43 protein-coding genes and 2 tRNA genes (2 of these 45 running past the window's edge) are annotated in these 57,671 nt (G+C 44.5%); 23 read left to right on the plus strand and 22 right to left on the minus strand.

All coding sequences use genetic code 11. From position 1 onward, the window contains the following. Both AACS00_RS14685 and AACS00_RS14690 read left to right on the plus strand, forming a co-directional pair. Positions 1–947, plus strand: partial view of a HAMP domain-containing sensor histidine kinase gene (locus AACS00_RS14685; RefSeq protein ID WP_258306874.1) — the 3' portion only. The gene continues 358 nt to the left of window position 1, outside the view; 947 of the gene's 1,305 nt are visible here — the last part of the coding sequence; its start codon lies beyond the left edge, outside the window; it ends in the stop codon at positions 945–947. 286 nt (positions 948–1,233) lie between these two features. Beyond that, the gene (locus AACS00_RS14690) at positions 1,234–3,429 is read left to right on the plus strand and encodes a TonB-dependent receptor domain-containing protein (RefSeq protein ID WP_110167840.1); all 2,196 of its coding nucleotides are present in this window, start codon (positions 1,234–1,236) and stop codon (positions 3,427–3,429) included. A gap of 75 nt (positions 3,430–3,504) precedes the next feature. Here the strand turns inward: AACS00_RS14690 and AACS00_RS14695 are convergent, their stop codons facing one another. Beyond that, a complete protein-coding gene (locus tag AACS00_RS14695) occupies positions 3,505–4,671 on the minus strand; it encodes a glycerate kinase (RefSeq protein WP_110167841.1) in 1,167 nt (388 codons plus the stop codon). A 140-nt stretch (positions 4,672–4,811) separates the two neighbouring features. On the opposite strand from AACS00_RS14695, the gene AACS00_RS14700 reads away from it, so the two are divergent. From AACS00_RS14700 to AACS00_RS14710, 3 genes are all read left to right on the plus strand, one after another. Next, entirely contained in the window at positions 4,812–5,198 is a 387-nt protein-coding gene (locus AACS00_RS14700) for a YacL family protein (RefSeq protein WP_110167842.1), read from the plus strand. Positions 5,199–5,405: 207 nt separating this feature from the next. Then, positions 5,406–5,744 (plus strand): P-II family nitrogen regulator, encoded by a 339-nt coding sequence (gene glnK, locus AACS00_RS14705; RefSeq protein ID WP_004394213.1) that lies wholly within the window; start codon positions 5,406–5,408, stop codon positions 5,742–5,744. A 26-nt stretch (positions 5,745–5,770) separates the two neighbouring features. Next, positions 5,771–7,000 carry an ammonium transporter gene (locus AACS00_RS14710; protein WP_110167843.1) on the plus strand — a complete coding sequence of 410 codons (1,230 nt, stop codon included), beginning with the start codon at positions 5,771–5,773 and terminating at the stop codon, positions 6,998–7,000. 50 nt (positions 7,001–7,050) lie between these two features. Here AACS00_RS14710 and AACS00_RS14715 read toward each other — a convergent pair whose 3' ends face one another. From AACS00_RS14715 to hemL, 16 genes are all read right to left on the minus strand, one after another. Then, entirely contained in the window at positions 7,051–8,142 is a 1,092-nt protein-coding gene (locus AACS00_RS14715; protein ID WP_110167844.1) for an ABC transporter ATP-binding protein, read from the minus strand. After that, the gene (locus tag AACS00_RS14720) at positions 8,139–9,743 is read right to left on the minus strand and encodes an ABC transporter permease (RefSeq protein WP_110167845.1); all 1,605 of its coding nucleotides are present in this window, start codon (positions 9,741–9,743) and stop codon (positions 8,139–8,141) included. Before AACS00_RS14720 ends, AACS00_RS14715 begins: the two co-directional genes overlap by 4 nt. A 230-nt stretch (positions 9,744–9,973) precedes the next feature. Further along, on the minus strand, positions 9,974–10,972 hold the full coding sequence (locus tag AACS00_RS14725; protein ID WP_072671390.1) for an iron ABC transporter substrate-binding protein: 999 nt from the start codon (positions 10,970–10,972) through the stop codon (positions 9,974–9,976). A 393-nt stretch (positions 10,973–11,365) separates the two neighbouring features. After that, positions 11,366–12,778, minus strand: coding sequence for a phosphoglucomutase/phosphomannomutase family protein (locus AACS00_RS14730; protein WP_110167846.1), 1,413 nt, complete (start codon positions 12,776–12,778; stop codon positions 11,366–11,368). A 42-nt stretch (positions 12,779–12,820) separates the two neighbouring features. Beyond that, a complete protein-coding gene (locus AACS00_RS14735) occupies positions 12,821–15,226 on the minus strand; it encodes a GH36-type glycosyl hydrolase domain-containing protein (RefSeq protein WP_072671388.1) in 2,406 nt (801 codons plus the stop codon). A gap of 61 nt (positions 15,227–15,287) precedes the next feature. Next, positions 15,288–17,219: a beta-N-acetylhexosaminidase gene (locus tag AACS00_RS14740; protein WP_110167847.1), complete on the minus strand. Its 1,932-nt coding sequence runs from the start codon at positions 17,217–17,219 to the stop codon at positions 15,288–15,290. Positions 17,220–17,274: 55 nt separating this feature from the next. Beyond that, positions 17,275–18,993: a glycoside hydrolase family 9 protein gene (locus tag AACS00_RS14745; RefSeq protein WP_110167848.1), complete on the minus strand. Its 1,719-nt coding sequence runs from the start codon at positions 18,991–18,993 to the stop codon at positions 17,275–17,277. A 231-nt stretch (positions 18,994–19,224) separates the two neighbouring features. Further along, complete coding sequence (locus AACS00_RS14750; protein ID WP_072671385.1) at positions 19,225–20,220, minus strand: ABC transporter ATP-binding protein; 996 nt, start codon at positions 20,218–20,220, stop codon at positions 19,225–19,227. A gap of 40 nt (positions 20,221–20,260) precedes the next feature. Further along, positions 20,261–21,244, minus strand: a complete 984-nt coding sequence (locus AACS00_RS14755; protein WP_072671384.1) for an ABC transporter ATP-binding protein — start codon at positions 21,242–21,244, stop codon at positions 20,261–20,263. 2 nt (positions 21,245–21,246) lie between these two features. Further along, on the minus strand, positions 21,247–22,272 hold the full coding sequence (locus tag AACS00_RS14760; protein WP_110167849.1) for an ABC transporter permease: 1,026 nt from the start codon (positions 22,270–22,272) through the stop codon (positions 21,247–21,249). A 2-nt stretch (positions 22,273–22,274) separates the two neighbouring features. After that, positions 22,275–23,261 carry an ABC transporter permease gene (locus tag AACS00_RS14765; protein ID WP_004394190.1) on the minus strand — a complete coding sequence of 329 codons (987 nt, stop codon included), beginning with the start codon at positions 23,259–23,261 and terminating at the stop codon, positions 22,275–22,277. Between the two features lie 219 nt (positions 23,262–23,480). Then, a complete protein-coding gene (locus AACS00_RS14770; protein ID WP_110167850.1) occupies positions 23,481–25,151 on the minus strand; it encodes an ABC transporter substrate-binding protein in 1,671 nt (556 codons plus the stop codon). A 713-nt stretch (positions 25,152–25,864) separates the two neighbouring features. Beyond that, a complete protein-coding gene (locus AACS00_RS14775; protein WP_072671497.1) occupies positions 25,865–29,203 on the minus strand; it encodes a hybrid sensor histidine kinase/response regulator in 3,339 nt (1,112 codons plus the stop codon). 255 nt (positions 29,204–29,458) lie between these two features. Next, a complete protein-coding gene (gene rsmC, locus AACS00_RS14780) occupies positions 29,459–30,481 on the minus strand; it encodes a 16S rRNA (guanine(1207)-N(2))-methyltransferase RsmC (RefSeq protein ID WP_110167851.1) in 1,023 nt (340 codons plus the stop codon). A gap of 65 nt (positions 30,482–30,546) precedes the next feature. Beyond that, a complete protein-coding gene (locus AACS00_RS14785) occupies positions 30,547–31,632 on the minus strand; it encodes an AI-2E family transporter (protein WP_110167852.1) in 1,086 nt (361 codons plus the stop codon). 438 nt (positions 31,633–32,070) lie between these two features. Next, the gene (hemL, locus tag AACS00_RS14790) at positions 32,071–33,363 is read right to left on the minus strand and encodes a glutamate-1-semialdehyde 2,1-aminomutase (protein ID WP_110167853.1); all 1,293 of its coding nucleotides are present in this window, start codon (positions 33,361–33,363) and stop codon (positions 32,071–32,073) included. 857 nt (positions 33,364–34,220) lie between these two features. On the opposite strand from hemL, the gene erpA reads away from it, so the two are divergent. Then, a complete protein-coding gene (gene erpA, locus AACS00_RS14795; protein ID WP_072671495.1) occupies positions 34,221–34,562 on the plus strand; it encodes an iron-sulfur cluster insertion protein ErpA in 342 nt (113 codons plus the stop codon). 71 nt (positions 34,563–34,633) lie between these two features. On the opposite strand, the gene AACS00_RS14800 is transcribed toward erpA, so the two are convergent. Beyond that, complete coding sequence (locus tag AACS00_RS14800) at positions 34,634–35,926, minus strand: peptidoglycan DD-metalloendopeptidase family protein (protein ID WP_072671377.1); 1,293 nt, start codon at positions 35,924–35,926, stop codon at positions 34,634–34,636. 130 nt (positions 35,927–36,056) lie between these two features. On the opposite strand from AACS00_RS14800, the gene tyrS reads away from it, so the two are divergent. Then, complete coding sequence (tyrS, locus tag AACS00_RS14805) at positions 36,057–37,247, plus strand: tyrosine--tRNA ligase (protein ID WP_072671376.1); 1,191 nt, start codon at positions 36,057–36,059, stop codon at positions 37,245–37,247. Positions 37,248–37,330: 83 nt separating this feature from the next. Here tyrS and dacB read toward each other — a convergent pair whose 3' ends face one another. After that, on the minus strand, positions 37,331–38,761 hold the full coding sequence (gene dacB, locus AACS00_RS14810; protein ID WP_110167854.1) for a serine-type D-Ala-D-Ala carboxypeptidase: 1,431 nt from the start codon (positions 38,759–38,761) through the stop codon (positions 37,331–37,333). A 115-nt stretch (positions 38,762–38,876) separates the two neighbouring features. Continuing rightward, on the minus strand, positions 38,877–39,866 hold the full coding sequence (locus AACS00_RS14815; protein ID WP_110167855.1) for a porin: 990 nt from the start codon (positions 39,864–39,866) through the stop codon (positions 38,877–38,879). A 565-nt stretch (positions 39,867–40,431) separates the two neighbouring features. On the opposite strand from AACS00_RS14815, the gene greA reads away from it, so the two are divergent. Further along, a complete protein-coding gene (greA, locus tag AACS00_RS14820; RefSeq protein ID WP_072671373.1) occupies positions 40,432–40,905 on the plus strand; it encodes a transcription elongation factor GreA in 474 nt (157 codons plus the stop codon). 151 nt (positions 40,906–41,056) lie between these two features. Here greA and yhbY read toward each other — a convergent pair whose 3' ends face one another. After that, the gene (yhbY, locus tag AACS00_RS14825; protein ID WP_040903858.1) at positions 41,057–41,353 is read right to left on the minus strand and encodes a ribosome assembly RNA-binding protein YhbY; all 297 of its coding nucleotides are present in this window, start codon (positions 41,351–41,353) and stop codon (positions 41,057–41,059) included. Between the two features lie 118 nt (positions 41,354–41,471). Here yhbY and rlmE point away from each other — a divergent pair, with 118 nt between their 5' ends. The 15 genes from rlmE (at position 41,472) to nlpI (ending at position 57,506) form a co-directional block, all read left to right on the plus strand. Further along, positions 41,472–42,101, plus strand: a complete 630-nt coding sequence (rlmE, locus tag AACS00_RS14830) for a 23S rRNA (uridine(2552)-2'-O)-methyltransferase RlmE (protein ID WP_004394171.1) — start codon at positions 41,472–41,474, stop codon at positions 42,099–42,101. 98 nt (positions 42,102–42,199) lie between these two features. After that, the gene (gene ftsH, locus AACS00_RS14835; protein ID WP_072671372.1) at positions 42,200–44,137 is read left to right on the plus strand and encodes an ATP-dependent zinc metalloprotease FtsH; all 1,938 of its coding nucleotides are present in this window, start codon (positions 42,200–42,202) and stop codon (positions 44,135–44,137) included. Between the two features lie 173 nt (positions 44,138–44,310). After that, positions 44,311–45,147: a dihydropteroate synthase gene (folP, locus tag AACS00_RS14840; protein ID WP_110167856.1), complete on the plus strand. Its 837-nt coding sequence runs from the start codon at positions 44,311–44,313 to the stop codon at positions 45,145–45,147. Positions 45,148–45,156: 9 nt separating this feature from the next. Then, positions 45,157–46,497, plus strand: a complete 1,341-nt coding sequence (glmM, locus tag AACS00_RS14845) for a phosphoglucosamine mutase (RefSeq protein WP_072671370.1) — start codon at positions 45,157–45,159, stop codon at positions 46,495–46,497. Positions 46,498–46,750: 253 nt separating this feature from the next. Further along, the gene (gene secG / locus AACS00_RS14850) at positions 46,751–47,086 is read left to right on the plus strand and encodes a preprotein translocase subunit SecG (RefSeq protein ID WP_072671369.1); all 336 of its coding nucleotides are present in this window, start codon (positions 46,751–46,753) and stop codon (positions 47,084–47,086) included. A gap of 26 nt (positions 47,087–47,112) precedes the next feature. Further along, positions 47,113–47,196, plus strand: a tRNA-Leu gene (locus tag AACS00_RS14855). Positions 47,197–47,251: 55 nt separating this feature from the next. After that, positions 47,252–47,328, plus strand: a tRNA-Met gene (locus tag AACS00_RS14860). 206 nt (positions 47,329–47,534) lie between these two features. Continuing rightward, entirely contained in the window at positions 47,535–47,990 is a 456-nt protein-coding gene (gene rimP, locus AACS00_RS14865) for a ribosome maturation factor RimP (RefSeq protein WP_072671368.1), read from the plus strand. A 35-nt stretch (positions 47,991–48,025) separates the two neighbouring features. After that, positions 48,026–49,513, plus strand: coding sequence for a transcription termination factor NusA (gene nusA / locus AACS00_RS14870; RefSeq protein ID WP_072671367.1), 1,488 nt, complete (start codon positions 48,026–48,028; stop codon positions 49,511–49,513). A gap of 22 nt (positions 49,514–49,535) precedes the next feature. Continuing rightward, complete coding sequence (infB, locus tag AACS00_RS14875) at positions 49,536–52,238, plus strand: translation initiation factor IF-2 (RefSeq protein WP_110167857.1); 2,703 nt, start codon at positions 49,536–49,538, stop codon at positions 52,236–52,238. A 96-nt stretch (positions 52,239–52,334) separates the two neighbouring features. After that, positions 52,335–52,730, plus strand: a complete 396-nt coding sequence (rbfA, locus tag AACS00_RS14880; protein WP_072671365.1) for a 30S ribosome-binding factor RbfA — start codon at positions 52,335–52,337, stop codon at positions 52,728–52,730. After that, the gene (gene truB / locus AACS00_RS14885; RefSeq protein WP_072671364.1) at positions 52,730–53,668 is read left to right on the plus strand and encodes a tRNA pseudouridine(55) synthase TruB; all 939 of its coding nucleotides are present in this window, start codon (positions 52,730–52,732) and stop codon (positions 53,666–53,668) included. Before rbfA ends, truB begins: the two co-directional genes overlap by 1 nt. Positions 53,669–53,794: 126 nt before the next feature. Next, positions 53,795–54,064 carry a 30S ribosomal protein S15 gene (gene rpsO / locus AACS00_RS14890; RefSeq protein ID WP_004394154.1) on the plus strand — a complete coding sequence of 90 codons (270 nt, stop codon included), beginning with the start codon at positions 53,795–53,797 and terminating at the stop codon, positions 54,062–54,064. A 283-nt stretch (positions 54,065–54,347) separates the two neighbouring features. Continuing rightward, on the plus strand, positions 54,348–56,483 hold the full coding sequence (gene pnp / locus AACS00_RS14895; protein WP_110167858.1) for a polyribonucleotide nucleotidyltransferase: 2,136 nt from the start codon (positions 54,348–54,350) through the stop codon (positions 56,481–56,483). Positions 56,484–56,600: 117 nt separating this feature from the next. Continuing rightward, the gene (nlpI, locus tag AACS00_RS14900; protein WP_072671362.1) at positions 56,601–57,506 is read left to right on the plus strand and encodes a lipoprotein NlpI; all 906 of its coding nucleotides are present in this window, start codon (positions 56,601–56,603) and stop codon (positions 57,504–57,506) included. Between the two features lie 50 nt (positions 57,507–57,556). Here the strand turns inward: nlpI and AACS00_RS14905 are convergent, their stop codons facing one another. Then, on the minus strand, positions 57,557–57,671 hold the 3' end of the coding sequence (locus AACS00_RS14905; protein ID WP_110167859.1) for a U32 family peptidase. It continues 764 nt past the right edge of the window; only the last 115 of its 879 coding nucleotides appear in the window; its start codon lies off the right edge, out of view; it ends in the stop codon at positions 57,557–57,559.

The raw sequence follows: 57,671 nt of genomic DNA on the forward strand, positions 1-57,671 counted from the left end.
CATTAATGGTTCAGTTACCATGGCAACAACATCCCGCATCACGAGCTGGGTATTATCTTTGGTCAACAAACCTGTTGCTCAGCTTATTAATTTTAACCTTAATGTCGTGGGTATTAAGCCGTCAATTACAAAGGCCATTGGCGCGTTTACAGTGTGCCAGTCGTGCAGTAGCTCAGGGACTGACAGAGACGCGAGTGTCACAGTCAATCGGCCGAAGTCCGCGAGAGTTTCAACAACTGGCGGCTGATTTCGATAACATGGCTGAGCAGATCCAAGGCTTGATTGAAGAGCAGAAAAAATTGGTTCGCACCCTATCTCATGAGTTAAAAACGCCACTGACTCGGCAAGCTTTAGCCCTGCATTTAGCCAGTCATACAGAGGTGAATGAAGAGCGCAGCCAATGGTTAGTGCGCGCAGAACAAGAAGCTCAGTTAATGGATTCAATGATTGAGAAAATCCTTGAACTCAGTCGCTTGCAAAGCTGTCATTGTAATGTGGTATTACAACCTCTGGATGTGCAGGCGTATTTAAGTCAGAAAATCGAGCAGTTTCGTCCTCATTTACAACCCACTCAGCAACTACGATTGGTGCCGAGTGGGCAAAATGAATGGATACGGGGCGATCGAGTGTTACTCGGTAGTATTTTGGATAACTTATTGACCAATGCGACTAAATACGCAGGTGAACAGTGTTGTATTACAGTGATGACGGAAAAGCAGGATCGACAAGTTAAGATCATCGTGATGGATGATGGTCCAGGGGTAGCTAATGAACAATTAGAGGCAATTTTTCGTCCTTTTTATCAAACGGTTTTATTTTCACGTCATGGCTATGGTTTAGGTTTATCTATTGTTCAGCAAGCCGTCGAAAAAATGCATGGTCATGTCAGTGCTGAAAATAACCAAGGTTTAGTTGTCACCCTGAGTTTTCCTGTCTACCTTCCTTAGGCGTCGAACAACAGTCAGCATTAACGCTTTACTCTGAGGGTCGAAAATCAGTAGTTAAGCTACCCAAAGCGATTCGGAATGAGGATGTTAAGAAAAGTTCCCTTCATTAGTGTAAAGAATGTAAAGTAAATACAATTGATAATTATTATTAGTTAGATTCCTTTCGGTGGTAATTCAAGCCCATTTATTCCCAACCAACGTGAAGCCGCAGTTATGCTGCAATCATGATGATAGCCTCCTTGGACCAAACAATGGGCATTATGCAATAAGAGAAAGGAATAGAACCATGTTGTTAACTCGTAAAACGAGCTTAGCGGTGGCGATTGCCTCGCTGTGTCATTTGCCTGTGTTGGCCCAAGTGGAAAGTAAAGCGGATGAAGTAATGGTCGTCACCGCTTCTGGTTTTGAAAAGAAATTGACTCATGCTCCCGCTACGATCAGTGTGATCTCCCGTGCTGATCTGGAAATGAAGCGTTTTGCTAATCTTGCTGAAGCGCTACAAGATCAAGAAGGGATTGATGTTTTTGGTAATACTGGAAAAACCGGTGGCTTGAACATCAGTATCCGTGGTATGCCATCTGAATATACGCTGATTTTGATTGATGGTCGCAGACAAAATGTCGCGGGAAATATCACGCCAAATGGCTTTGGTGAGATGTCGGGAGGCGTCATGCCACCAGTTAATGCCATTGAACGAATTGAAATTGTTCGTGGCCCGATGTCAACGCTCTATGGCTCAGATGCGATGGGCGGGGTTATCAATATTATTACCCGTAAAGTGACCGACACTTGGAATACATCGATCACGCAAGATTATACTTGGCAGCAAGAGCGTGAATTTGGTGATACTCATAAAACCAGTTTACATACCAGTGGTCCGCTGATCGCGGATACACTAGGTCTAGCCGTTCGCGGTAGTTTTTATAAACGTAATGAATCTAATCTTACTGCGCAGGGGGCGGATGGTCGCGAACTAGACGCTCGTGGGCAAAGCAAAGTCGATAATGAAAACTATACCTTTGGTACTCGCTTTGATTACATTGCGATAGAGGATCATAACTTATGGTTCGATATGGACCTATCTCGTCAGAATTACGATAACGGTACCCCAGACAATCGTAAACTAAGCAACAATGATACCGCAACCAATTGGCGCGGTTATGCTGACGAGTTACGCTATGAAAACCGTCAGTTTGCACTCGGTCATACTTCGCAAGTGGATTTAGGGGTATGGGAATCGAGCGTGATGTATAACGTTTCCGAGACCATTGGTCGCACCATTCCGGGAAATCCAAATCGTCCGAGTGGTATCCCTGGTAAGAATGTCAAAGATAAGCGTGAATTAGAAACCACCAATATTGTCTTTGATACCAAACTTAATACAACCATCGGTGATGATCATTACCTGACAGTGGGAGCACAGTACTGGAATGCTTCTATGACTGACGGTATGGTCAGTGAAGATTTTGAGCAAAAAACGTGGTCACTGTTTGCCGAAGATGAATGGTTAATCACAGATGCTTTAAGCCTGACTTTAGGTGGACGTTACGATCATCATGATGCTTTTGGTAGCCACTTCAGTCCTCGTGCCTATGCAGTGTACAGTCTGAGCCCGACAATGACAGTCAAAGGTGGTGTGAGTACCGGTTATAAAGCGCCACAAGTTAATGAGTTGCACAGTGGCATTAATGGGATTACCGGGCAAGGGACACAAATTACCATCGGTTCTCCGGATCTAAAACCAGAGACCACTCGTACTACCGAGCTTGGTTTTTACTACAATGGTGAGCAAGGCATTACGACCAATATCACACTATTCCATAACCAGTTTGATGATAAGATCTCAACGGGTACACCATTGTACAACTGTTTCTCATCGACCAATCCGAACCGTCCTGGCTGCGTGAGTTATGGTGATAACTGGACTCAAGATACCTTTAGCCAACAAACTAACGTTGATGAAGCTTACAGTCGTGGTGTGGAATTTGCCTTTGCGATGCCATTACTCGACACCGTGAATTTCTCGATGAACTACACCTTTACTGAAACGGAAATTAAGGAAAAAGGTAAGGTTGCTGGCGAGCTGAGTGATACACCAAAACACAAAGCCAGTGCGAAAGTGAACTGGGCTGCGACTGAGCAAGCCAATGTTTGGTTGGCGGTGAATTATCGTGGCGAGAGCCGTCGTTTTAATGGTTTAGTGGAAGATCTCTCAGCCGCTAATAAGGCGATGTACGATGCGGTAGGTGATATTAAAGCGTATACCCTGTTTGATCTGGGTGGTGCTTATCGGATCAATAAAAACTTCAGTGTTAATGCAACAATCTATAACTTATTTAACCAAGATTTTCGTAAGTTTACCGCTTATGAGTACGATGGTGATACCTACTACGCGAGTCAGTACAGTAATCTTCAACAGTCGACCAAAGGTGCGATTTTAGAAGGACGTCGTTTATGGATCTCGGCTAACTATACTTTCTAATAGTCATATTGAGTGACAAGTCGTGAATAGATAATGCCAGTGATCCTGACGGTCACTGGCATTTTTTCCTTAATATTAGCGGTTATGGTGTGTTGCTAACGGGTTGTTAGTGAGAGCTAAACCAAACACCGCGGCCACATTACGTGCAGTGAGCTCGATATTGTGCGCGGCCTCGGCAAAAGCGGTTGTTAAGTCAACGCAACCTGGTACAACACTGAACACGGCATCCATCCCATGTTGATGCACAACGCCGCAATCGGCAGACAAGCTTCCAGCAATGCCGATGACTGGCACCGAAAAACGTTTGGCGGTTCGCGCGACCCCGATGGGCGTTTTGCCATAAATAGTTTGACTATCAATACGTCCTTCTCCAGTAATCACTAAATCAGCATCTTTGACCATATCACTCAGATTAACGGCTTCCATAACAATCTCAATGCCGGGACGCAGGCTTGCACCAAGTAGGCCAATCAGCGCTGCTCCTAAACCTCCCGCCGCGCCTGCGCCGGGGATATCTTTGACATCGATTGCCAGTTGCGTTTTGATGATCTGCGCGTAATGGGCAAGGTTGGCATCAAGCTGCACAATCATCTCTGATGTCGCGCCTTTTTGTGGGCCAAATATCTGTGTTGCCCCTTGCTCACCACATAAAGGATTATCCACATCACAAGCCACTTGTAGCGTGATGTTAGCCAAGCGTGGGTCGATAGCAGAGGTATCAATACGAGCCAGCTTAGCCAGCGCTTCACCACCAAAACCTAAGTCATCCCCTTGTGCATCCAGCATTTTAAACCCTAATGCTTGCGCCATGCCTAAACCAGCGTCGTTAGTGGCGCTGCCACCAATCCCTATGATGATCTGCTCAACCCCGTGATCAAGTGCGGCTTTGATCAGTTCACCGGTGCCATAGCTGGTGGTTTTCATTGGGTTGCGCAGCTCTGGCGCGACAAGGTGTAAACCAGAAGCGGCCGCCATTTCTATCACGGCGGTTTTTCCATCGCCCATCAATCCGTAGAAGCCTTCAACTTGTTCACCTAAAGGACCTGTCACCGAGGCGGTAAAAATAGATCCTCCAGTGGCGTCAATCAGCGATTGAACCGTGCCTTCTCCACCATCAGCCATAGGTAACTTAATGTAATGCGCATCAGGGAAAACGTGTTTGCAGCCATTTTCTATTGCAGTGGCTACCTGCATCGCGGTTAAGCTTTCTTTATAAGAATCGGGAGCAATGACAATTTTCATTATTACACCTTATGGAGAGAGGCTATTCACTAGACTAAACCATTACTAGGTCAATGGAGAGCTTGTGTTTCTTTACTATCGATAATCACCGATAATAACAAGATTATATGTATCCCCAAGTAGCAATTGCAGAGAACCTGATGGACTACGAATTTAAAAAAAATACCCTTGATGGCAGCTATTACTGTTCATTTTCAATGGGTCACGAAATCATTGGCCGCTGGCTGCAAGAAGAGATCAGTCATGACCGTCAAAAAGTCGATTACGTGTTACAAGCCATTCATCAAGCCGAGCAAGCGCCGAGCCAAGAGCAAGTATTAGAAGGGCGTGAAATTAGCTTGATGATCCTAGCCGATGAAGTGACTGTGCAAGCCAATGTGTTGTCGCATGAGGATGAGTTAGACGTCGAGAGTGACTTTGATTTTTATGATTGTGAAAGCACAGCGAGCTGTGGTTTGGATGATTTTATCTTGATGATTGAGCAGTGGTGTGAATTTATTCGCTATCGGCCGACTTCGCTCGGTTAGGTCGAGGCTGACAATATGTTGCACAATATCAGTGAAACGTGAAGCGGTTGCTTCAATAGTGGGAATTAACGCACCTTTATGGTGCGTTTTGCTTATTTAAAGCATCAATTTTTAGCTTAATTTATTTTATAAACAATAAGTTAAAAAGTTGGCACGTACCTTGGATTGTATGAGTAGGACATGGATGACTGCGATTGAGAGGATACGATGAAACTGATTAACGCGATAATTAAACCTTTTAAACTTGATGATGTACGTGAGGCTTTAGCGGATGTTGGTATTGAAGGGATGACGGTAACGGAAGTTAAAGGTTTTGGACGTCAAAAAGGCCACACCGAGTTGTACCGTGGTGCTGAATACCAAGTGGATTTTTTACCCAAGGTGAAATTAGAAATTGCCACTCAAGCTGATAATGTTGATCGCGTTCTTGAAGCGATCATTAAAGCAGCGCACACCGGGAAAATCGGTGATGGCAAAATTTTTGTTTATGATTTAAGCCACGCGGTTCGCATTCGTACTGGCGAAACCGACAGTGAAGCGCTTTAACATTCAATGGATTGGAGAATATGACTATGGAATTGTCACTGACAGTAACTGAGCTGCGCTATGCACTGGATACGTTCTTTTTATTAATTTCTGGCGCATTAGTGATGTGGATGGCGGCTGGATTTGCCATGTTAGAAGCGGGTTTAGTTCGCTCTAAGAACACCACCGAAATTTTAACCAAAAACTTTGTCTTATACGCGATAGCTTGTACCACCTTTTTGATTGTTGGTTATCACATTATGTATGTGGATAATACGGAAGGTGGCTTATTTCCTTCCTTAGGTGGCTTGATTGGCAGCCAAGAAGAAGGCGCAGATTTTGCCTTACAAGCGGATTTCTTCTTCCAAGTGGTATTTGTCGCCACCGCAATGTCAGTGGTCTCTGGCGCTGTGGCTGAGCGAATGAAGCTGTGGGCATTTTTGATTTTTGCATTAGTACTGACGGCATTTATTTATCCGGTTTCAGGCTACTGGACATGGGGCGGTGGCTTTTTAGATGCCGCAGGGTACAGTGATTTTGCTGGTTCTGGGATTGTCCATATGGCCGGTGCTTCTGCGGCTTTAGCGGGTGTGCTTTTACTTGGTGCTCGTAAAGGTAAATACGGCAAAAATGGTCAAATTTTCCCAATTCCAGGTTCAAACATGCCATTAGCAACCTTAGGTACTTTTATTCTATGGTTTGGCTGGTTTGGTTTTAACGGCGGATCACAATTGATGGTGTCGGACTTTGAAAACGCAACCGCGGTAGCGCAAGTTTTCCTCAATACTAATGCGGCAGCGGCAGCGGGAGCGATTGCAGCGCTACTGGTATGCAAAACTACTTGGGGTAAAGCCGATCTGACGATGATCCTTAATGGTGCATTAGCGGGTTTGGTGGCGATCACCGCCGATCCTCTGTCACCATCGCCCCTCTATTCGGTTGCGATTGGCGCAGTGGCTGGAGTGATAGTGGTGTTTAGTATCGTTGGTTTAGATAAACTTCGCATTGATGATCCGGTCGGTGCTATTTCAGTACACGGTGTGTGTGGTTTGTTTGGTTTGCTGGTGGTGCCTTTAAGTAACCCTGAAGCGACGTTAACGGCTCAATTATTCGGTGCGGCGGTGATTTTTGCTTGGGTGTTTACGGCTAGCTTAGTGGTGTGGGCTATTCTCAAAGCGACGATTGGTATTCGAGTCTCAGAAGAAGAAGAAATGCAAGGTATGGATATTCATGACTGTGGCGTTGATGCTTACCCTGAGTTTGTGACTCTAAAATAGTGATATTAATTTGAGTTATCCCCTTACTGAGAAATCAGTAAGGGGATTTTTTATGCCAGTAAACGACAAGCATAAGCAATATGGGTGATGGCGACCGTTTGACCCACAGCAAATTCAGCGTGGCGGTTAGTGATCACCGATAAAGTGAGCTCATCGAGCTGTAGAGTATAAAAATAATCATGACCACGAAACTCACGACTGATCACCGTCGCTTGTGTCTGCCGCTCGTTTAGCTGGCTGCTCAGTTGAATATCTTCTGGACGAATGGAAAGGGTGACACTGGGTTCAGACAATCCGGGCAGCGTGATATTACCTAAGCGAGTTTGTACTTGATCGCCATCAACTTGACCCGTAATTAAATTGGTGTGACCTAAAAACTGGGCAACAAAGGCATTGATAGGCTGTTGATAGACTTGTTGTGGTGTGCCGATTTGTACTAATTGACCTTGCCGCATGACGCCAATTTTATCGGCGAAGCATAGCGCTTCGGCTTGATCATGAGTGACTAAGATGACCGTTGTTCCTGAGCGTTTAAATAATTGACGCATCTCATTACGTGTGGCTTCACGAAGCGCTGCATCAAGGTTACTAAACGGTTCATCAAGCAATACTAAGTCGGGCTCAGCGGCTAAGGTGCGAGCGAGTGCTACACGTTGCTGCTGACCGCCAGATAACTCGTTGGGATAACGATGACATAAATGGCTCAGACCCATTAGCTCTAACCAAGGGATAGCTTTTTTAGCGCGTTGGGGTTTCGGGGTTGTGCGCATGGCAAACATGATATTTTGTTCCACTGTCATATGTGGAAATAACGCATAATCTTGAAAGACAATACCGATGTTACGCTCTTGCGCTGGTAGCTTGGTCATGTCTTTGCCATGCAGAGCAATTTGCCCTGAATTCGGTTGTTCAAAGCCGGCCAACATGCGTAATGTCGTGGTTTTTCCGCAGCCACTAGGGCCTAGTAAGGCCAAAATCTCACCAGCTTGCAGTTGAAAAGAAACATCAGAGACCGCTGGTTGCTCGCCGTCGGTGAACCATTTGCTTAACTGCTGAGCTTCAATTTGGTATTGGCAATCTGGCGCTTTTTCGACTGGTAGCGTGTCTTGCATAGCGTCGATAACAAGTTGATATGAGCTCATTGGGTTCCTTTGATCTTTTCGCGATTTAAAATTAAACCGATCGATAAACTAGAAAATAAAACAATAGCCGTAGCAAAAGGCGCAGCCTCTGCCATCATCCCTTCTGATGTGCGTGAGAACACGGTTACCGCTAAAGTGTGATATCCCGTTGGAGCGAGTAAGAAGGTGATTGGTAATTCTTTCATGCAGAACAGAAACACTAAAGCGATGGACGCTAAAATGCCGCGTCTTAAGCGAGGCAGGACCACATAAAAAAAGCTAGCACTTGGACTATAACCTAAAGATTGTGCCGCTTCTTCGGTATTTTTCCGAGTTTGGATCAGTGCACTGCGAATGGGGCCCATTGCGAGGGCAAGGGTTGCCAAACTCCAAGTTAGAATCAGTAATGCTAAGGTTTGGTATAAGAAAAACGCACTATGCAGAGCAAAAAACACCATGGCTAAAGCGAGGGTTAAAGGTGGTAATGCATAACCGATATAAGCACTGCGTTCCATCATACGTGTTAGTGCGGATGGATAGCGAGTGGCTAAATAGCACAGTGGTAACGCCATCAAGGCGGCCAGTAAAGCAGCTGGTGCAGCAGCAAAGGCAGAGCGAGCAAAAGTAAAAGGGACTTGCATCAGTAAACTGACATCCGGTGGTATCACGATCATCCAATAGCTAAGCATGGCTAATGGTAAGCCGATTGAAGCTGAGAATACTAGGGTAATATAGATCCATGCGGCGGGAGTCCAAGCTCCTAAGGCTAGTAGTTTTGCATGACGTGTGACGCCACTGCCGACACTGGAGAGTCTTTTTTTCTTTAGCAATGAATATTCAATGAATAGGAAGCTACCCGCTAGGGCCAGTAACATCAGTGATAGCCAAGCGGCGTAAATGCGATCAAACGCCCCTGAATATTGGTTGAAAATGGCAAAGCTAAACGCTTCATAGCGCATTAATGCTACCGCGCCAAAATCGCCCAGCACATAAAGAGCCACCACCATATAGCCAGCCAGTAGCGCTGGTAGTAAATGCGGTAGCATCACAAAACGAAAGGTGGCTAATCGTGAATAACCAAGGCTGTAGGCGCTCTCTTCTAAGCTACTGTCTAGCCCTAACAGCGCGGCGCGTAGGTTTAAAAAAATATAAGGATAAGTATAGAGCGACAGTGCCCATACTGCGCCCCAATAGCCGGAGATATTATTGATTCGAATATCAAATAGATGAGCTAATGCACCCATATTGCCACCGATACCAAGTAGCGCGTAGGCCATCACATAGCCTGGTATGGCAAGGGGAACAATCGCTAGAATGGTTAACAGTTTCTTCCCTGCGATCGAAGTACGGGTAACTAACCACGCCATGGGCAGTGCTAAAAAGGTACAAACGGCGAGTACGCCAGAGGTAAGGGATAATGTATTGAGCAAAAGTTGCCAATTACGGGCTCGAAATACCAATTCAACGAGCTGATCATAATCAGCTTGTGATGCACGCAGAACTAAGTAAAACAGTGGGATGATCATCAATAGCGAGATAAAACCAGCACTGAGCAGTAAATAAAGCGGGGGACGTTGACCAATCGCTCGTATTGAAAAGTCTGGTTGTGATGAAACACTCATAGGAGTTACTACCTGTATTCAGCGTCCTTGGTGGAGTTTGCTAATTATTGCTATCTCTGATTGAGCGTGATGGCGCTGAGACGGAGACAGTCTGATCAAGGCCAAATCATAGGGCCAAGTTGCATACTATAGATTACGATTAAATAGCAAAGCCAATGCTTGCGCACTGGCTTTGTGGTCGAGATATTACCATTAAGGGTAATGAATAAGGTACGAAATTATCGTAAAACTTATAGCAAACCTGCGTCACGCAACAGTTTTAAGGTACCTTGTAAATCAGCCAGTTGATCGAGATCAATACTTGGTGCCGCTTGCAATAGCGTATCTAGCTCACCCAATACAGGGTTAGGAATAATGCCCTGAGTGACTGGGTATTCACCAACGACAGAGGTGAAGTATTGTTGAGCGGCAGGAGACAACATGTACTCAATAAATTGAATCGCTTGAGGCTGTTTTTTACTGCTTTTTAAAACAGCAACACCCGCAACATTAACTAAGTTACCAATATCACCTTCAGCAAAGTACGTCTGTTTGGCTGGGAAGTTAGCATTGGCAGCAACAAAGCGAGGTAAGTAGTAGTTATTGACTAAGGCAAAATCGATTTCGCCGTCACCAATCGCTTGTACTTGAGTGGTGTTATTACGATAAATTTTCGGCTGGTTGGCTTTCATCGCTTTTAACCACGCCAAGGTTTTCTCGTCACCATGTTGTACTCGCATCGCGGTAACGAATGACTGGAAACCACCGTTAGTGGGTGCTAGACCAAAGCGGCCTTTGTATTTTTCTGAGGTCAAATCAAACACAGAGGCTGGAATGTCTTCCGCAGATGCACGTTCAGTCGAATAAGCGATAACGCGTGAGCGGCCACTCGCGGCAACCCATTGACCCGTTTTGCTGGTATAAATTTCAGGTAGCTGTTTGTAAAGCGCTTCTGGCAACGTTGCTAGTAAGCCTGCATTAGCTAGGGCACCCATTGCGCCTGCATCTTGTCCCCAATACACATCGGCAGGTGAGCGAGCGCCTTCTTCTTGTAATAACACCGCAAGTTGAGCGGTATCACCGTAACGTACGTTAACTTTAATGCCACTCTGCTTTTCAAATTGTTCAATGATAGGCTTAACAAGCGTTTCACCACGGCCAGAGTAAAGCGTGATGTCTTGTGCGTGGAGTAATGGTGCGGTAATTAAACTACTGACTAAAGCGACAGCTGAGAGCAACTTCTTTTGCATGAATAAACCTTTTATCTCAAAGAGTAGGACAATCGACGGTATTTAACTTACTTACTGCAATGGAATGGCATTAAGCGTTATCGATACTATTATATAAATAAGTTTGATAATTATTATTAATCGTACTCCCTGGGTCAATAGTTACCCAGAGAGGAAAATTGCAAAAAGAAAGAATGTGATTTAATACCTTGAAATAAAACAATAAAGCTCAAAACTGAGTAATTGTAACAAATTGTATGATTAAGAAAGCGAGAAAGCGGTCTGGCTTTCATTAAAAGATAGAGAGATAAAAGTGCTGGGCAGCTCGTCTTTATTTGAGAGCAAGAAGTGAAAGCACGATAGCTTTCACTTCTACATTTTGCATCCAATATACCTATTGAACGTTGACTGGATTTAAAGTTGTAAAAACGCTTTCATTTGGTCGACTAATCGCTCAGCGGTGGGTTTATCTGCCATCTCGGCAAAGATCCTTAGCAAAGGTTCAGTGCCGGAAAAACGAGCAATGATCCAGCCTCCGTTGCTGAAATAGACTTTCGCCCCATCTTCGTAGCTCACTTTTGCAATTTCCTGGTCAAAGTTGGGCAGCTGTTTTTCGACGTACAGTTTGTGATAGAGGGAGGCTTTTTGCTGTGGATTAAATTTACAATCTCCTTCAGCGGTGTAAGCATAACCATAGCGACAGTAGATTTCTTGCAGCAATTCTGAGAGTTTTTTACCAGTGACGCTGAGCATTTCCACCAATAAGCTGGAAGCAAATACCCCATCTTTACCTTTGATATGACCACGAATGGTTAAGCCGCCAGAGCTTTCACCACCAATCAAAGCATCGACAGCTTCCATTTGCGAAGAAATATGCTTAAAGCCAACCGGAACTTCAAAACATTGCTCGCCATGATCAGCGGCAATTTTATCCAATAAATGCGTGGTAGCGATATTACGTACTACCGAGCCTTTCCAGCCTTTATATTCCAGTAAGTAATAGTAAAGCAGCATTAGCACTTCGTTGGGATGAATAAAATGACCTTTTTCATCAATGATCCCCAGTCGATCCGCATCGCCATCGGTACCAATGCCAATGTCATAACCTTCATTTTTTACTAGGTGTTGCAGGCGATACAAGGTGGCGGCACTAGGCGATGGCATTAATCCGCCAAAGTCAGGGTTTTTCCCATCATTGATCACATCGACATCACAACGGCCATTGATCAGGACGGTTTGTAGTGCATTTTTCGCCACACCAAACATAGGATCGATCAATACTCGTAAATTTGCTTTACGGATTGCGTCAATATCAATCAAGTTAATGATCGAATCGACAAAATCATTCATTGGATTAATGTTGATTATTTGTTGCTCGGCTACCGCTTGATCAAAATCGAGCGAGCGAACGTCACTCAGTGTCAGCGTGGCTATCTGTTGTTCAATCTTTTTAGTAATGACTTCATCAGCATCACGCCCACCACGGATAAACACTTTAATGCCATTATAATCGGCCGGATTATGCGAAGCAGTAATGCAAGCAGAATAAGCACAGTTCATGACTTTTGCTTGAAACATCACCACAGGTGTAGGGACAAACTTATTAATAAAACTCACCACTATGCCATTAGCGGCTAAGACTTCGGCAAACCAGCGTCCGGCTTTATCGGATAAAAAGCGGCGATCGTAGCCAATCACAAAACCTTGCTCGGCGACCTGTTCTTGCTGAATGATATTAGCCAGCGCTTGTGCGACGATGCGTACATTGTCTTTGGTAAACTCTTCACCAATAAAGGCTCGCCAGCCTCCGGTACCAAATTGAATCATGCTTCTCTCCTTAGAGGGGCGCAAAAATGCGCCCCAAGCTGTTTAGCCCATTGTGACGATGACTTGATTGACTGAGCCTGCCGCTTGCACTGGGATCGGCCCGTTAATTTTTTGGCCATTCAAAATAATCGACTTCACGCCTTTAGAGACGCGATCGGGGTTTTCCACCTTGATCTGATAGGTCGCATCGCGCCATTGGCGGGTAACTTCAAAGCCAGGCCATGAGGTTGGAATACAAGGATCGACGTCTAAGCCTTCAAAGCCAGTGCGAATCCCCAAAATAAAATTGGTGGTGGCGTAGTAAGCCCAACCAGAAGTACCAGTTAGCCAAGGATGGTTGGCGCGACCATGATCTTTATGATCGCGACCCATGATGAACTGTACATAGGAGTAGGGCTCAGCAACACGGGTTTCAATATGATCGTTTTGATTATAAGGATTGAGCGCATCGTACAATTCCATTGCTCGATCGCCGCGGCCGAGTTTTGCTTCTGCAACCCAAGCCCAAGGGTTAGGGTGAGAGAAAATCGCGCCATTTTCTTTTACCCCTTGATAAACACGGGTCACAAAACCAATATCATCGTTCGGGGTGGCAAACGATGGCGCATTAAGATGTAAACCATATTGAGAGAAGAGGTACTCGTACACCGCATCCATGGCTTTGATGCCACGTTCGTGGCTCACCGCACCAGACAGCACCGCCAGTGAATTGGATTCCAGATGTACTTTGCCTTCTACTTGGTCAAAAGTACCAATCTTATCGCCATCTTTAGTCAGGCCGCGAATGTACCACTGACCTTGTTCATCCCATAAATGGGTTTCACAGGCAGCGCGCACCCCGTTAGCCATGGCTTGGTATTTATCGGTGGCCGCTTCATCGTGACGGAATCGCGACAGTTCGAGGAATGCTTCTAGTGCCCAGAAGTGAAGAAAAGACACCATCGCTGATTCACCACCGCCGAGATTCAGACAGTCGTTCCAGTCGGCGCGTAGACCTTTACAAATGCCGGTTTGCCCCACGTACTCGGCAGAGAAATCGAGCGCTGCCATCATGTGCTGATATACGGTGGCATCACCACCATCGGCATAAGGGATCACTTGATCGATAAAGGCCATATCGCCAGTCTCTTTCACGTAATTTAAGATGGTCGGTACAATCCATAGGTGATCGTCAGAGCAGGTATCTTTGATGCCGTGGATCTTATCGTCATCCGATGGGGTGGGGACGACGGTTGGCGATTTTGATGGTTTAACATCGGCTTTTTCTGGATCAAACCAATCTGGGTCGAAAAGATGCAAACCGTAGCCCGCTTTTACTTGACCGCGCAGCAGATCAACTAAGCGTTTACGGGTCATTTCAGGGTTGGTATGAGGAACTGAAATGGCATCTTGCGCGGTATCACGATAGCCAAGCCCAGTACGGCCACCTACTTCGATGAAAGAAGCAAAGCGTGACCAAACCACACAGGTTTCTGCTTGGTAAAGAGTCCAAGCGTTAATCATGGTATCTAAACCGGAATTAGGGGATTTGACTTGAAACTTGGCGCAGCGCTCATCCCAGTGAGCTTTGATCGCCGCTAATGCTTGATCAACCTGCTGTGGGTCTTGATATTTTTCACGTAGTCTGACGCCATTACCTTTACCAACCCCTAATACCACAGCAAAGCGAACCTTTTCTCCAGGCTGTAGGACAAACTGTTTATGCAGCGCACCACAATGGTTATAGCAAGTTTGTGCGCTGTTCGAGCATCGACCTTGCTCTACCGCAATTGGGTTGGCTTCATCACGGTACATGCCGAGGAATTGGTCACGTTGACCGTCATAGCTGTCGGCATCGAAAGTCGCGGTGAGATAATAAAAACCTAAGAAATCATCAGTGTTGTAATACAGATCGTATTCAATGACGCCGTCTTTATATTCTGTGCCCGCTGAATAGAGCGACATCTGATGGTTTTGGTTATCGGATTTAATATGGCTAAAGGAAAATTCCACATAGTTGAAAGCACTGATGGTACGAGTTTCATTGGATGTGTTTTCAATCACCACATCCCACAGTTCGGCATCCTCTCCTTTGGGGACAAACAAGGTTTTACTGGCGACAATGCCTTGGTATTCGCATTTGAAGCTTGAATAAGATAAACCATGACGCACTTCGTATTTGGCTTGGGCAAGGCTTTTTGCTACCGGTTGCCAAGAAATAGACCAGAACTCACCATTGGCGTCATCACGTAAATAAACATAGTGACCGGGACGGTCTTGGGTAAAGTTAGGGCGAAACTTAGTGATACGGTTGTATTCAGGTGAATGGTAAAAAGCGTAGCCTCCTGCGTTGTGTGAAATCACGCTGCAGAATTTTTCTGTGCCAAGATAGTTAGTCCACGGCGCTGGTGTGTCGGGGCGGGTAATGACGTATTCGCGATTTTCATTATCGAAATAGCCGTATTTCATGATGTTTTCCTTTTCAAACACTGCTCAATGGAGCAGATAAAAAATAAAGAGTTGTGTGAATCTAGTTCTGCAGCTTTGCTCGCCATGGATGGCGATAGTCAATACCTTGCTGATCAAGTAGCGGCAGGTGACCTTTTAAACGTGTGAGATAATCAGACCAATCACGGCGTTGTTTTTCCGTCCAGCCAGCTTCGGCGAGAGCGGTTAAGCGTGGGTAAATCATATAATCGAGACGTGATGGGTTATTGACTCGTTCGCACCATAGGGCGCATTGAATACCGAGGATACGTTTACGCAGCGGATCGTTATCGGCGACTTCAGCTAATGGCTCATAGCCATAAGCGCGTTCTAGCGGTGTCACTCCTGCCCAATCAACACCAGGTTCTTCTGGCGCGTAATCTTGTACTATGTCTAAGTAGGTAAATTGTCCCGGTTGCAAGATCACATCAAAGCCTTGCTTAGCGCAGTGCAAAGCGGCTTTTTCCGACAGCCAAGAGTAGATCACGGTATCTTTACTGACTTTATTACCATGATGGGCCTCTTCCCATCCGACCATACGTTTACCGAGTGATTTCAGTTTTTGCTCGGCATAACGCAGTAGATGTCCTTGTAATTCATGGCTACTGGTATAACCATGCTCTGCCATTAATGCTTGGCATTTAGGACTATTGAGCCAGACACCCTCAGGGACTTCATCGCCACCGATGTGAACCCATGGGCTTGGAAACAAGGCAGCGACCTCTTCTAACACGCGATCAATAAACTGATAAGTACCCGGCAGGGCTGGAGAGAGCACGTTATCGGTATAATATTGAATACTGCGATAGGCGGATGGGTCTTCCCTGTCGATTAACCATTCTGGCAGTGATTTGATGGCCGCGCGGCTGTGACCGGGAATATCGATTTCTGGGATGACGGTGATCCCACGCTCCGCGGCGTAGGCAATCACCTCTTTGATTTCATGCTGGCGATAAAATCCACCATGACGTTCCGTAAGCGTGCTGTACTGCGGCTCTAATACCAGATCCATACCGCGCCATGCGCCAATCTCCGTCAGTTGTGGTAGTGATTTAATTTCAATCCGCCAACCTTCGTCATCGGTTAAATGCCAATGGAAAATATTGAATTTGTAGTGGGCCAGTTGGTTGATTAAGCGTTTAACCGTTTCTAAAGAGTGAAAATGTCGCGCGCAATCGAGCATCATGCCTCGGTATTGAAAGCGCGGAGCGTCACTGATTTTTAGGCATGGAAAATCGAGCTGTTGAGCATTTTGTTGTGCTAATTGTAACAGCGTGGCGCTGGCGTACATAAAGCCGGTTTCACTATTCGCGTAGACGAAAATAGCCTCTTCACCTATCTCTAACTGATAACTTTGCTCATCAAGTGTCGGTTTAAGACAATAAAGGATCGGCGCGGCTTCCGCTTGCTCGTCAATAGGGAAAGCGTATAACGCCATCAACTGCTCTCGAAACCACTGACTGGCGTGATGAGCCAGGTCGGTGTCGACGACTAAGCCACTTTGCGGCGATAAAGTCATCACTCCTTCGAGTCGCTGTAGATGATTAGGATAAGGAATAAGGCACAGCTCCGCGCGCTCAACCGTATCGATAACACAGCGCTGTTTATGACTAGATAGCAGAGCGATGGGGGTGACGGTAACGGCTTGGCGATGAATTTGCTTGGCACTCGAATATTCGATAAAAGCCTCTTTAATGCCATCGGTATAAAAATGGAATGGAGCGGTTTTTATCGTAAATTCACAATAAAAGTGGCTATTGGCAGCTAATATCTGACAATTAGGCTCGAGAGTGCAAAAGCTGCCGATTTGCTGTAATTGACCTTGAGTGAGTGAGTTGGGGTCAATATAGCGCTCAATGGCAAAATGTAAGCGCCAATCCGTCAGTGGCTGATCGCTTAAATTATGCAGGGTTAGTCCGAAGCGGCAATGGTTGGCTTGCTCGCTCAATACAGCAAAATCCATCCGATAGTTCATACCCTATCCTTATTCTCATTGACGTTGAGGTAGTGAGTTTGATGTCCACTCATGGCTATTCTCCTGCACTGCGAAAGTGAGAAAACTGAGTAGTTATTGCTAGCAAATACCAAGCTGCATGAGGCATCCATTGTTCTGCCCAGCGCCAGTTTTGTAGCAAATCGTCTTTTTGTGGTTCTGGGTTAAAAGCGATATCTTGCTCATCGTCAAAACCCGCGGTAATCCCATTGCAGATCCCGCCTTTGGCATTAAAAAAGCCCAAATCTGGTAAGTAATCGGGGTTATGCAGGCCATGACCATCGAGCATGCAGATGTCGTAAGGATTAAGTCCCAAGATCCAATTCAGTGAATGGTTGGCTAGTGCGAGTAATGACTGACTAAGACGGCTATCAGTAAGATAAGGTTGTACTAGGTAAGCCATGCTAGCTAATGACGCGAGGCGAGCATTTTCCCCCTGCCACCAGTATCCAGTTTCGTTGTCGTGAGGCATGAAAAAAGCACTGCGTTTGACGCCTTTGGTGTCACATACGTATTGTCGTGGATAACCAAAGGGATTGTGTACTTGTGAGCTAATGGTCAGTTCAAATTGACAGGCTTGAGTGACGACCTGCTGCATACATTGGCGTTCTGATTGTTCTGGTTCAATCGCCAGATATTCACACAATGCGATCACAGGTAAGCCGGCTTCAACCCCATGATAATAAGGGCGTGAACCATCCTGATTGGCTGACCAAAAATAGCTATGCTGCTCATCACTCATTTGACGAGCTGATAAGCGTTTAGCCCATTGGCGAGCTTCGAGTAAATAGTTGTCTTGTTGAGTGCTTTTATAGAGCTCACAACTGGCTAATAGAGCGCAATATTCATCGATGATATTCTCTTGCTGATCATCAAGATAGGTGAGGTTGGCGGTGAGTAAATGTTGATAACCTCGCTGCGCTGCTTCTAGATACTGCTGCTGAGTAAACTCGCCGTGCTCGGATAAGCGAGCCGCCGCCGCTAGCGCGGCTATAGCAACGCCGGCACCTTGACGAAAGCCAGCTTGATAATCGCTAGATTTGTCGCCTTGTTGAGTGGCATAGCTACAAATCTCACGTTGTTTGGGATCTTTACTCCACTTGTCAAACACAGTAACGTAAAAAAAACCCTCGGCGTTTTGCATACGAAGCAGAAAATCAGCACCAAACAACGCCTCTTCCATGAGACGAGTGCGAGAGAAATCAGCAAAACCCGAGTGATGGTTTAAAAGCGCTAACCCTTTGAGCATATTCCATACCACCATAGGCGTTTGTTGTGGGTTCAAATAGTTAGCGTAAGAAAGGTGACTGAAGTATTTACTAACGTCACCAGAAGCATCGTACCAGCCGCCGTGCACATCGGCAGTGAGTGAAGTGCCCAGCAGTGGTACTTGCTTATCTTGTCTATCGAATACGCCAGCACAGCGTTGTGATTTAAAATAATGCAGTACATCTGAAAAGGTACGCTGCATCAGTAGCCCAGATTGAATAGTGAAAGTGGCTGAGCGTGCGTTATCGACACAAAGATAGAATTGACCCTCTTGCGTGATGGTCGAAAAATCGAGACGATGAAAATGACCTTGATGCCAACCATCGACTTGTCCACCAAATTCAATCGCAATACTAGCCATCGTTTGATGTGTATGCGCACAAACCAAGCGGGCTTCTTCAACGTAAAAAGCCGATTGATAGGTCAATAATACGGCCTGTTTAGGTCCCAACGCTTCATAACCAAGGTGGTTAGTGAGTAATTGCATTGCTCTCTCCATTCATCACGCAAAATCGTTGTTATGTTGATGATTCAATAGTTATTTATCTCCTTGCTACTTGACGCTACTGCTGCAGTATTACCTCTAATCACATCATGTATCTATGAAATTGGGGCTTACTGACTGGTTGCTTATTTGCCGCTTCAAGTTGTTTGCAGATAGCGATTCGACATTGCCTTATCGTGACCCCAAAGTCGCGAGTCAACGATAAGGCCAGTTTTAATGTTCAAATAAATAACAGCGTACAAAATGGTTTTCCGATAATTGGGTGACCTCTGGCAGTTTTTCTCGGCAGCGTTCACTTGCATGCATGCACCGCCCAGCAAAAGGGCAGCCTACCGAGTTTGGAGTCCAGAGTGGAATTTCACCTTTATTGCCTTTGAGTTTCTCATGAATCGATTTTTTAGGATCGGGTACCGCAGACACCAATAACTGAGTATAAGGATGCTGTGGGTCGTGAATAATCGCATCGGTATCGCCCCATTCAACCATATGACCGACATACATTACGGCCAGATCTTCCGCTATATAACGGGCGGTAGCGATATCATGAGTGATGTAGAGCAGAGACATTTGCTTTTCAAACTTCATCTCTTGCATTAGGTTCAGAACGCCGGCGCGAATCGATACATCGAGCATAGAGGTAGGCTCATCAGCCAGTACCACTTCTGCACCAACAGCGATGTTACGAGCTAAATTAACTCGTTGCCGCTGCCCGCCAGACAGTTGGTGGGGGTATTTTTCAGCCGTCTCTTTAGGGGGGATCAAACCAACCTGCTCAAGCAGATCATAGACACGTTCTTGCAGCTCTTTTTTATTGCCAGAGCTGACTTTTTTATGGATCAGCAATGGGCGAGCAATATGATGAAAAATGGTGTGTGTTGGATTGAGCGATCCAAAAGGATCTTGCCAAACCATCTGTACGCCTTCGCGATAGTGCATTAAATCTGAGCGTGATTTAATGTTAAGAATATCTCTGCCTTTGTATTCAATCGTTCCTGAACTAGGGGCATACATTTTGGCGATCATCTTTGCGGTGGTGGATTTTCCTGAGCCTGACTCTCCGACCACTGACAAACCACGACTTTTGTACATTTTGAATGATACGTCATTGATGGCGCGCATCATTGGTTGTTTAAGACTATTGCTATTGAGTGGGAAATCCTTGACGAGATTCTTACCTTCCACCAACAGTTGGCCTAATACATTACTCATTGTTATCTCCAGAAATTCAGTTGTTTGCCTACATCAATACTCATGCTTTTTGCTGAGCAATCGGCTCACCATAGAGATGGCAATTTGAGAAGCGTCCTTGTTCAATTAAACGCAACTCAGTGGGTACTTTGCTGCAGGCATCATGAACGCGATCGCAGCGAGCTTGAAAACGGCAACCATGGGGAATTTCCAATAAGTTCAGTGGATTGCCAGGGATTCCTGTGAGTTTATTTTTCGGCCCAGTTAAGGGCGGGAACGAACTGCCTAGCCCTTTGGTATAAGGGTGATAGGGGGTCTCTAAAATTTGTTTAGAAGGGGCAACCTCAATCAGTTCACCAGAGTACATAATCCCAATTCGATCCGAGAACTCGACCATCAAAGACAGATCATGAGTGATGAACAAAATAGCGAAGCCGAATTCTTCCTTTAACGCATAGATCTTTTGCAAGATCTCCCGTTGTACTACCACATCCAATGCGGTAGTGGGCTCATCCATAATGATCATTTTCGGATTAAGCGCTAAAGCAATGGCAATCACTAGCCGTTGGCGCATTCCCCCAGAAAACTGGTGTGGGTAGTCATTGAGACGGCTGGGGTGAATGTCGACAATCTCCAATAAACCTTCAGCGCGCCGTTTCGCTTGTGAGCGGCTCATGTTGGTGTGGCGCATGATCACATCACAAAACTGTTCTTCCATGGTTAATACTGGATTGAGCGCATTCATCGCACTTTGGAAGACCATCGACATTTGGCTCCAGCGAAAGGATTGCATACGTTCTTCGCTGTATTGCAATATATTTTCGCCGTTGAAAATCACTTCTCCTCCAGTGATAAACGCGGGCGGCTTATGTAAACGCATTAACGAGAAAGCGACGGTCGATTTGCCACAACCAGATTCGCCAGCAAGGCCAAAGATTTCTTTAGGGGCAATATCAAAGCTGACATTATTACAAGCACGAACATCGCCAGCATCGGTAATATAATCAACACAGAGGTTGCGGATTGAGATAATGGGTTGGGTCATGATTATTTGTCTCCGCTCCAAATGGCTTGTTGAGGTTGCATGGCTGGCTTACGCTCTTTTCGCTCTTGTTTGGCAAGCTTCTTCCAACGCTTCATACCTTTATGAGAACGCAATTGCGGGTTAGCTATTTCATCAACCGCAAAGTTAAGCAGTGCTAAACCAGTGACGAGTAGAGTTAAAGAAAGACAAGGTGCTAAGAGTTCCCACCACGCGCCAATTAACATTGATGAAGAGGTTTGTACGTTATAGAGCATGATGCCCCAACTGATGGTGTTTGGATCACCTAATCCTAGAAAGGAGATAGTGGCTTCCATCATAATCGCGTACATCACCGAGCCGATAAAACTTGCCCCAACAATCGAAATCAGGTTAGGAAGAATTTCAACAAAAATGATCCGCCAAGAAGACTCACCCAGTACTTCAGCCGCTTTAACAAACTCTTTTTCCCGCAGTGCCATCGTTTGTGCTCGTACGACCCGCGCGCCCCAAGCCCAGGAGGTACAACCGATAATCAGCGCTATGGTGAGAGGCCCTGCCTGACCAATGAAGGCGGCAACAACAAACAACAAGGGGTATTGGGGGATAACCAGCATGATGTTCATCGCTGCAGTGAGAAAATCATCGATTTTTCCACCAAAGTAACCCGCAGAGACGCCAATAATTGTCGCTAAAAAGCATACGGTGATCCCGGCACCAAAACCGACCGCCAGTGATACTCTTGCTCCGTAGGCCACTTGCGCCCATACATCTCGTCCCATACGAGTAGTACCGAGCACATGATTCTCTTTTTTGGACATCGCCAAAGTTCGACGATCGTTGCCCAGATTAGTCGCTATCCAACCGTCTGGGTTAGCTTTGGCGGCTTTGACGATAAAGCTTGGGTATTCATGTGGATTTCCTGTCCGTTTATCTGGCGCATGTTGGGTAATTAATGGTGCAAAAATGGCCATCAGCAGGAAGAGGCTAAGAATGATCACCCCGATCATTGCCATTCTATTACCACGAAGAAGTTTCACGAGTGCTTGCATAATTATTTACCTCCCCGGCGTAAACGCGGGTCGAGCACAACATAAAGCATGTCGGCGAGTAAGTTAAAAAACAGCATAAAGAGCGTCATGATGATCAATTGGCCTTGCAATACTTGATAATCGCGAGCAGTGATTGCGTTGAACAAAACTGTACCAAGGCCGGGGTAGTTGAAGATAATCTCAATAATTAATTGACCACCAATCGCCATGCCGAGTGACATTGAGAGGGCAGTAACGCTGGGTAATAGTGCATTACGTGCGGCGTAGTTAAATACCACTCGGTTTTCACTGAGTCCTTTGCCTTTCGCCATCGTGATGTAATCTTCAGCCAATAAGTTAATCATGTTATTGCGCATGTTGACTAAGAACCCCCCTATTTGCACAATTGAGGCGCAAAGCAAAGGCAGGACAGCGTGAAATCCAACGTTTTTAATAAAGGCCCAGCTTGTCCAGTCCGGAATGGTACCTGGTGTGTAAGCGTAACCAGTTGGGAACCACCGTAAGCCGATAGCAAAGGTGTACATGGCGAGCATGGCAATAACCACTTGGGGAACCGCTTGAATCACCAGCATCCCAGGGGTCACAAAAGAGTCGTAGTAACTGCCTCGTTTCCAAGCCGCAAAGATGCCGAGGATAGAGCCAATCGAAAATGAAATAATCACCGCCGTGCCAGCAAGGAATAGTGACCAACCAAAAGCACCCGCTAAAAGCTCATTAACGCTTAATGGATAGAATTTGATTGATGTTCCAAGCTCCCAACTGAGGATGCTTTTCATATAGGTAAAATATTGCACCCAAATTGGTCCATCGACAAAGCCAAGCAGTTGTCTCATGGCTTCAATACGTTCTGGTGTCACTTGGGCGGTTGCGTGTGCGAACATCATGGTCACCGGATCTCCGGGCATGGCTCGCGGTATAATAAAATTGAGGGTTGCTGCAACCAGCAACGCCGCAAAATAGAATGACAAACGTCTTAAAAAATATCCCATAACTTACCCCTTACTCACCCAGTCATCCTGATAACCCTGTGCTATTTGAAGCTGCGATAATGTTGGCTAGCTGCAACTCCGAGCCGTTTGGTTATATTATTCAGGTCGCTCACAGAAAGTTGAGAGCGAGAAATCCCCTGACGACACGCGCCATACTTATCATTAATAAGAGGGGGATTTTTAAAAGCGGCGCCATTACTGCGCCGCAGTCATCAACGTTTACTTAACGGGTTTTAAATCCAGTACATGCAGTAAACGCTCTGGGATACCAGCCCAAATACTTGGACGGCCTTTTGGATTTTCTTCATTCCACCAGCCAGTAAAGCGCGTGGTGTTGTATTGGTACATCCAAGCGCCAGAAAGCACAGGGACAGTGACTTGATTTTCAGCGATGATCTTTTGGATTTTGTGAGCAATCGCTAGCTGTTCATTACGGTCTGCGGTTTTGTAGAAGCTGTTGAGTAGACGATCAAGTTCTTCATTTTTAAAGAAATGCATCGCAAAACGAGGCATTCCATCACCAGACTGTAACGCTGAGTTGTAACCACTATTCCAATAAGTGTAAGGATCGGCACCATGGAAGTAGTTGGTATAAGCGACATCGTAGTTGCCTTCAAGCATAGCTTGGTTATAAACGGCAAACTCAGGCGTACGTGCTCGAGCTCTAATGCCTACTTCTTGTAACTGTTCAACTGCTAACTGAACCGTGTTATTGAAATCAGTCCAGCCATTAGGCGATTGAATTAACAACTCAAAGGTTTTACCTGATGGTGTTTCGACAAAACCATTACCGTTAATATCTTTAAATCCAGCTTTGGCGAGTAGCGCTTTGGCACCTTCGACATTGTAGGTATTGAAGCCTTTATACTTATCGTGTACCGCTTTATCTGACCATGCTTCAAACGCGTAGCCGAGACCAGAAGCAAAATCGTTGACCGTACCACCGCCATAGAAAGCGATATCAATGATGGTTTGACGATCCAGCGCCATTGAGAAGGCACGGCGGAAATCAACGTTCGTCAATGCTTCTTTTTTTGCAGGATCGGCGTTTTTGAAATTAATCATAAACGCTTGTGTTCCTGCTGCTGGATACCAGTAATGGTGGTTTGGATTGGCGGCTGCATAAGTACGATCAATATCGGGAACAAATGAGGATGTCCAGTCAAGCTCAGAGTTAATGATTTGTCCCAATAATTGGTCGTTATTGGCAATTTGTGGTACGCGTAAACAGTCTACTTTTAGGCTTGTGGCATCCCAGTAGTTCGGGTTACGACATTGAATATAAAGCTGTGGAGTAAAGGTATCAATTTCGGTAAATGGACCAGTACCAACTGGGTTTTGGTTAGTAAATGTTGTCGGTTCTTTCACATCCTTCCAGATATGTTGAGCGACAATTGGTACTTGAGCAATTTCATAAGGAACGTTGGAGTTGGCTTCACTTAAACGAAAACGCACTTTGTAATCGTTAATTTTCTCAACGCTGGTTACCCACTTATTGATACCGCGCTGATCAAGTTCAGGTTTTTCCTTCACCAGATTGAATGAGAAAATCACATCATTCGCGCTAAAGCCTTTACCATCTGACCATTTGACGCCTTTACGAATATCGAAAGTGACACTCATTAAATCGTCGGACATGGAGAAGTTTTCGGCTAAACGCATGACGGGAGTATTACCGTGCATTTCATTAAAAATGACCAATGGTTCATAAATGAAGTCAGTGGTTGTTCTTAAATTCGTGGCAAGGTAAGGGTTAAAGTTGCGCACCATGGTTGGATAAAAATCAGGTACGATGGTCAACTCACTGCGTGCAAACGCTGGAGCTGACACGGCCGCGGCTGCAGTAATTACGGCAGCGGCTAGGGCAGTTTTTTTTATATTGGCAAGCATAGCTGTTCCTTACTATTTGCTTTCATTTCACATACGGATATGAATAGGGTTTGAATGTTATCATCGGATTAACACTCGGCAATGACCCACCTCATGTGTTCATTTAAGTCAAAGCTTAATGGCATGAGTGGCCTGTAGGTCGTTGACAGGGGTAAGGAAACACCTTACAAGGAAAATTATCAATTCCAATTCCCGTTAAAAACGTCAAAATGTCTTTGTTTGACGTTAGTTTTGTTAAAATTAGCCTAAGGGCTGAAAGAACGTTGAAATATTGCACAGTGATTCACTTCGCAAACCTAGCCATTGCACCTGTAGTTTGTTAGTGCTTACTATCTTTATTTTTATTTATTTCATTGGCTTTTTTCATCTTAATTTTTTATTGAGACCTTGCTCACTGGTGTTAAAAGTAGAAATTTCACTTCATAAATTAAATCTGGCAAATTGTTGTGATTATCTTCGCAAACTTGACTTATTACCCAGTTAGTCAAGATTCAATACTGAATTTGTTGCTGGTTTCACCGGAAAATTATTGGCATAGAGAGATAAATCAGAGGGTTGTTTTGATAAGAAAATCAACGTCAGATTGATGATAGCATTGATGATTGGGGGGCTTTGATCGTTGAGTGACCCGTGATGCGCTGAACGTATCAAGCAAGCCTATTTAAATAGACTTGCTTGATACAGCGACACGAAGGATAGACAATCCTCGTTACTTAATCGCTGGTTAGTAATTGCTGTAATTTATCTCGTTGTACTTCGATATAGGTGCGTTCTGGACCTTGTTCTTGACAATGATCTAGGATGTAGTCAAGAGAGTTCAATACCGTACGCCAACGGGGAGTTTTCGGTAATGTTTCAATACGTAAGTATTTATCCAATGTTCGAGTTTGTAAGGTGCTACGATCTAAATAAACCCGCCATAATCCACTTTGTTCAGCAAAAGTAAACTTACTTTGCCCAGTGACTTTTTCCCAGTAATCGAGAGCACTCGTCATTGCATCGACCAACACGGCGCGCATTAATGCCTGTTTTGATTGAGTTTCTCCGGCCACTTTTTCTGCGATGCGAGTAAATTCCCCTCCCAGTTCTTTTAGCTGCTGAAGTTTGTCTCGATCACCAGCAAAAGCATAACTGGATAAAGCATCGACAGCGGTTTCCAGTTGATGGATACGGTTGGCGTTAAGATTGCCGCCGACATTAAAAATATACATACTTTTGAAGCTATTCCCCTCCGGTAAGCACAGTACATCTGCGGAAAGATGTTGTCTGACATCATCAACATAAATATCAATGTTTCCGCAATAATGCTCTTGCTCAACCAGTAAGTATTTAGGCGCAATCAGCTCTTCGGCGTTAGAACGTTTGAGTTGTTCTTGGCTACGTTTAAATAGCTTACAAGCCGCTTCATTGGCAAAGCGAATTTTATTGTCTTCGCGCAAACACAAAATTGCTTCAGGTGCTGAGTCCAGTTGTTCTAATAATCGGCCTTGAGTTTCGAGTAAACTTGCTTCGACCATGGCTCGTTGTTTGAGCTCTTTTTGAAGTTGAGCATTTTCAATACGGCGTTGCTCTGCTTTACTGGCGGTTAAATGAGCTTTAATGCGAGCGGCAAGTTCTTGTTTATTAAAAGGCTTTGATAAGTAGTCATTGGCTCCTGCGGCAAAGCCTCTTATTCGATCATCGCTTTGATTTAATGCGGTTAGCATAATAATCGGTAATTGTGCGTGATCGTATTGTTCTCTTAATTGCTCACAGACCTGATAACCGCTCATGCCGGGCATCATCACATCGAGCAGTAATAATTCAGGTTTCTCTTTAGTTATCGCTTCGATAACCTCATGTCCATCGAGTGCTGTTCGCACACGATAACCCTCTAAACGTAAAAAGCTGTCTAATACACGCAGGTTAACGGGTTCATCATCAGCAATCAGTAATAAAGGCCCTTCTGGATTTTCAGGTTGTTGCGGTTGTTCGAGGTCGTCAATTGAGGTTAATTCTGGTGCTTGAAAATGAGCAATTTGACTACGCTGAGCTTGAGCGATTTGTTGCGAGGTCGCGAGCGGGAGGGTAAAGCTGAAAGTGGTGCCGACCATCGGCTGACTACTGACATATAACGAGCCTTGCATTAATTCGATTAATTGACGACTGATCGTCAATCCTAAGCCTGCACCTTGACGATAACGGCTACTATCATTTCCTGCTTGAATGAGTGGCTCAAAAATATGCTCCAACTGCTCTGCCGGGATTCCTTGCCCAGTATCGACAACTTGGATTCTGACTTGATGCTCCATTGGCGTAGCTGAAATAACAATTTTTCCTTCAGAGGTATATTTTATTGCATTACCAATCAGATTATACAGCACCTGTTCAAGACGCTGAGCATCAGCCGACACCCATAATGGTTGCTCGGCAATTTGGTTAATAATCCGTAGTGTTTTTTTGCCGATCAGATGATGAGACAGCTCAAGCACCATTCGGGTGGCGTTGGATAGGTTCACCGCTTGAATTTCAATATCAAGATGACCGTAACGCATTTTGTGATAATCGAGCAGATCATCAACAAGATTAGCAAGGCGTTGACCGCTATTAATAATAATGTCGAGTTGATAGCGATGAGCTGGGCTAATTGGTCCATTGGTACCGGAAGTCAAAGCTTCAGCAATGCCTATCATACCGTGTAGTGGAGTCCGTAGCTCATGTGATGTCGTCGCTAAAAATTCATCTTTAAGTTTGTTGGCTAGTTGTAGATCATCATTTTGTTTACGAATCACTTGGATATTATCTTCCAACTCAATATTTTGTGATTTTATTAGTTGGATTTTTTCTCGGATTGAGCGTTGCATTCTCTCAAAACTGACGGCCAAACGGCCAATTTCGTCCCGTCGTTGAGTGTGAATGATCGGTTGATCTAAGTCGCCAGCGGAGACGCGTTCTGCTGCCCAAGTGAGCTTGAGCAAAGGGAGAGTAATAAAGTTAGAGAGGTAGTGAGAAGCGATGACTACTAAGATGATCGCCGTTAACATGGCGAAAATAAATAATTTTTCCAGTTGTCTTACTCGGGCAAAGGCTTCTTTTTCTGGAAGTTCGACCACTAAGGCCCAATTGAGATTTTGCAAATGAATCGGTGCATAAGCGGCAATCTGTTTTTCACCGAGAGTATTCTCATAGGTTGTGACCGAGCGTGAGCCATTGAGTGCCAATTGAATCACCTGACTGCTGGTATCGACATCGGCTTGTTGATAGGCCAGTGTGCGAGAACGATGATCTTGGCCGACCAATAACGTCCTTTTTGCTGAATCTTGACTATGATCGGCAATTAATTTGGTGATGCCATTATTTGGTAGACGGAACATGGCATAACTGTGAAGATAGCCTTGCTGGATGATCGGTGCACCCATCCAAGCATACTGGCGTCCATTTTCTTCGGCAAAATCAGACAGAATAACCGGTGTATAATCTTCATTGACTTTACGTTGTTCAGTGACTTGCTGCTCTAGTTGTTGGAACGTTCGTCCCAGAGGCGAGTTCTGCTGATTATCGGTCAGTAGATTCGTGCCATAGTAAGCATGTTTGAAAATTGAATAGACCACATTACCTTGTAAATCAACGATAAGAATATCATCAAAATCCGATCGTTTAAGTAACTCTAGATAGCTGGCATGATAACGTTTGTGTAGCAGACGATAGCGTTCACTACCCGCATAACTGCTCGATTTGGGCAAAATAGAGGTTCTAATTTGATCACCAGAACCTGGGATATAGCGTTGTTGAGCATGTTGACGAGCTTGCTCGATGTTCTCTCCTAATCGCTGAAAAGCATTGACTAGGCCATAAAAACGTCCACCGCTAGCATAAGCGAGTTCTGAACGCACAAACCCCATTACCTCAGATTCTTTGGCGCTGAGATAATCGATAATTTGTTGCTGCTTGGTATCACGTACAGAAATAAGGTGTGAGGTACTTTGTTCTTGTAAGTCTTTACTGTGTGAATGAAGAAAGAACAAGGCCGTTACCGTCAGCGGAGTCAAGCTCAGCGCCAGAAACGCTAACATCAGGGTGTTTTGTAGGCGTTTAAATTTATGTTGTCGATGAAACTTAAATTTAAACAAAGGGTTATTTGTAATGGTGCTCACAGTCAACAAAGCCTTAGTGAGAAAATTGAATAAAGTAACGCGTAGGAAATAACGAAATTAACGTGTTTTTTTACTTTGACAAGTAAGTTAACAGTAAACCGTGTCGGTGGGCGCAAATTTTTGATGTTACTCCCGTAAACTGTCGTTAAAAACGGCAATTTACGGGCGCTAGGCTTATTTTTTGGCGTGATAAATTGAGAATTTACCCGTCTTATTTAGCGTTACACAATTACCGAACGCTTGCTCTATTAATGGCGGGTATTTGAGAAAATTATTAGCGACGACAAACAGTTGACCAGACGCGGTCAGATAATTAGGAGCTTGCTGTAATAAAGTTTCTGTTGCTCGATAGCTGGTATCTAATCCTGAATGAAAGGGTGGGTTAGTCACAATTGAGTGATAATCTCGGTCAGTATCTGAATAAACATCGGAAGCAAAGACTCGTCCGGTCAGGCCATTTGCCGCCAATGTTGCTTGACTAGAATGAATAGCAAGAGCGCTGATATCACACATTTCGAGCTGAATCTCAGGGTTAAGCATACTCAGCACACAACCAAGCACACCAGCACCACAACCAAAATCGAGTATTTTACCTTGTAGTGGTGGTAAGCTATCAAGCAGCAGCTGACTACCTAAATCGAATTCACCATGGCTAAATACCCCTGGTAGGCTACGAATAGTCAGTGTGTGTTGTTGGTAATGGACGGTATAAGATTTAAACCAATCTTCTAAGTCAAATTCAGCAACGGGTTGTGTACATTGTCCCCAATAAAATGAACAACGACGAGCAGAATCGTATTTTTTTATCACGCCATAAGGGCTAAACAGTTTTTCAACCGCTTTTATCCCTGAGCGGTTTTCACCGACGACGATCACTTCACAGTGTGCTGGCAGTTTGGCCAGTAACATAGCGAGTAAAAACTGCGCTTCTAATTTAGCTTTTGGCCAATAAAGTAGCAATAAATCAGCCGTGATCTCGGCGGTTAATTCCGCGCCAAAATGACTTTTTACAGCAGAAGACGCTTGTAATTGACGATAATAGCCATAATGGGTAGTAAATACGGTAACGGAGTCGCAGTGTTTGCTCAACTCGATGGGAAAGTTATCTTCCACCTCCCCGGCGACCAAGACTTTTTTTCCAGCGAAATAAGCTAATTGACGCTGTGTGATCTGACTTGGGGCTGTGTAATGTGACATAACAAACTCGTGGTGAACGATAAAGGGGACGATTTTCGCATAATCAGCGCTTGGCTTGAAGCGCTTTAATGGCGGTCTTTTTGATTTAAAAAGCCCGCAAATTCTTCTTCATAGAGGTTAAACAGAACAATGGTGATCGCAAAAATCAGTGGTCCGTAGATTAACCCTATCAAACCAAAGAGCTGGATCCCCCCTAATAGTGAGAAGAAGATCATTAAAGTATTCATACCTGCGCTGCCTTGCATCAGTAGGGGACGCAATAAGTTATCAATCGAACCAACAATCGCAATACTCCAGATTAATAAGAACAATGCCCAAGCGGTGTCACCAATAATAAACAGATAGAGAGTAGCTGGGACCCAAATTAAGGCGGTGCCAATTAAAGGAATAAAAGAGGCAAAGCCCATCATGGTGCCCCAAAAAAGTCCGGGTAAGCCGACGATCCACATCGCAAATCCGCCCGCTACGCCTTGGGCAATGGCAGTAAGAAATGATCCCATAATTGCTGATTTAGATACCTGTTGGATTTCATGCAGTAATTTATCTTCTTGGCTACGAGATAAAGGCAAAATGTGTCGTAGTACATTGATGATCTTGTCGTGATCGCGAAGCAGGAAAAATAGCACAAACAGCATTAAGAAAAAGTTCATGACTAAATGCGTGACATCACCAACGATTTTGGCACTAATGGCAACCAAACTACTGCCAAAAGAGGTGGCGAATTGAGCGGTTTTCTGGGCGATTTGTTGAGGTGTCACCTCATGAAACGGGAGGTATTGATTGGTCAATGTGAGTATCTTAATGATTAAAGGATGGCTAAGCGCGGCTTGAATGCCGCCTTCATTACCCCAGTGGTAGAGTGTTTGTGCAAAGCGAGCACCTTGTTGAATGATGGCTGAAAAAACCAACATTGAAGGAATAACAATAATGAACGTTAAAATGATACAAGAGAGCAAGGCGGTAAGATTTTTTTTCTGAGCTAGGCGTTGTTCTAAACGTTGATGGATAGGGAAAATCAATAGCGACAGAATAAATGCCATCATGATCGCATTACTATAAGGTTCAATCAGTCGATAACAACTGAACACGGCGATACATAATGCGCCGATCAATACCCAATGGTTGACGGTAAGTCTGGTTTTTTCGGACACGCTAGTGGCCCCTTTCTACTGGTTGATTTTCTATGTCAGGATGTCTGATCTCAGTGAGCGATTGACGGGATCATTAGATCCATTATCCATTTACTCACACCATCGTCACAAACAGATAAATGACATAGAGTTAGTTTCGATTTCGTTATAACCCTGTTTATAATGGCTTGGATTGAGTCTTTGGGCAATGGGAGAGATAAAAATGGGTTGTTGTGAAAAGAAATCTTGCTGCGCGACGAAAACCTCATGGGTGCAACGTATGCCTTGGACAACAATTTTACTTGTTTCCCTTGCCATATTAGTGATGTTTTTTTGGCACTAATGGCATTAGACGTTGTGAGTTTTCTGCATGGTAGGGGTGTTGAATCTTCGCAATGAATAGCATGGCGAAAAATCAATACCCCTTCAATTTAATAAGTTAAATTCGATATACGCTCATTACGCATCTTGAGCTAATTGGGCAAAACTTCGGTCTGCAGCCTCTAAAGTTGCTTCTATTTCTCGACTACCGTGAGCCAAAGAGGTAAAGCAAGCTTCAAATGCGGAAGGTGCTAGATACACCCCATAACCTAACATTAAATGGAAGAAACGCTTAAACCGCTCAATATCGCATTTAGCGACTTCTTCGTAGCAGGTGACACTGGCTTGGTCGGTGAAGAAAAAGCCAAACATGCCTCCCGCTTGACTCACTACTAATGGAATTCCATGCTTATCGGCGAGCTGTTTAAAGCCATCGGCCAGTTGTTTGGTTTTAGCCGCTAAATTTTTCTCATTACCTTCTTGTCTTAATAGCGACAGACAAACGTAACCTGCCGCCATGGCAATCGGGTTACCTGAAAGGGTACCTGCTTGATAGACAGGACCTGTTGGCGCAATATACTGCATCACTTCTTTACGGCCACCAAATGCGCCAACAGGCATGCCGCCACCAATCACTTTACCTAGCGTGGTCAAATCAGGTTTGATGTTATAAAAAGCTTGTGCACCACCTAGCGCAACACGAAACCCGGTCATTACTTCATCAAAAATCAATAATGCGCCTTCTTGATCGCACAATTCGCGTAAACCTTCATGGAATCCAGCAATGGGAGGGATACAGTTCATGTTTCCCGCCACGGGTTCGACGATAATACAAGCAATTTCCCCTGGATGAGCGGCGAATAATTCGCGTACCGATTGTAAATCATTAAAACGTGCCGTCAGCGTGTGCTTGGCAAAGTCTGCTGGTACGCCCGGTGAGCTTGGTTGACCCAGAGTTAAAGCGCCAGAGCCTGCTTTTACTAATAAGCTATCAGCATGACCATGATAACAGCCTTCGAATTTGATGATTTTATCTCGCCCGGTATAACCACGAGCCAAACGAATTGCACTCATGGTCGCTTCGGTGCCTGAACTTACCATGCGGACTTGTTCCATTGACGGCACCAATTCAGAGACGAGCTCTGCCATAGTGATTTCCATTTCCGTTGGCGCTCCAAAACTCAGCCCACGCTGCGCTGCATCGATCACGGCTTCGCGAATGACGGCATGATTATGACCAAGAATCATTGGCCCCCATGAACCAACATAATCAATGTAGGCTTTACCATCGGCATCAAAAATCAGTGGGCCATCGGCTCGATCAATAAAAATGGGTGAGCCACCTACACCACTAAAGGCGCGCACCGGAGAGTTAACTCCGCCTGGAATTTTAATTTGCGCCTTTTGATACAGATCTTCTGATTTGGTCATTGAGAATTCCTCTTTATATTAGTTAGGGCATGTTGACCTTAGGGGCTGTTTATCTTTCGCGGTTAAATTTTGTTCGAGATAAAAGTGTTTTAATCGCGGCGAGAGGTTTGTAGCCTAGTATTCTAAGCAAAATACCTCTCAACAAAGAGTAAAACACTTTTAGCCGAACCCTTCGGGCAGCGTTTGTGGCTCCTTTCTACTGCGTTATCGGCTTCTCAGGTAGAATAACTACATTTCAAAGCCTCTGCCTTGTATAAAGAAGCCACAAACTGCTGCAAAAATCAGCTCGAAAGATAAACAGACCCTAGGGATAAAGCCACTATCATCGCTGGCGATATGGGTTCTTGGCGGAGATAATAAAGCGTAATCTCCTTATCACGATGAAACCCTGCTGATACACTTACGGTAAGCTACAGCGGTGTGCTAGTACGAGCGTGGCTCAATCTGCTTGGCTATGTTGATGGAAACAAAACGACTTATCGTTGAGTCACGAGGTTCGTCTTTTAGCTCAAGTTCGAATCAGCGTTCACTTAACAAGGCCAATCTACCCTAGGATTCATTACGTTGAGCATTGTACGCTGCTCAGTGATGAGACGAAATCATTTATAACATTTATCCGCTGACTAAGCGCAAAATGGTAGTATTGCCATTCGATGGCATACTTTTCTCGCCGAGGGGGACTGATGGTTTCACGCGCAATAATATTTACGATTCGGTGGGATTGGAATAGTAGCTACGATGAGATTATCCGGCTAATACTTGAACGAAACAGTCAGGTATTAGATAATCGTACGATTAGAAAAATAAACATGCTCATCAATAGGCAATGAGTATTGACACCAATGAGAGAGGTCGTCGTGAGTGAAGTTAATGTCCCTTTAACGTTTTCTGATGCCGCTGCCACACGAGTACGCACGTTAATTGAAGAAGAAGAAAATCCCCAGTTGAAATTGCGAGTTTATATTACCGGTGGGGGATGCAGTGGTTTTCAATACGGTTTTACCTTCGATGAAAATGTGAATGATGGCGATACTACTATCGAAAACAGTGGTGTGACTTTAGTCGTTGATCCCATGAGCTTACAGTATTTGATCGGTGGCGTAGTGGATTATAGTGATGGATTAGAAGGCTCGCGCTTTTTTATTAATAATCCTAATGCGACTACGACCTGTGGTTGTGGGGCGTCATTTAGCGTTTAAAATCTATTTGTGTTAGAGAACTACCCAGATTAAAAAGCCCTTACTGATATCATAAGGGCTTTTTTGTGAGGTTAAGGGGTTGCGTAGAGTAATTGCCCATAACGCGATAAGGTATCAAGGCGAATTTTAGCATTAGCTAAAAATGTCGCTTTTGCTTGTCCGGTCAAGGATTTTGATTGAGGAAGATCGACTGTGCGTGGATCTTTATGAACGCCATTAACCAGAAACTCGTAGTGTAAATGGGGGCCCGTGACTCGTCCGGTTCCACCTAATGTACCAATCACTTGACCTTGGCGAACCCGCTCTCCAGTTTTGACCGTACGTCGAGTTAGGTGAAGGTATTTAGTTAAATAGGTATTACTGTGGCGAATAAAGACATAATTACCGTTAAATTGGTTATAGCTAGAGCGTTCAACTACTCCGTCACCCGCGGCCCAAATTGGGGTGCCTACAGGCGCAACGTAGTCTGTACCTCGATGCGCCCTTAGCTGGCCTGTCACTGGATGAAGGCGGCGAGGGTTGAAGTTTGATGATACGCGCCGAAAATCAAGAGGTGCCCGTAGAAACGCTTTTTTCATCGCTCGGCCAGTTTCATCGTAATATTGTCCAGTATGATCGTCCAAAATTGCTGTAAAGGTTGTGCCTTGGTTAGTAAATTGAGTGGCGATGATTCGCCCTCGTCCCACTACTTCACCTTCGACTATTTTCTCTTCAAACAGTAAGCGAAAGTGATCTCCTGAGCGAATATCTAACGCAAAATCGATATCCCAACCAAAAATGCCCGCTAATTCCATAATCTGGTTAGCCGTTAAGCCTGCTCCTCTTGCCGCATTCCAAAAGTTTGAGGTGATTTCAGCTTGAGCGTAATTGTATTGATAAAAAACCTCTTTTTTATCAAACCGAGCAGAAAAACCAGCGTCGGTACGAGTGATATCAAAGGTTTCATAGGGGGTAATACGTCGTTTAAGTTGAATTAATTGGTTATTGTCATCAAACCCAAATTGCAACTCATCACCGGGGCGTAAGCGACTCAATTGTTGGTTGATTTGTTGATCACTGGACGTCAGTTCATGGAGTAAACGAGCGGAGAGACCAATACGTTGAAAAAGAAGTGCTGCACTTTCTCCCGAATTCACTTTATGCGTTTCCCAGCGCAGTAAAGCAGAAGGCAATACCGTACTGCCTGGCGCTAGTGCTTCCCGGTCAATAGTCAAAGGATAATGACGACCAATTTGTAGTCGTTCTGGGTGGTTTCTTAATGCTTCCTGATCCGGGAGGAAAAATAACGCGACAACAATCACCGCACTAAAAAAGGCAATACATGCCCGATGCACCCAGGGAAGACGAGCAAAAATCGCTAGCATACTCGTGTTCGTTCAATCATTCGTGAATAAAATCGTTATTTGGTTAGTCTAACTGGTTTCAAAAGGCATCGCTATTCAAGTAAGATGTCAAACTATTAAATTTTTGCCAAATCTGTGGGAGTGAACAAGAATGGCGAGTATTGAAGCGGCGTTAGCTGAGATTAAGCGTGGTGTTGAGGAGTTAATCCCAGAAGAGGAATTAATCGCAAAACTGAAAGAAGGTCGTCCTCTGCGGATTAAGCTTGGAGCTGATCCAACGGCACCAGATATTCATTTAGGTCATACGGTGATCTTAAACAAGCTGCGCACTTTCCAAGATTTAGGCCATGATGTTACTTTCTTGATTGGTGATTTTACGGGAATGGTCGGTGACCCAACGGGTAAAAATACCACTCGTCCCCCTTTGACGCGTGAAGATGTTCTACGTAACGCGGAGACTTATAAGCAGCAAGTGTTTAAGATACTTGATCCGACAAAAACGAAAATTCAGTTTAACTCTGAATGGTTGTCTGAGCTGGGCGCTGAAGGAATGATCCGACTTGCTGCCAATCAGACCGTCGCGCGAATGTTAGAGCGGGATGATTTTAAAAAGCGCTATGCAGGTGGTCAACCGATTGCCATTCATGAGTTTATGTACCCTTTACTGCAAGGTTATGACTCCGTTGCGATGGAAACCGATGTTGAATTGGGGGGCACAGATCAAAAGTTTAATTTACTGATGGGACGAGAGCTGCAAAAATCTCATGGTCAGAAACCTCAAGTGGTATTGATGATGCCATTATTAGTTGGCTTAGATGGCGAAAAGAAAATGTCTAAGTCCGCGCACAACTATATTGGGGTAAGCGAAGCGCCAAGCGAAATGTTTGGTAAGATCATGTCAATCTCTGACGATTTGATGTGGAGTTATTATGAATTGTTGTCTTTCCGTCCGTTAGCGGAAGTCGAGCAATTTAAAGCTGATGTAGCCAACGGTGCTAACCCAAGAGACGTTAAAATTCTACTGGCTAAAGAGATCATCGCTCGTTTCCATTCACAAGCCGATGCTGATGCGGCAGAACAAGAATTCATTAATCGTTTTCAAAAAGGTGCTCTACCTGATGAAATGCCAGAGTTTACCTTTGCTCAAGGGATTGCGATTGCTAATTTACTTAAAGATGCTGGCTTGGTTGGCTCAACTTCGGATGCGATGCGCATGGTAAAACAAGGCGCGGCTAAGCAAGATGGTGAAAAAATTGATGATGCTAAGTTCACTCCAACGGTTGGAACTTATGTCTATCAAGTTGGTAAACGTAAGTTCGCACGAGTAACTATTGAGTCATGAGTAGTGATAAGCTTTGATGCTGTTAAATTGTCAAAGCATGAGTTATCCCCAATAAACAAAAAGCGCCGTTAGGCGCTTTTTGTTTATTGGCCGTGAGCCATGTTGATCACATCTTGATAAAAACGCAGCTCAAATTGGGTAATGGGTGGTTCTATCGGTAAGTGAGCATTGGCGGTGGATGGGAAATAATCTGTTACGTACTGAATAAATAGACTCAGTGGTTTACCTTGCTCATCGACGACAAAACCCGCCATGTTATGCGTACCGTATAACGAGCCACTTTTGGCGATAAGCTGACCTCGCACGCTACTATGACGCATACTACGACGATAGAGTAAAGTTCCATTCTCTCCGGCCGTTGGCAGCAAACTCAATAACGATAATTGCTGATCGTGAGCAGCCAAATAGGCAAGGATTTGACGCATCGACTCTAAGCGTAAGCGGTTATTACGTGATAACCCTGATCCATCGACTAACTGAGCATCTTGCAAGTCAATTCCGGTGTTGGCAAAAATAATTTGTTTCATGGCTTCTGTACCATTAGCAAAGCTTCCGGGCTGCAAGAAAAAGTGCCGGCCTAAGGTTTTGGTAAGCGAGTCAGCAATCAAGTTGTCCGAGTCTTGCAGCATGATTTTGAGCAGTTCAGGCAACGCTACTGAGCGATGTATTGCAATACTCGCCATAGTCTGTATTTCTGGGGGCTGACCGATTTTTATCTCGCCTTCTAAATGGATGCCAAGTTGCCGTAGTAGTTGATGAATGACGCGTTGAGCATAAAGTTCAGGATTTTGTACAGCAAAGCGAAGCGGTAGTGGTTGCTCACGTTCCGCTAAACAGCCTGATAGTTGATAATGATTGTTAGGTGTGGCGATTAACTCTAAATCACAATGTAAGCTTTGCTGTAGAGCTTGAGAGACCGTTTTAGCCTCACTACTAACATGAACTGGGTAATGAGGAGGGACATAAACTCGAGTAGAACCGTTATCTTGAGTATAAATCGACGCTTGAATACAGTTGCCATCAAGATTAATCGCGCCGACTGGAGCGCTATAACACACGCCAAGACTATCCCAAGGCCAGCCCACTGCTCGTTGATAACCACTGAATTGACTGATGTCGAGCCAGATATCTCCGCTAATCTTGCGACCGTGTTTAGAACGATACTGACTGAATAATTGACGTAAGTTGGCAGTAGTCAAAGTCGGATCACCAGAAAAAATCAAGGCCAGCTGATGGTTATCAGCACGTAACTCGGTGGTAAAACGAAATTGTTCACCGAGTTCGAGTTGGCTCGCCAAAGCGGTAATGATTTTTAAGGTGCTGGCAGGCGGGAAATACCCATCGGTGTATTGATTAACGGTTTGTTGTTCATTGAGTAATTGGCTGACTAAACCGCTGCGGGTTCCTGTTGGCAGTTGTGCTTTTGCTTGCTCAAAATCGGCCCAAACATGGGGCACGATAAACAGGTAAAGCAATATAAAAATAGAAGAAAGGTAGCGCCATAGATAATGCATAAACGATCGACAATCAATCAAACAGGAAGGCAAGTATAACCAGAGAATAAAACGCCTGCTAGTGTGCAGGCGTTTGGAGTATTAATTAAGCATGATGATGCGTAATTAAGACGACTTAGAAGTCGTAACGTAGACCGAGAGCTAGCTCATCTTCAGCTTTCATTTTACCTACTTTATCTGAATCTAGTAGGTTGAAGTTGTATGAGATGTATGAGCGGAAGTTAGGTTTGAAGAAGTAAGTTGCATCGATAGCAATGCTGTCAGCTAAGTCTTCTTTAACGCCTGCTTCTTTAGATTTTAAGTAGTTGTAAGAAGTCGTAAATACAGTTTGTTGCATCGTGTATTTAGCGGCTAGTTCATAACCAGTAAAGTCTTCTTTATCTGCACCACTCTTATCTTGACCATCAACATAAGTACCAGCAAAGTACAAATCGTTGATTGCATAAGAGGCCGCTAGCATCCACTGATCAGCTTTGTCTTGATCGGCGTAACCAGCACCAACGGCAAAGCCAGTGTCAGCAAATGTGTAGATAGCAGATAGTGAGTAACCGTCTTGGTTATTATCAGCAAATTTATCTGCGTTTTTGTCTTCTACACGGTCAGCAAAACGGTAGCTGGCTTTTACTGCAAGATCATCAAATTGACCTGCGTAAGTCAGCATGTTGTCAGCACGGTCAGCAACGGTCAGTTTGTAAGCCGCTTTGTTACCGTGGTAAGACATGATATCGGTAAAGTCAGTGATCACACCTAGTGCGCCGTCATTTTTACCGTAAGTCACTAGACCAAAATCACCACCGATACCAGCAAAAGCATAACGGTTAGTTAGGTTATTACTATCTGAATCGATATCGCCATTATCAGCAGTAGTAAATTCACCTTCGTAGAAACCAAGACCATACAGGCTGTCATTGATTTGAGTTTTACCTAATACATTAATACGTACACGTGAAGCATCTTCTGCTTTACCATCTTTTAGAGATAGACGTGCTTCAGCGCGGCCACCTAGAGCAAGCGAAGTTCCATCTTGGTTGTAAATTTCACCAGCATTAACACCAGCGGTCATTGCAGCAGCTGAAACTGCTAGAGCAATCAGAGTTTTGTTCATTTTATTAAGTCCTAATTTACTGTCCATAAATTGTTATCGGCGACATAACAAAGTTTGAAAGCGATGGTTCAAATCATTGATATGTGCAACGAACAACCAATGTTCCCACTCGTGTAACCTCTAAAGAAGTGACTCTCAGGTGGAACATTCGACCTATTCGTGTCTACCTTTGTAACTGCAAAGTTCCATTATCCGTTAGTAAAATGATATAAATTTCAGTTATGAACAGTGTTTTATTGTGATGTAAAAAATATCAAGATACTGATTTATATTAGTTTTGTTGGTTTTTTTAAGCTGCTCTGACCGTCGATTTTAAGTGGGTTATTTAGATTTTTTTAGTTATTTTGAATGTTTTTTCGACAGGTGAGTGTGTGGGGTGGATCACATTAAATTTACCTTATCGTGCTCAATCTCAATTTCTGATCGCAATGATTGAATTTGGATGATTTCGTCGCCATGTTTGTTTACACTGAGAATCATGCATTCAAAAATGACTACCTGACCCCCTTATCGGGTTGGGTAGTTTTGTATTGTCCAAAGATAATTTTGGCATAGAGGTAATAATATGGAAAAAGTTCCAATGACAGTGCGTGGCGAAAAGTTGCTGCGCGATGAACTTGAGCGACTGCTTAAACTACGTCCCAAAATCACTCAAGCGATCGCTGAAGCTCGTGAATTAGGTGATTTAAAAGAGAATGCCGAATATCATGCCGCTCGAGAAGAGCAAGGGATCTGTGAAGCTCAGATCCGCGATATCGAATATAAGTTATCGGTAGCTCAAGTGATTGATATAGCAAAGATAGAAAACACAGGAAAAGTGATTTTTGGTGCGACAGTGAGCTTGATTGATGTCGATACTGATGAAGAGAAGCGTTATCAAATCGTTGGTGATGATGAGGCGGAAATCAAAGCTGGACGGATTTCAGTCAGTTCGCCGATTGCTCGTGGGCTAATTGGTAAAATGGAAGGTGATGAAGTCACTATCTCGACTCCTGGCGGCGATAAAGTTTTTGAAATAGATAAAGTTGATTATCTGTAAATCGAGCTGAGACACTTTTGACATTAACCGTTGAGATCACTGTCTTGGTTTGTCTCCAGTGTTTCCGAGAGACAATAATAAAAAGGTCGCCTACAGCGACCTTTTTATAAGCTTAAGTAGCGAGGTTCGCATACTTAGCGAACGGAGCAATTTATTTGCGAGGTAATTCGATTTTACGCTGCTCAGATGGGCGGTAAAGGACCAAAGTTTTACCGATTACTTGGACCTTTTCTGCACCCGTTTCACGAACGATCGCGTCAACAATCAATAGTTTCGTTTCACGGTCTTCTGATACTACCTTGACTTTAATGAGTTCATGATAGTTAAGCGCAATTTCGATTTCTGCCAAAACAGCTTCAGTGAGGCCATTGGCACCCATTAATACTACTGGGTTTAAGTGGTGAGCCAATCCTTTCAGGTGCTGCTTTTGTTTGTTGCTTAGATTCATTACGCGACCAAATTTATTAATATTAGGGTTGAAAACCACCATTTTAGCGCCATCTACTCAGGAAGACTATATTTTCTACAAGACTTTCTCGAATAGAATCACCTTAGTTAGGTATCGAATGAGTAAACAGAAACATTCCGCGAGTTCTTCTCGTTGGTTGAAAGAGCATTTTGATGACATCTATGTTCATGAAGCAAAAAAGAAAGGTTATCGTTCACGTGCGATTTTTAAGCTAAAAGAGATCCAAAGTAAGGATAAGTTACTGCGTACTGGTATGACCGTCGTTGATTTAGGGGCTGCACCCGGTGGATGGTCACAATATGCGGCTAGTATTGTTGGTGATACAGGACAGGTCATTGCTTGTGACATTTTGCCGATGGATTCGATTGCTGGTGTCTCTTTTTTACAAGGTGATTTTCGAGAAGAGAGCGTACTTGCAGCATTAATCGAACGTATTCAACCAGATATGGTTGATGTGGTGATGTCTGATATGGCCCCTAATATGGCCGGAAATAATTCAGTGGATCAACCAAGAGCGATGTATCTGGTCGAATTAGCATTAGATATGTGTCGACAAGTTCTTATTCCTAATGGTAGTTTTGTGGTCAAAGTGTTCCAGGGCGAAGGTTTTGATCATTATGTCCAAGAGGTACGTAGTATGTTCAAGGCGGTCAAAATTCGTAAACCAGATTCTTCAAGAGCTCGCTCTCGAGAGGTTTATGTTGTTGCCACTGGTTACAAAGGTTAACTATTTGCCCTTATCGGTAAGAGTTAACACTATAGCTACAGCCTACAAACTGTAGTACCCTACCTTTAATTACAACTAGTTATCGCGAGGCTTGCACCTTGAGTGACATGGCAAAAAATCTAATACTGTGGCTGGTTATCGCCGTTGTGCTGATGTCGGTTTTCCAGAGCTTTGGCCCTGGTGACAGCAGCGGAAGAACAGTGGACTACACCACATTCGTACATGAAGTTGGTCAAGGCCAAATTCAGGAAGCTCAATTCAAGAACAGCGAAATTACTTTTACTCGCCGTGGTAGTAACAATCGTTTCGTTACTTACATGCCAGTATATGATCAAAAGCTGCTTGATGATCTGATTAATCAAAACGTAAGAGTACAAGGAACGCCGCCAGAAGAGCAAAGTTTGCTTGGAACTATCTTTATCTCTTGGTTCCCAATGATACTGCTAATTGGGGTATGGATTTTCTTCATGCGTCAAATGCAAGGCGGTGGCGGTAAAGGCGCCATGTCCTTCGGTAAAAGTAAAGCGCGGATGATGAGCGAAGAGCAGATTAAAACGAACTTTACTGACGTTGCTGGCTGTGATGAAGCCAAAGAAGATGTTAAAGAGCTGGTCGATTATCTTCGTGATCCAAGCCGATTCCAGAAGTTGGGCGGTAAAATCCCAACAGGCGTATTGATGGTAGGTCCTCCAGGGACGGGTAAAACTTTGCTTGCTAAAGCGATTGCTGGTGAAGCAAAGGTACCCTTTTTCACTATCTCTGGTTCTGATTTCGTTGAAATGTTTGTCGGTGTCGGCGCATCGCGCGTGCGTGACATGTTTGAGCAAGCCAAAAAAGCGTCGCCTTGTATCATTTTTATCGATGAAATTGATGCGGTCGGTCGTCAGCGTGGTGCTGGTGTCGGCGGTGGTCACGATGAACGTGAACAAACCTTAAACCAAATGCTGGTTGAGATGGACGGTTTTGAAGGTAATGAAGGGGTTATCGTCATTGCCGCAACTAACCGTCCTGATGTATTGGACCCAGCATTATTGCGTCCTGGCCGTTTCGACCGCCAAGTTGTCGTTGGTTTACCTGATGTTCGTGGCCGTGAACAGATTCTTAAAGTTCATATGCGTAAAGTTCCATTAGCGAATGATGTTGAACCGTCATTGATTGCTCGTGGTACCCCTGGTTTCTCAGGCGCTGATTTAGCCAACTTAGTCAATGAAGCTGCGTTGTTTGCCGCTCGTGGTAATAAACGTAATGTGTCTATGGTTGAGTTTGAACTGGCTAAAGACAAAATCATGATGGGTGCAGAGCGCCGTTCAATGGTAATGTCGGAAGAGACGAAAGCGTCAACAGCTTATCATGAGGCCGGCCATGCAATTGTCGGACGTTTGGTGCCTGAACATGATCCGGTGTATAAGGTCTCTATCATCCCTCGCGGTAGAGCGTTGGGTGTGACAATGTACTTGCCAGAACAAGATCGTGTCAGTATGTCTAAACAGCATCTTGAGTCGATGATATCCAGCCTTTATGGCGGTCGTCTTGCTGAAGAGCTGATTTATGGTGCTGATAATGTTTCCACTGGGGCTTCGAATGACATTGAACGAGCGACTGCAATTGCTCGTAAGATGGTTACTCAATGGGGTTTTTCAGAGAAACTCGGCCCTCTTTTGTATGCAGAAGATGAAGGTGAAGTGTTCTTAGGTCGTAGTGTGACGCAAACTAAGCACGTTTCTGAAGATACGGCCAAACTGATAGATGATGAAGTTCGTAAAATCATTGATCGTAACTATGACCGTGCTCGTGAAATCCTAGAGAACAACATGGATATTATGCACGCGATGAAAGATGCGCTGATGAAATATGAAACCATCGATGCAGGACAGATTGATGATTTGATGGCTCGTAAATCGGAGATTCGTGAACCTGCTGGTTGGGCCGATCAGGCCGCTAGAGCGACTCAAGACAATGTTGAACCGGAGCCAAGCAACTCTGCACCAGTTGATGCGGATGTTCCACCGGCTTCAGAGCACAAAGATAAAGATTAATCTCTATTTTATGATGAAACCCCGATTCTTTCGGGGTTTTTTGTTTGTTGGTGAAGGTGTTTTAGGTTTGATAACGTAAGCAATAAATTATTTATTGCTTGGTATAATTCTTGAGGTTAGCAAGGGATGGAGGTAACGTATTCTTTATTAATCCATTCTATATTCAGAGGCTTATGAAAATTCAAACCACATCTAAACAGCTGAAGCTTGACCAGCCTCAAGTGATGGGAATACTAAATACGACTCCGGATTCTTTTTCTGATGGTGGCCAATACACTACTGTGCAGCGTGCGTTTTATCGAGCAAAGCAGATGATTGATGCCGGAGTTAATATCATTGATATTGGTGGTGAGTCGACTCGTCCCGGTGCGCCAGAGGTATCGCTTAGCGAAGAGCTTGAGCGAGTCATTCCCGTGATTCAGGCCATTCGCCAGTATTATCCTGATATTTGGATATCGATTGATACTAGTAAACCTGAGGTTATGCGTCAGGCGGTACAGGCAGGCGCTGACTTAATTAATGATGTACGAGCGTTACAAGAGCCGGGGGCTTTGCAAGCTGCCGCCGATGCTCAAGTGCCAGTGTGTATTATGCATATGAAAGGCCAGCCAAGAACGATGCAAATCGCTCCTGAGTATGATGATATTCTAAAAGAGGTGGATGGATTTTTAGCCGAACGTATCGCCGCATGCGAGAAAGCGGGGATCCAGCGGCAGAATATTATTCTGGACCCTGGTTTTGGTTTTGGTAAATCGTTTGAACACAATTATCATCTGCTCGCGAATTTAGAGGTATTTCATCATTTTGGTTTGCCTTTACTAGCAGGAATGTCTCGTAAGTCAATGTTGTTTAAGCCACTAAATAAAGAACCAGCACAATGCATGGTGGCAAGCGTAACGAGCGCAACATTAGCGGCTTTAAAAGGTGCGCACATTCTTCGTGTACATGATGTTGAACAAACTATAGAAGCATTGGCGATCATACAAATGATGCACCGCCATAAACATTAAGGAATCATTATGTCTAATACTAGACGTTATTTTGGCACTGATGGCATTCGAGGCCGAGTTGGTGAATATCCAATCACGCCTGATTTTGTTTTAAAACTGGGTTGGGCTGCAGGGCGTGTTTTGGCTCAGCAAGGCACCAAAAAAGTGATTATCGGTAAAGACACGCGAATTTCAGGTTACATGCTAGAGTCAGCATTAGAAGCCGGGCTGGCTGCTGCTGGGCTAAAAGCGATTTTCACAGGGCCAATGCCGACCCCTGCTGTTGCTTATCTTACCCAAACTTTTCGCGCCGAAGCGGGGATTGTGATTTCTGCGTCGCACAACCCTTATTATGACAATGGCATAAAATTTTTCTCTTCCGCTGGTACGAAATTACCTGATGAATTGGAACTGGCTATCGAAGCCGAATTGGATAAACCCATTGAATGCGTTGAGTCTGCAGAGTTGGGGAAAGCGACTCGTTTGGTTGATGCTGCTGGTCGTTATATCGAATTTTGTAAAAGTACCTTTCCTTCTGCTTTAAGTCTCGCTGGTTTAAAAATCGTCGTCGATTGTGCCCATGGCGCGACTTATCATATCGCGCCTAATGTTTTTAAAGAACTGGGGGCAGAAGTGATTTCGATCGGTACTGAGCCAAATGGTTTAAATATTAACGATCAAGTTGGGGCGACCGATGTTCGTGCATTGCAACAAAAAGTGGTTGCTGAGCAGGCTGATTTGGGACTGGCTTTTGATGGTGATGGTGACCGAATCATCATGGTGGACCATTTAGGTCATAAAATCGATGGTGATCAGATTGCTTATATCATCGCTCGAGATGCTTTGCGCCGAGGTGAATTGAAAGGTGGGGTGGTTGGTACACTGATGACGAATTTAGGCATGGAAAATGGCTTGAAACAGTTAGGTATTCCATTTGTCCGCGCAGCCGTCGGTGATCGTTATGTAATGGAAAAGCTGCTCGAAAAAGGGTGGAAAATTGGTGCTGAAAATTCAGGGCATGTTATTTTGCTTGATAAAGTTACGACTGGAGATGCGATTGTCGCGGCTTTACAAGTCTTGGCCTCTGTGATTGATAGTGATTTGTCTTTACATGAATTATCGCAAGGTATGACACTCTATCCGCAAGTGCTAGAAAATGTTCGCTTTAGTGGGCAAACTAAACCACTTGAGTCACCAGCGGTACTAAGCGCGGTAAAACAGGTTGAGGCTAAGCTCGGTGATAAAGGGCGGGTATTGTTACGTGCGTCGGGTACTGAACCTCTTATTCGAGTGATGGTTGAAGGTGAAGATGCTCAGTTAGTGCAAACTTCAGCATTAGATATTGCCGCCGCAGTTAAAGCCAGTTGCTAAGTTTTTTACGTATTTCTCTATTTCTAATTGTGATAAATGTTAATGAATAGAGAAAATAGAGTTATTAATATCGATTGTTGAGCCTTTTTTGACCGTTTGATTGATAAAAAAGACTTTTTTGTTAAATACCGCTTGTCAGCGAAACGGGCATTCGTTAGTATTGCGTCCGCCCTCGATGAGGAGGTCGCTAGCCTTGTTTAAGTCGCATGATTGAACGGCGCTGGCTCAACAATTTGGAACATAGGTGGAAGCAATGTTTACAGTTCTACTTGTGATTTACCTGTTGGCAGCGGTTGGTATTATTGGCCTAGTGTTGATTCAACAAGGTAAAGGCGCAGATATGGGAGCCTCATTCGGTGCTGGCGCTTCAAACACAGTGTTTGGTGCTGGTGGCTCAGGTAACTTTTTAACCCGAATGACTGCAATTTTTGCAACCGCATTTTTTGTTATTAGCTTGGTGTTAGGCAACATGTCTACACACAAAACCGAATCACAATGGGTTGACCCGTTACAAGGTCATGTGGTCGAGCAAGCTGATAATTCAGTGAGTGATATTCCAGCCCCTAAAGGCGACGAGATTCCTCGCTAAGCTTATCCTAAGATAAGTCAGGTTATGCCGAGATGGTGAAATTGGTAGACACACTAGCATGAGGTGCTAGCGCCTATGGTGTGAGGGTTCGAGTCCCTCTCTCGGCACCATTATTTACAAACTTGTAAATCACCTTGTAGCGAGTATAATTGCCTACAAGTCGGACGCGGGGTGGAGCAGCTTGGTAGCTCGTCGGGCTCATAACCCGAAGGTCGTCGGTTCAAATCCGGCCCCCGCAACCATTTACCTGTCTGGTAAATTGGTGCAAGTTTGGCAGTGTTAACCTCACTGCAGTTGAGAATGATTTCTCAATTTATCAGGGTCCAGCAACAAAAAACCCCGACTTTCGGGGTTTTTTGTTATCTGAATTTCATCATGAAAATTTCAGGTGCTTGCTTGGAATTTAAATTGGGCTCTATGCCCTTTTTTTGTTTCTGGAGTGGTTTAAATGACTGGTTTAGAGAGACAACTTACTGAAATGCTTGAAGCACCAGTTGCAGCTGCAGGTTATGAGTTAGTTGGATTAGAATTTGTACGTGCTGGTGAACATTCAACACTGCGTATTTATATTGATCATGAGAATGGTATCACGGTTGATGCTTGTGCTGAAGTGAGTCACCAAGTCAGTGCGGTACTGGATGTTGAAGACCCAATTACTGTTGCTTACAACCTAGAAGTGTCCTCCCCAGGTTTGGAAAGACCACTCTTTAAAGCAGCACATTACGAGCAGTTTATAGGTCACGAGGTCAGCATTGTCTTGAAAATGGCTGTTGCTAATCGCCGTAAGTGGAAAGGTATTATCCATGCGGTTGAAGGCGAGACAGTCACTGTTATTACCGACGGGCAAGAAGAATATTTCGCCCTGAGTAATATTGCCAAAGCTAACCTGATCCCTAAATTTTAGTTCTCCTAGAGAATAGAGCTTAAGAGGCTATAACAATGAGTAAAGAAATTTTAGCGGTCGTTGAGGCGGTTTCTAATGAGAAAGCAGTACCTCGTGAACGTATTTTTGAAGCGTTAGAGACAGCTTTGGCGACTTCGACCAAGAAAAAACACGAAATGGAAATTGAGGTTCGTGTGGCCATTGATCGTAAAACCGGTGAGTTTGAAACTTTCCGTCGTTGGTTAGTGGTTGAAAATGTTGAGCATCCAACCAAAGAAATCTCGTTTGATGCGGCAAATTATGATGATGAAACGGTTCAGTTGGGTGATTACATTGAAGACCAAATTGAGTCAGTAACCTTTGATCGTATTACCACTCAAACCGCTAAGCAAGTGATTGTACAGAAAGTACGTGAAGCAGAGCGCGCTCAAATCGTTGAACAATTTATTGATAACGAAGGTGAGCTTGTTACTGGTGTCGTCAAAAAAGTGAATCGTGATAGCGTGATTGTTGATTTGGGCAACAACGCTGAAGCGGTGATTTTACGTGAAGATCAATTACCACGTGAAAACTTCCGTTCAGGTGACCGAGTGCGTGGCTTGCTTTTCAAAGTGGCTCCCGAAGCTCGTGGTTTCCAACTGTTTATTACGCGCTCTAAACCGGAAATGCTTGCTGAACTCTTCCGCGTTGAAGTTCCAGAAATTGGCGAAGAGATGATCGAGCTAAAAGGTGCTGCCCGTGATCCTGGCTCGCGCGCTAAAATTGCGGTGAAAAGCAATGATAAGCGTATCGACCCTGTCGGTGCTTGCGTTGGTATGCGCGGCGCGCGTGTACAAGCGGTTTCTAGTGAACTAGGTGGTGAGCGTATCGATATCGTGCTGTGGGATGATAACCCTGCTCAGTTCGTTATCAATGCGATGGCTCCTGCTGATGTGGCTTCGATCATTGTTGATGAAGACGCCCACTCAATGGATATTGCGGTTGAAGCTGATAATTTAGCTCAAGCGATTGGTCGCAATGGTCAAAACGTCCGCTTAGCTTCTCAACTTACTGGTTGGGAGCTCAACGTGATGACGGTTGCAGATTTACAGAAAAAGCATCAAGAAGAATCAACAGCCTCTATCGAGAAATTTATGAAGTACCTCGATATTGAGCAAGATTTTGCCGAGATGTTAGTAGAAGAAGGTTTCTCTACATTAGAAGAGATAGCTTATGTCCCAGTGAGCGAGTTGCTTGAAATTGATGGTCTGAATGAAGAGATCATTGAAGAAATACGCGCTCGTGCTAAGGACGCATTAACGACAATTGCCCTAACGCAAGAAGAGTCATTTGAAGGACTTGAGCCAGCAGAAGATCTGCTTGGTTTAGCTGGCTTAGAGCGTGATATGGCATTCAAATTGGCAGCGAAAGGAGTAGCTACTCTGGAAGATCTCGCTGACCAAGGCATCGACGATCTTGAAGGTATTGAAGGCCTAACCGGAGAGCGTGCGGGCGAACTAATTATGGCGGCTCGCAATATTTGTTGGTTTGGCGAAGACGCATAGTTTCAGCAGGGGAGGAAGCGGCATGACACAACTTACAGTTAAAGCACTGAGTGAAGAAATTGGTACGCCAGTTGACCGCTTATTAGAACAGCTTGCTGATGCAGGTATGGAAAAAGCGGGTTCAGATAATGTAAGTGAAGAAGAGAAACAAAAACTTCTTACTCATTTGCGTAAAGAACATGGTGAAGGTTCTGAGCCGACTCGTTTAACCCTCCAGCGTAAAACCCGCAGCACATTGAGTGTGAATGCCGGTGGTGGTAAAAGTAAGAATGTTCAGGTTGAAGTGCGCAAAAAACGGACGTATGTTAAGCGCAGTGTAATTGAGGATGATGCTAAACGTGAAGCTGAAGAAGCAGCGCAACGTGAAGCAGAAGAAAAAGCCAAACGTGAAGCGGAAGCTGCATTGAAACGTGAGGCTGAAGAAAAGGCTGCACGTGAAGCGCAAGAGAAAGCGAAGCGTGAAGCCGAAGAGAAGGCGAAGCGTGAAGCCGAAGAAGCTCAACGTGATGTACCGGTTGAAGTCAATCAAGCAAAACGTGAGCGTTCTGCACAAGATAAATCAAAGCAAGAAGCAGCACGAAAAGAGGCCGAACAATTAAAACGCCGCCAAGAAGAAGAGGCTCAGCGTAAAATTGAAGAGGAAAGTAAGCGTCAACTAGAGATTGCACGTGAATTGGCCGAAAAAAATAAAGATCGCTGGTCTGCTGAAGAAGAGAAAAAAGGCAATATGCAAGAAGATACCGATTACCATCTAACCACCTCAACTCATGCACGTGAGGCGGAAGATGAAGCAGACCGTCGTGAAGAAGGCGCTCGTCGTGCAGCCAAACTGAAGAAGACGAAATTATCCTCGCGTGATGATAAACAAGAGCGTGGTTCACGTACTCGTGGCGGTAAAGCGGGACGTAAAGGTCGTATTAATAAACCGACATCAATGCAACATGGCTTCGATAAGAGCGCGGTTGTTGCTAAATCAGACGTTGTGATTGGTGAAACCATCGTGATTTCAGAGCTGGCCAATAAGATGTCGGTAAAAGCCACTGAAGTCATCAAAGTGATGATGAAAATGGGCGCTATGGCTACCATCAACCAAGTAATTGACCAAGAAACGGCTCAATTAGTGGCAGAAGAGATGGGGCATAAAGTTATTTTACGTAAAGAAAATGAGCTAGAAGAAGCGATTCTTTCTGATCGTGATAACAAGTTTGAACTCGTTTCACGCGCTCCTGTGGTAACGATTATGGGTCACGTTGACCATGGTAAAACGTCAACGCTTGACTACATTCGTCGTACTCACGTGGCCGATGCAGAAGCGGGTGGTATCACCCAGCACATTGGTGCTTACCACGTAGAAACCCCTAACGGTATGATTACCTTCCTTGATACTCCGGGACACGCTGCGTTTACTTCAATGCGTGCTCGTGGTGCTAAAGCGACGGATATCGTTGTGTTGGTTGTTGCTGCAGATGATGGTGTTATGCCACAAACCGTAGAAGCGATCCAGCATGCGAAAGCAGCGGGTGTTCCTCTTATCGTTGCGGTCAACAAAATCGATAAAGAAGCGGCTAATCCAGATAACGTAAAAAATGAGCTGGCTCAGTACGATATCATGCCTGAAGAGTGGGGCGGCGAAAACATGTTCGTCCATATCTCAGCTAAACAAGGTACCAATATTGATGGCTTACTCGAAGCGATTCTTCTGCAAGCAGAAGTCCTTGAGTTGAAAGCAGTGAAAGAAGGTATGGCGTCAGGCGTCGTGATTGAATCTCGTCTAGATAAAGGCCGTGGTCCAGTTGCCACCGTCTTGGTTCAGTCGGGTACCTTGAATAAAGGTGACATCGTTTTATGTGGTCAGGAATATGGCCGTGTACGTGCGATGCGTGATGAAGTGGGTAACGAAATTGAACATGCTGGCCCTTCTATTCCAGTTGAGATCCTTGGTTTATCAGGCGTTCCTTCTGCGGGTGATGAAGCTACAGTGGTTCGTGATGAGCGTAAGGCTCGTGAAGTGGCCAACTATCGTCAAGGTAAATTCCGTGATGTTAAACTGGCTCGTCAACAGAAGTCTAAACTTGAGAATATGTTCTCGAATATGACGGCTGGTGATGTCGCTGAGTTGAACGTGGTACTGAAAGCTGACGTACAAGGTTCTGTAGAAGCGATCGCCGAATCACTGAAAAAACTATCAACCGATGAAGTTAAAGTGAACATTGTTGGTTCTGGTGTTGGTGGTATCACGGAGACTGATGCTGTATTAGCAGCAGCGTCGAACGCTATCGTCGTTGGCTTTAACGTCCGTGCGGATGCTTCTGCTCGTCGTACGATTGAAGATGAAAATATCGATCTACGTTACTACTCGATCATTTACCAATTGATCGACGAAGTGAAGCAAGCCATGAGCGGTATGCTTGCACCTGAATTTAAGCAAGAGATCATTGGTCTTGCCCAAGTACGTGATGTCTTTAAATCACCTAAACTGGGTGCAATTGCGGGTTGTATGGTAACGGAAGGCACCATTAAGCGTAATAGTCCAATTCGCGTTCTACGTGATAACGTTGTTATTTACGAAGGCGAACTTGAGTCACTACGTCGTTTCAAAGATGATGTGTCTGAAGTTAAGAATGGTTACGAATGTGGTATCGGCGTTAAAAACTACAACGACGTACGTGTGGGTGACCAGATCGAAGTCTTTGAAACCGTTGAGATCCAGCGTACCATCGACTAGCAACTAAAATTGCATTTACGGTAATGTTAGGTTGTTGAATACACCATGGGGGGCTGGGAAACCATCCCCCCATTCTTTCTATTAGTGAGAAAAAATATGCCAAAAGAATTTAGCCGTACTCAGCGAGTGGCTCAGCAATTACAAAAAGAATTAGCGATGATTTTACAACGTGAAGTTCGTGATTCACGTTTAGGAATGGTCACCATATCCGATGTGGAAGTATCAAGAGACCTAGCGTATGCGAAAGTATTTGTGACCTTCCTTTGCATCGGTGAACAAACGCCAGAGTCTTGTCTCAAGGCGCTGCGTGAACATGAAGTACATATTCGTATGATGCTTGGTAAGCGAATTCGTTTACGTTTAACACCAGAAATTCGCTTCCATTATGACAACACGTTAGTGGAAGGGATGCGGATGTCTAACTTAGTGACTGAAGTGGTCAATCAAGATAAACGTCGTCAACAAGATGCAGGTCGAGAGGACGAAGAGTAATGGCACGACGTCGTAAAGGCCGTGCGATTAACGGCGTCTTACTACTCGATAAAACCACTGGTATCTCATCGAACGATATATTACAGAAAGTGAAACGCCTCTATTTTGCTGAAAAAGCAGGACATACTGGTGCGCTTGATCCATTAGCGACAGGGATGTTACCAATTTGTTTGGGGGAGGCGACCAAGTTTTCTCAGTTTTTACTCGATTCAGATAAGCGTTATCGCGTGATTGCTAAATTAGGTCAGCGCACCGATACCTCAGATTCAGATGGTCAAGTCGTGGAAACTCGTCCGGTCAACGTACAGCGTGAAACATTACTGACTCATATTGCTTCTTTTCAGGGGCAAACTTGGCAAGTTCCTTCGATGTTTTCGGCATTAAAACATCAAGGTAAACCACTTTATGAGTATGCACGCCAAGGGATTGAAGTTGCCCGTGAAGCTCGAAAAATCAATGTCTATGAAATCACCTTACATCGTTTTGAAGGCGATGAAGTAGAGATGGAGGTTCACTGCTCGAAAGGAACTTACATTCGAACGATTGTCGATGATTTGGGTGAAATGCTCGGTTGTGGTGCCCATGTTACTATGTTGCGTCGTATTGGGGTGGCGAATTACCCCTATCAAAACATGGTGACTTTAGAGCAATTGAATGCCTTGGTTGAACAAGCGCAGGGCGAAGAGAGCGACAAGTATCAGCGGCTGGATGAACTACTGCTGCCTATGGATACCGCCGTGCAAGATTTGCCTGAGGTTAATGTTATCTCTGAGTTGGCAAATATGATTCAACATGGACAAGCGGTACAAGTTTTCGGCGCTCCCACTGAAGGTCTGGTTAGAATGACCGAAGGAGCACAACGGCGTTTTCTTGGAGTCGGGCAGATTGATCAAGATGGCAAAGTGGCGCCGAAACGTTTAGTGGTTTATCCGCAATAATCGATTCAGGTTGAGTGAGTTTGCGCTTGTGTGTCAGCTCGTTATTCCCTATAATTCGCGCTCGCGTGTCGGCTGAATCAGAGATTGGCTGGCACAATAATAAACTTAACTCTTTAGGAGAGAATGATGTCTCTGAATGCAGAAACTAAAGCAGCAATCGTTGCTGAATACGCACGTGCCGAAGGCGATACTGGTTCACCAGAAGTACAAGTAGCATTGCTAACTGCTTCTATCAACCACCTACAAGGTCACTTCAAAACGCACAAAGGCGATCACCACAGCCGTCGTGGTCTGCTACGTATGGTTTCAAGTCGTCGTAAACTTCTAGATTACCTAAAAGGTAAAGATCTAGGACGCTACCAAGACCTTATCAAACGTCTAGGCCTACGTCGCTAATCAGTGGCTGCATAGTACAGTTTGTTTAAAAAAGGGGCATTAGCCCCTTTTTTGTTATCTAAATTTGGCATATCCCTAGCTAAGTAGTTTATACTACACCCCGTCCAACTTTGATGGTTGGCACGGTTATTTCTCATCGCATTACAGTCACCCCAGTCGACCAGCAGGTCGCGGCTATTAAAAAAAGATTAGGACCCATGAGTCTTTTTTTACTAGTCGCGATTGGTAGTGCTTTGAGTCTTGTTCAATTTATCTAGGTCTTACCTAGAAAAGGAAAAACTTAATGTTCGAAAAACCAGTAGTGAAAACTTTCCAATACGGTAATCATACCGTGACGTTAGAAACCGGCGTAATGGCTCGCCAAGCGACAGCCGCTGTAATGGCAACGATGGATGATACCGCCGTTTTTGTTTCTGTGGTTGGTAAAAAAGATGCCGTAGAAGGACAAGATTTCTTCCCACTTACCGTTAACTACCAAGAGCGTACTTACGCTGCGGGTAAAATCCCAGGTGGTTTCTTTAAACGTGAAGGTCGCCCTTCAGAAAGTGAAACATTAATCGCTCGTCTTATTGACCGCCCAATTCGCCCTCTATTCCCAGATGCATTCACAAATGAAGTGCAAGTGATTGCTACCGTGGTTTCGGTCAATCCGAACGTGCAGCCAGACATCATTACTATGATTGGTACCTCTGCAGCCCTCGCTATTTCTGGTATGCCATTTAATGGTCCAATTGGTGCAGCTCGTGTTGGTCATATCAATGGTCAATTAGTTCTTAACCCAAGCCCGAAAGAGTTGGATCAATCTCGTCTTGACCTTGTTGTGTCAGGAACCGAAGGTGCGGTATTGATGGTCGAGTCCGAAGCAGACATTCTTAGCGAAGAAGAGATGTTGGCGGCAGTGGTTTATGGTCACGATCAACAACAAGTGGTGATCAATGCTATTAACGAGTTCGCGGCTGAAGTTGCCACTCCAGCTTGGGAATGGGTTGCACCACAAGAAAATACGGCATTAAAAGAGACCATTGCTCAGTTAGCTGAAGCTCGTCTAACGGAAGCGTATCAAATCATCGAAAAAATGGCGCGTTACGAAAAAGTTGCAACGATCAAAGCTGATGTGATTGCGGCCATTCTTGCTGAAGATGATTCGCAAGATGTGATGAAAATCAAGAAGCTGCTAGGCGCACTTGAAAAGCAAGTCGTTCGTGGACGCATCATAGCTGGTGAAAAACGCATTGATGGTCGTGAAAAAGACATGATCCGTGCTTTGGATGTCCGTACTGGTGTATTACCACGTACTCACGGTAGTTCTTTGTTTACTCGTGGTGAAACGCAAGCGTTAGTTACGGCGACACTAGGTACTCAACGTGATGCTCAAATCATTGATGAGTTAACGGGTGAGCGTAAAGATTACTTTATGTTGCATTACAACTTCCCTCCTTACTGTGTTGGTGAGACAGGTTTTGTTGGTTCACCGAAACGTCGTGAAATAGGTCATGGTCGTTTGGCTAAGCGCGGTATTGCAGCAGTAATGCCTTCTGCGGATGAATTCCCGTACACAGTACGTGTTGTTTCTGAGATCACTGAATCAAACGGTTCATCATCAATGGCCTCAGTATGTGGTTCATCTTTGGCTCTTATGGATGCTGGCGTACCGATTAAAGCTTCTGTTGCTGGTATCGCGATGGGACTTGTCAAAGAAGACGAGAACTTCGTTGTCCTGTCTGACATTTTGGGTGATGAAGACCATCTTGGTGATATGGACTTTAAAGTAGCAGGTACTTCAAACGGTGTGACTGCACTACAAATGGATATTAAGATCGAAGGTATCACCAAAGAGATCATGCAGATTGCATTGAACCAAGCGAAAGGTGCTCGTTTGCACATTCTTTCGGTTATGGATCAAGCGATTGCTGGTGCTCGCGATGATATTTCAGAATTTGCGCCTCGTATTCATACCATGAAGATCAGCTCTGAAAAGATCAAAGACGTGATTGGTAAAGGCGGTGCGGTGATTCGTATGTTGACCGAAGAAACGGGCACAACGATTGAAATCGAAGATGACGGTACGATCAAAATTGCCGCAACGGATGGTGAGCAAGCACAAGAAGCGATTCGTCGTATTATGCAAATTACCGCTGAAGTAGAAGTCGGTAAGATTTATACGGGTAAAGTCGCTCGTCTTGCTGACTTTGGTGCTTTTGTGACGATTCTACCTGGTAAAGATGGCCTAGTACATATTTCACAAATCGCGGATAAGCGTATTGAAAAAGTATCAGATGTCCTTGCTGAAGGCCAAGAAGTACAAGTCAAAGTGTTGGAAATTGACCGCCAGGGTCGTGTTCGTCTGAGCATGAAAGAAGCGGTAGAGAAGCCAGCAGAAGAAGCCAGCGCAGAAAATGCTGCACCTGCAGCAGAATAATTGCTCAGCGAAACAAGTGAAATAACAGTTTTCGCTTTTTCGTTATAAAGCATGTTATAAAGGGAGCCTATTCGCTCCCTTTTTTATTGATTAGGGGAACCACAGGAGTACTGATTTGTGAAATGGTTTCAAAGCGCTCTAGTAAGTGTCATGGTTTTGTTATTGGCTGGATGCGCCTCAAAAGGTGGTTCTCAAGCAACGCACTGGGTCTATCCACCGATGGCGATTCCCTTACAATCCACGATTCAGCAGGAAGTGCAGATTGCTCGTTTAAGCCAATTATTACAGCGTACTGACTTGAACGATGAACTGCGGGCAAAAATGTTTTTTGAACGTGGTAATGGCTACGATAATCTCGGATTGCGAGATTTAGCACGATTAGACTTTACTCAGTCATTAGCCTTAAACCCAGCTCAACCCGATATTTTTAATTTGCTTGGGGTCTATTATACCGAAGCCGGTGAATTTGATGCTGCTTATGAAGCATTTGACTCTACTTTAGAGCTCGATCCGAGTAATGAATACGCCCTGAGAAATCGAGCTATCGCCCTGTATTATGGTGATCGACCAGAGCTGGCGTTACAAGATATTCAAGCTCATTACCAGCAAGATCCGAGTGATCCTTTTCGCGCTTTATGGCTCTACATTATTCAATCGGATGTCAATCCACAGCAAGCGAAGCATGATTTATTGAACCGCTATCAAGAGCATGATGAGCAGTGGGGATGGGTATTGGTTGGTGTTATGTTGGATGAAATCCCTCAAGATCAAGTATTTAAAGCACTATTAACCACTACTCGTGATAATACTTTATTGGCGCAGCAGCTCACAGAAGCTTACTTCTATCTTGGCAAACGTTATCAAATGGAAGATAACTTCGCTCAAGCCATTTCGCTGTATAAATTAGCGATTGCTTTTAATGTCTATGAGTATGTTGAGCATCGTTATGCCTTTATTGAATTAGGCCGTATGTATCATGATTTGCGAGAAGCTCATTTAGCCAAAGCGCGAGTCGAACAATAACGTGATTTACGGACGCCCAAGCCAATTTTTATCAGTTGGGCGTCAGAGAACTATTGATAATGAACGTCTAATCCTGGTAATTGATGCCAATAACCATTGCATTGATGGTTGTCTAACTGTTGAGGATGCTCGGCGTTTTGATTGGCTCTAAACGCATCGATAAGT

Origin of the sequence: Vibrio sp. 11986-1-5, assembly GCF_963878025.1 — a bacterium.
In the GTDB taxonomy this organism is placed as follows: Bacteria; Pseudomonadota; Gammaproteobacteria; order Enterobacterales; family Vibrionaceae; genus Vibrio; species Vibrio injensis.

Coding starts and splice junctions, on each gene's coding strand:
- AACS00_RS14690 (WP_110167840.1), top strand. CDS start 1,234: ATGTTGTTAACTCGTAAAACGAGCTTAGCGGTGGCGATTGCCTCGCTG.
- AACS00_RS14695 (WP_110167841.1), bottom strand. CDS start 4,671: ATGAAAATTGTCATTGCTCCCGATTCTTATAAAGAAAGCTTAACCGCG.
- AACS00_RS14700 (WP_110167842.1), top strand. CDS start 4,812: ATGGACTACGAATTTAAAAAAAATACCCTTGATGGCAGCTATTACTGT.
- glnK (WP_004394213.1), top strand. CDS start 5,406: ATGAAACTGATTAACGCGATAATTAAACCTTTTAAACTTGATGATGTA.
- AACS00_RS14710 (WP_110167843.1), top strand. CDS start 5,771: ATGGAATTGTCACTGACAGTAACTGAGCTGCGCTATGCACTGGATACG.
- AACS00_RS14715 (WP_110167844.1), bottom strand. CDS start 8,142: ATGAGCTCATATCAACTTGTTATCGACGCTATGCAAGACACGCTACCA.
- AACS00_RS14720 (WP_110167845.1), bottom strand. CDS start 9,743: ATGAGTGTTTCATCACAACCAGACTTTTCAATACGAGCGATTGGTCAA.
- AACS00_RS14725 (WP_072671390.1), bottom strand. CDS start 10,972: ATGCAAAAGAAGTTGCTCTCAGCTGTCGCTTTAGTCAGTAGTTTAATT.
- AACS00_RS14730 (WP_110167846.1), bottom strand. CDS start 12,778: ATGATTCAATTTGGTACCGGAGGCTGGCGAGCCTTTATTGGTGAAGAG.
- AACS00_RS14735 (WP_072671388.1), bottom strand. CDS start 15,226: ATGAAATACGGCTATTTCGATAATGAAAATCGCGAATACGTCATTACC.
- AACS00_RS14740 (WP_110167847.1), bottom strand. CDS start 17,219: ATGAACTATCGGATGGATTTTGCTGTATTGAGCGAGCAAGCCAACCAT.
- AACS00_RS14745 (WP_110167848.1), bottom strand. CDS start 18,993: ATGCAATTACTCACTAACCACCTTGGTTATGAAGCGTTGGGACCTAAA.
- AACS00_RS14750 (WP_072671385.1), bottom strand. CDS start 20,220: ATGAGTAATGTATTAGGCCAACTGTTGGTGGAAGGTAAGAATCTCGTC.
- AACS00_RS14755 (WP_072671384.1), bottom strand. CDS start 21,244: ATGACCCAACCCATTATCTCAATCCGCAACCTCTGTGTTGATTATATT.
- AACS00_RS14760 (WP_110167849.1), bottom strand. CDS start 22,272: ATGCAAGCACTCGTGAAACTTCTTCGTGGTAATAGAATGGCAATGATC.
- AACS00_RS14765 (WP_004394190.1), bottom strand. CDS start 23,261: ATGGGATATTTTTTAAGACGTTTGTCATTCTATTTTGCGGCGTTGCTG.
- AACS00_RS14770 (WP_110167850.1), bottom strand. CDS start 25,151: ATGCTTGCCAATATAAAAAAAACTGCCCTAGCCGCTGCCGTAATTACT.
- AACS00_RS14775 (WP_072671497.1), bottom strand. CDS start 29,203: ATGTTAGCGTTTCTGGCGCTGAGCTTGACTCCGCTGACGGTAACGGCC.
- rsmC (WP_110167851.1), bottom strand. CDS start 30,481: ATGTCACATTACACAGCCCCAAGTCAGATCACACAGCGTCAATTAGCT.
- hemL (WP_110167853.1), bottom strand. CDS start 33,363: ATGACCAAATCAGAAGATCTGTATCAAAAGGCGCAAATTAAAATTCCA.
- AACS00_RS14800 (WP_072671377.1), bottom strand. CDS start 35,926: ATGCTAGCGATTTTTGCTCGTCTTCCCTGGGTGCATCGGGCATGTATT.
- tyrS (WP_072671376.1), top strand. CDS start 36,057: ATGGCGAGTATTGAAGCGGCGTTAGCTGAGATTAAGCGTGGTGTTGAG.
- dacB (WP_110167854.1), bottom strand. CDS start 38,761: ATGCATTATCTATGGCGCTACCTTTCTTCTATTTTTATATTGCTTTAC.
- AACS00_RS14815 (WP_110167855.1), bottom strand. CDS start 39,866: ATGAACAAAACTCTGATTGCTCTAGCAGTTTCAGCTGCTGCAATGACC.
- greA (WP_072671373.1), top strand. CDS start 40,432: ATGGAAAAAGTTCCAATGACAGTGCGTGGCGAAAAGTTGCTGCGCGAT.
- yhbY (WP_040903858.1), bottom strand. CDS start 41,353: ATGAATCTAAGCAACAAACAAAAGCAGCACCTGAAAGGATTGGCTCAC.
- rlmE (WP_004394171.1), top strand. CDS start 41,472: ATGAGTAAACAGAAACATTCCGCGAGTTCTTCTCGTTGGTTGAAAGAG.
- folP (WP_110167856.1), top strand. CDS start 44,311: ATGAAAATTCAAACCACATCTAAACAGCTGAAGCTTGACCAGCCTCAA.
- glmM (WP_072671370.1), top strand. CDS start 45,157: ATGTCTAATACTAGACGTTATTTTGGCACTGATGGCATTCGAGGCCGA.
- secG (WP_072671369.1), top strand. CDS start 46,751: ATGTTTACAGTTCTACTTGTGATTTACCTGTTGGCAGCGGTTGGTATT.
- rimP (WP_072671368.1), top strand. CDS start 47,535: ATGACTGGTTTAGAGAGACAACTTACTGAAATGCTTGAAGCACCAGTT.
- nusA (WP_072671367.1), top strand. CDS start 48,026: ATGAGTAAAGAAATTTTAGCGGTCGTTGAGGCGGTTTCTAATGAGAAA.
- infB (WP_110167857.1), top strand. CDS start 49,536: ATGACACAACTTACAGTTAAAGCACTGAGTGAAGAAATTGGTACGCCA.
- rbfA (WP_072671365.1), top strand. CDS start 52,335: ATGCCAAAAGAATTTAGCCGTACTCAGCGAGTGGCTCAGCAATTACAA.
- truB (WP_072671364.1), top strand. CDS start 52,730: ATGGCACGACGTCGTAAAGGCCGTGCGATTAACGGCGTCTTACTACTC.
- rpsO (WP_004394154.1), top strand. CDS start 53,795: ATGTCTCTGAATGCAGAAACTAAAGCAGCAATCGTTGCTGAATACGCA.
- pnp (WP_110167858.1), top strand. CDS start 54,348: ATGTTCGAAAAACCAGTAGTGAAAACTTTCCAATACGGTAATCATACC.